The sequence below is a fragment of the Psychrobacter sp. CX18 genome, from assembly GCF_057396215.1.
Genome location: NZ_JBXYJH010000006.1, coordinates 1 through 57671, shown reverse-complemented (window position 1 = coordinate 57671; position 57671 = coordinate 1). Strand labels below are relative to the sequence as shown.

At 41.0% G+C, this 57671-nt stretch carries 48 protein-coding genes, 4 tRNA genes and 1 pseudogene; 30 read left to right on the top strand and 23 right to left on the bottom strand.

Annotated features, from left to right (window positions below; all coding sequences use genetic code 11):
- Positions 1 to 1019 precede the first annotated feature (1019 nt).
- Entirely contained in the window at positions 1020 to 4106 is a 3087-nt protein-coding gene (locus AC2SLT_RS06750; protein ID WP_486546882.1) for an insulinase family protein, read from the top strand.
- Between the two features lie 528 nt (positions 4107 to 4634).
- On the opposite strand, the gene AC2SLT_RS06745 is transcribed toward AC2SLT_RS06750, so the two are convergent.
- From AC2SLT_RS06745 to AC2SLT_RS06735, 3 genes are all read right to left on the bottom strand, one after another.
- Positions 4635 to 5996 carry a WS/DGAT/MGAT family O-acyltransferase gene (locus AC2SLT_RS06745; protein WP_486546881.1) on the bottom strand — a complete coding sequence of 454 codons (1362 nt, stop codon included), beginning with the start codon at positions 5994 to 5996 and terminating at the stop codon, positions 4635 to 4637.
- A gap of 298 nt (positions 5997 to 6294) precedes the next feature.
- On the bottom strand, positions 6295 to 7680 hold the full coding sequence (locus AC2SLT_RS06740; protein WP_486546880.1) for a WS/DGAT/MGAT family O-acyltransferase: 1386 nt from the start codon (positions 7678 to 7680) through the stop codon (positions 6295 to 6297).
- Between the two features lie 283 nt (positions 7681 to 7963).
- Positions 7964 to 8788: a thiazole synthase gene (locus AC2SLT_RS06735; RefSeq protein ID WP_486546879.1), complete on the bottom strand. Its 825-nt coding sequence runs from the start codon at positions 8786 to 8788 to the stop codon at positions 7964 to 7966.
- A 324-nt stretch (positions 8789 to 9112) separates the two neighbouring features.
- Between AC2SLT_RS06735 and AC2SLT_RS06730 the strand changes: the two genes are divergently transcribed.
- From AC2SLT_RS06730 to AC2SLT_RS06715, 4 genes are all read left to right on the top strand, one after another.
- Positions 9113 to 10420 carry a LysM peptidoglycan-binding domain-containing protein gene (locus AC2SLT_RS06730; protein WP_486546878.1) on the top strand — a complete coding sequence of 436 codons (1308 nt, stop codon included), beginning with the start codon at positions 9113 to 9115 and terminating at the stop codon, positions 10418 to 10420.
- Positions 10421 to 10794: 374 nt separating this feature from the next.
- Positions 10795 to 11319, top strand: coding sequence for a DUF2726 domain-containing protein (locus AC2SLT_RS06725; RefSeq protein WP_486546876.1), 525 nt, complete (start codon positions 10795 to 10797; stop codon positions 11317 to 11319).
- A 367-nt stretch (positions 11320 to 11686) separates the two neighbouring features.
- A complete protein-coding gene (locus AC2SLT_RS06720) occupies positions 11687 to 13774 on the top strand; it encodes a catalase (protein ID WP_486546875.1) in 2088 nt (695 codons plus the stop codon).
- Between the two features lie 446 nt (positions 13775 to 14220).
- Entirely contained in the window at positions 14221 to 15006 is a 786-nt protein-coding gene (locus tag AC2SLT_RS06715) for an MBL fold metallo-hydrolase (RefSeq protein WP_486546874.1), read from the top strand.
- A gap of 83 nt (positions 15007 to 15089) precedes the next feature.
- Here AC2SLT_RS06715 and AC2SLT_RS06710 read toward each other — a convergent pair.
- From AC2SLT_RS06710 to leuS, 7 genes are all read right to left on the bottom strand, one after another.
- A tRNA-Lys gene (locus tag AC2SLT_RS06710) sits at positions 15090 to 15165 on the bottom strand.
- Positions 15166 to 15713: 548 nt separating this feature from the next.
- Positions 15714 to 15789: transfer RNA gene (locus AC2SLT_RS06705), tRNA-Lys, on the bottom strand.
- A 361-nt stretch (positions 15790 to 16150) separates the two neighbouring features.
- The gene (locus AC2SLT_RS06700; RefSeq protein ID WP_486546953.1) at positions 16151 to 18220 is read right to left on the bottom strand and encodes a MacB family efflux pump subunit; all 2070 of its coding nucleotides are present in this window, start codon (positions 18218 to 18220) and stop codon (positions 16151 to 16153) included.
- A gap of 204 nt (positions 18221 to 18424) precedes the next feature.
- The gene (locus AC2SLT_RS06695; RefSeq protein WP_486546873.1) at positions 18425 to 19813 is read right to left on the bottom strand and encodes a permuted SH3 domain-containing protein; all 1389 of its coding nucleotides are present in this window, start codon (positions 19811 to 19813) and stop codon (positions 18425 to 18427) included.
- A gap of 282 nt (positions 19814 to 20095) precedes the next feature.
- Complete coding sequence (holA, locus tag AC2SLT_RS06690; RefSeq protein ID WP_486546872.1) at positions 20096 to 21160, bottom strand: DNA polymerase III subunit delta; 1065 nt, start codon at positions 21158 to 21160, stop codon at positions 20096 to 20098.
- 81 nt (positions 21161 to 21241) lie between these two features.
- The gene (locus tag AC2SLT_RS06685) at positions 21242 to 21889 is read right to left on the bottom strand and encodes an LPS-assembly lipoprotein LptE (RefSeq protein WP_486546871.1); all 648 of its coding nucleotides are present in this window, start codon (positions 21887 to 21889) and stop codon (positions 21242 to 21244) included.
- Positions 21890 to 21891: 2 nt separating this feature from the next.
- Positions 21892 to 24549 carry a leucine--tRNA ligase gene (leuS, locus tag AC2SLT_RS06680; RefSeq protein ID WP_486546870.1) on the bottom strand — a complete coding sequence of 886 codons (2658 nt, stop codon included), beginning with the start codon at positions 24547 to 24549 and terminating at the stop codon, positions 21892 to 21894.
- A gap of 344 nt (positions 24550 to 24893) precedes the next feature.
- Here leuS and AC2SLT_RS06675 point away from each other — a divergent pair, with 344 nt between their 5' ends.
- The 13 genes and pseudogenes from AC2SLT_RS06675 to AC2SLT_RS06615 all read left to right on the top strand — a co-directional run bounded on the left by AC2SLT_RS06675 (position 24894) and on the right by AC2SLT_RS06615 (position 30902).
- Complete coding sequence (locus AC2SLT_RS06675) at positions 24894 to 25271, top strand: arsenate reductase (protein ID WP_486546869.1); 378 nt, start codon at positions 24894 to 24896, stop codon at positions 25269 to 25271.
- A gap of 337 nt (positions 25272 to 25608) precedes the next feature.
- Positions 25609 to 25974, top strand: coding sequence for a hypothetical protein (locus tag AC2SLT_RS06670; protein WP_486546868.1), 366 nt, complete (start codon positions 25609 to 25611; stop codon positions 25972 to 25974).
- Positions 25975 to 26347: 373 nt separating this feature from the next.
- Entirely contained in the window at positions 26348 to 26569 is a 222-nt protein-coding gene (locus tag AC2SLT_RS06665) for a hypothetical protein (protein WP_486546867.1), read from the top strand.
- A complete protein-coding gene (locus tag AC2SLT_RS06660) occupies positions 26562 to 26900 on the top strand; it encodes a hypothetical protein (RefSeq protein ID WP_486546866.1) in 339 nt (112 codons plus the stop codon). The genes AC2SLT_RS06665 and AC2SLT_RS06660 overlap by 8 nt, the downstream gene beginning before the upstream one ends.
- 182 nt (positions 26901 to 27082) lie before the next feature.
- A complete protein-coding gene (locus tag AC2SLT_RS06655; protein ID WP_486546865.1) occupies positions 27083 to 27259 on the top strand; it encodes a hypothetical protein in 177 nt (58 codons plus the stop codon).
- A 3-nt stretch (positions 27260 to 27262) separates the two neighbouring features.
- Positions 27263 to 27592 (top strand): hypothetical protein, encoded by a 330-nt coding sequence (locus AC2SLT_RS06650; protein WP_486546864.1) that lies wholly within the window; start codon positions 27263 to 27265, stop codon positions 27590 to 27592.
- Between the two features lie 380 nt (positions 27593 to 27972).
- Positions 27973 to 28257 carry a hypothetical protein gene (locus tag AC2SLT_RS06645; RefSeq protein ID WP_486546863.1) on the top strand — a complete coding sequence of 95 codons (285 nt, stop codon included), beginning with the start codon at positions 27973 to 27975 and terminating at the stop codon, positions 28255 to 28257.
- Between the two features lie 160 nt (positions 28258 to 28417).
- Positions 28418 to 28765, top strand: coding sequence for a hypothetical protein (locus tag AC2SLT_RS06640; protein ID WP_486546862.1), 348 nt, complete (start codon positions 28418 to 28420; stop codon positions 28763 to 28765).
- 201 nt (positions 28766 to 28966) lie between these two features.
- Positions 28967 to 29116 (top strand): annotated as a pseudogene (locus AC2SLT_RS06635) (hemagglutinin repeat-containing protein); the annotation flags it as partial.
- A 116-nt stretch (positions 29117 to 29232) separates the two neighbouring features.
- A complete protein-coding gene (locus AC2SLT_RS06630) occupies positions 29233 to 29868 on the top strand; it encodes a hypothetical protein (protein ID WP_486546861.1) in 636 nt (211 codons plus the stop codon).
- A gap of 3 nt (positions 29869 to 29871) precedes the next feature.
- Positions 29872 to 30210, top strand: a complete 339-nt coding sequence (locus AC2SLT_RS06625) for a hypothetical protein (RefSeq protein WP_486546860.1) — start codon at positions 29872 to 29874, stop codon at positions 30208 to 30210.
- Between the two features lie 152 nt (positions 30211 to 30362).
- A complete protein-coding gene (locus AC2SLT_RS06620) occupies positions 30363 to 30545 on the top strand; it encodes a hypothetical protein (RefSeq protein WP_486546859.1) in 183 nt (60 codons plus the stop codon).
- 18 nt (positions 30546 to 30563) lie between these two features.
- A complete protein-coding gene (locus AC2SLT_RS06615; RefSeq protein ID WP_486546858.1) occupies positions 30564 to 30902 on the top strand; it encodes a hypothetical protein in 339 nt (112 codons plus the stop codon).
- Positions 30903 to 31046: 144 nt separating this feature from the next.
- Here AC2SLT_RS06615 and argB read toward each other — a convergent pair whose 3' ends face one another.
- From argB to AC2SLT_RS06590, 5 genes are all read right to left on the bottom strand, one after another.
- Complete coding sequence (gene argB, locus AC2SLT_RS06610) at positions 31047 to 31958, bottom strand: acetylglutamate kinase (RefSeq protein WP_486546952.1); 912 nt, start codon at positions 31956 to 31958, stop codon at positions 31047 to 31049.
- 245 nt (positions 31959 to 32203) lie between these two features.
- Positions 32204 to 34171: a phosphohexomutase domain-containing protein gene (locus AC2SLT_RS06605; RefSeq protein WP_486546857.1), complete on the bottom strand. Its 1968-nt coding sequence runs from the start codon at positions 34169 to 34171 to the stop codon at positions 32204 to 32206.
- 258 nt (positions 34172 to 34429) lie between these two features.
- Positions 34430 to 34894: a dUTP diphosphatase gene (gene dut / locus AC2SLT_RS06600; protein WP_486546856.1), complete on the bottom strand. Its 465-nt coding sequence runs from the start codon at positions 34892 to 34894 to the stop codon at positions 34430 to 34432.
- Positions 34895 to 34976: 82 nt separating this feature from the next.
- Positions 34977 to 36368 (bottom strand): magnesium transporter, encoded by a 1392-nt coding sequence (gene mgtE, locus AC2SLT_RS06595; RefSeq protein WP_486546854.1) that lies wholly within the window; start codon positions 36366 to 36368, stop codon positions 34977 to 34979.
- A gap of 91 nt (positions 36369 to 36459) precedes the next feature.
- On the bottom strand, positions 36460 to 38496 hold the full coding sequence (locus AC2SLT_RS06590) for a UvrD-helicase domain-containing protein (RefSeq protein WP_486546852.1): 2037 nt from the start codon (positions 38494 to 38496) through the stop codon (positions 36460 to 36462).
- 662 nt (positions 38497 to 39158) lie between these two features.
- Here AC2SLT_RS06590 and AC2SLT_RS06585 point away from each other — a divergent pair.
- Positions 39159 to 39785 (top strand): OmpW/AlkL family protein, encoded by a 627-nt coding sequence (locus AC2SLT_RS06585; protein WP_486546851.1) that lies wholly within the window; start codon positions 39159 to 39161, stop codon positions 39783 to 39785.
- Between the two features lie 108 nt (positions 39786 to 39893).
- Here the strand turns inward: AC2SLT_RS06585 and hemB are convergent, their stop codons facing one another.
- A complete protein-coding gene (gene hemB / locus AC2SLT_RS06580; RefSeq protein ID WP_486546850.1) occupies positions 39894 to 40904 on the bottom strand; it encodes a porphobilinogen synthase in 1011 nt (336 codons plus the stop codon).
- Between the two features lie 219 nt (positions 40905 to 41123).
- On the opposite strand from hemB, the gene AC2SLT_RS06575 reads away from it, so the two are divergent.
- Positions 41124 to 42344 carry an LD-carboxypeptidase gene (locus tag AC2SLT_RS06575; RefSeq protein WP_486546849.1) on the top strand — a complete coding sequence of 407 codons (1221 nt, stop codon included), beginning with the start codon at positions 41124 to 41126 and terminating at the stop codon, positions 42342 to 42344.
- Positions 42345 to 42544: 200 nt separating this feature from the next.
- On the opposite strand, the gene AC2SLT_RS06570 is transcribed toward AC2SLT_RS06575, so the two are convergent.
- The 4 genes from AC2SLT_RS06570 to AC2SLT_RS06555 form a co-directional block, all read right to left on the bottom strand.
- Positions 42545 to 42631, bottom strand: a tRNA-Leu gene (locus AC2SLT_RS06570).
- A gap of 90 nt (positions 42632 to 42721) precedes the next feature.
- A tRNA-Cys gene (locus tag AC2SLT_RS06565) sits at positions 42722 to 42795 on the bottom strand.
- Positions 42796 to 42982: 187 nt separating this feature from the next.
- A complete protein-coding gene (locus AC2SLT_RS06560; protein WP_486546848.1) occupies positions 42983 to 43114 on the bottom strand; it encodes a putative transporter small subunit in 132 nt (43 codons plus the stop codon).
- Positions 43115 to 43234: 120 nt separating this feature from the next.
- On the bottom strand, positions 43235 to 44842 hold the full coding sequence (locus AC2SLT_RS06555; RefSeq protein ID WP_486546951.1) for a sodium:solute symporter family protein: 1608 nt from the start codon (positions 44840 to 44842) through the stop codon (positions 43235 to 43237).
- 1006 nt (positions 44843 to 45848) lie between these two features.
- On the opposite strand from AC2SLT_RS06555, the gene folD reads away from it, so the two are divergent.
- Complete coding sequence (gene folD / locus AC2SLT_RS06550) at positions 45849 to 46712, top strand: bifunctional methylenetetrahydrofolate dehydrogenase/methenyltetrahydrofolate cyclohydrolase FolD (RefSeq protein ID WP_486546847.1); 864 nt, start codon at positions 45849 to 45851, stop codon at positions 46710 to 46712.
- A gap of 119 nt (positions 46713 to 46831) precedes the next feature.
- The gene (locus AC2SLT_RS06545) at positions 46832 to 47302 is read left to right on the top strand and encodes a phosphate-starvation-inducible protein PsiE (RefSeq protein WP_486546846.1); all 471 of its coding nucleotides are present in this window, start codon (positions 46832 to 46834) and stop codon (positions 47300 to 47302) included.
- 85 nt (positions 47303 to 47387) lie between these two features.
- Here the strand turns inward: AC2SLT_RS06545 and corA are convergent, their stop codons facing one another.
- Both corA and AC2SLT_RS06535 read right to left on the bottom strand, forming a co-directional pair.
- Positions 47388 to 48443, bottom strand: a complete 1056-nt coding sequence (gene corA / locus AC2SLT_RS06540; RefSeq protein ID WP_486546950.1) for a magnesium/cobalt transporter CorA — start codon at positions 48441 to 48443, stop codon at positions 47388 to 47390.
- A gap of 287 nt (positions 48444 to 48730) precedes the next feature.
- On the bottom strand, positions 48731 to 49132 hold the full coding sequence (locus AC2SLT_RS06535) for a DUF2237 family protein (RefSeq protein WP_486546845.1): 402 nt from the start codon (positions 49130 to 49132) through the stop codon (positions 48731 to 48733).
- 532 nt (positions 49133 to 49664) lie between these two features.
- Between AC2SLT_RS06535 and AC2SLT_RS06530 the strand changes: the two genes are divergently transcribed.
- The 3 genes from AC2SLT_RS06530 to AC2SLT_RS06520 all read left to right on the top strand — a co-directional run bounded on the left by AC2SLT_RS06530 (position 49665) and on the right by AC2SLT_RS06520 (position 53823).
- Positions 49665 to 50966, top strand: a complete 1302-nt coding sequence (locus AC2SLT_RS06530; RefSeq protein WP_486546844.1) for an ATP phosphoribosyltransferase regulatory subunit — start codon at positions 49665 to 49667, stop codon at positions 50964 to 50966.
- A gap of 148 nt (positions 50967 to 51114) precedes the next feature.
- Complete coding sequence (locus AC2SLT_RS06525; RefSeq protein ID WP_486546843.1) at positions 51115 to 52404, top strand: adenylosuccinate synthase; 1290 nt, start codon at positions 51115 to 51117, stop codon at positions 52402 to 52404.
- A gap of 198 nt (positions 52405 to 52602) precedes the next feature.
- A complete protein-coding gene (locus tag AC2SLT_RS06520; RefSeq protein WP_486546842.1) occupies positions 52603 to 53823 on the top strand; it encodes a ribonuclease Z in 1221 nt (406 codons plus the stop codon).
- Positions 53824 to 53924: 101 nt separating this feature from the next.
- Here the strand turns inward: AC2SLT_RS06520 and AC2SLT_RS06515 are convergent, their stop codons facing one another.
- Positions 53925 to 54812, bottom strand: coding sequence for an ATP-binding protein (locus AC2SLT_RS06515; protein WP_486546841.1), 888 nt, complete (start codon positions 54810 to 54812; stop codon positions 53925 to 53927).
- 123 nt (positions 54813 to 54935) lie between these two features.
- Between AC2SLT_RS06515 and AC2SLT_RS06510 the strand changes: the two genes are divergently transcribed.
- The 5 genes from AC2SLT_RS06510 to AC2SLT_RS06490 all read left to right on the top strand — a co-directional run.
- Entirely contained in the window at positions 54936 to 56168 is a 1233-nt protein-coding gene (locus AC2SLT_RS06510; protein WP_486546840.1) for a protein kinase domain-containing protein, read from the top strand.
- Between the two features lie 68 nt (positions 56169 to 56236).
- On the top strand, positions 56237 to 56431 hold the full coding sequence (locus tag AC2SLT_RS06505) for a hypothetical protein (RefSeq protein ID WP_486546839.1): 195 nt from the start codon (positions 56237 to 56239) through the stop codon (positions 56429 to 56431).
- A gap of 425 nt (positions 56432 to 56856) precedes the next feature.
- Positions 56857 to 57054 (top strand): hypothetical protein, encoded by a 198-nt coding sequence (locus tag AC2SLT_RS06500; RefSeq protein WP_486546838.1) that lies wholly within the window; start codon positions 56857 to 56859, stop codon positions 57052 to 57054.
- A gap of 97 nt (positions 57055 to 57151) precedes the next feature.
- Entirely contained in the window at positions 57152 to 57358 is a 207-nt protein-coding gene (locus AC2SLT_RS06495) for a hypothetical protein (protein ID WP_486546837.1), read from the top strand.
- Between the two features lie 52 nt (positions 57359 to 57410).
- The coding region (locus tag AC2SLT_RS06490; RefSeq protein WP_486546836.1) for a MucR family transcriptional regulator at positions 57411 to 57671 on the top strand (261 nt) is incomplete at its 3' end.

Below are 57671 nucleotides of genomic sequence, written 5' to 3'. Positions count from 1 at the left end.
GTCCAAAATATTGTGTCGAAGTGATATGAAAAAAAGCCTAATCTTTTGAGTTGCTATGATACGGCAAATGATGACGTTTGTGGAGATGAATGTAAGGGGATTTTAAGCGATATCTGTGAAACCTTGAACAGCCATCTAACTATAATAAAAAAATAATGTTTAAATTGTATGTAGTTATAATCTATTGATTTTATTAACAAAAAATATTGATTATAAATTATACAATTTAAGGACAAGCCTTATTATTTCTAACATTTATGATGTCAAGTTATGACTTATACACAGAGTTATCCACAGTCTATGGGGGTAACTACGAAAGTGCTTTATTTTTGCAGGCTTTTAGAGGCGATTTAACAAAGACATCATAGTAGGGTATCGAAAAATTATGAATTAAATATTAAGGAATGACTCTTCAGTTATGAGGTGTTCCACAAAATTTAACTTATTCAATTGCACCTTCTAGTTTTAACGTCATCAAATTTAAAACCACTAATTCTAATTCTTAGCTATTAATCCTCTAATATCAATCATCCAAATCATCGACTAAATTTAAACGAGCTTTAAGTTCACATTCCTAGTACAGGCTCATAGAGTTATTTGTAAAGTATATTAGCGTGTGGAAGAGACAACTTTTTAATGATTAAAGACCATACTTAAAGAGCTTAAAACTCTATCTACTGTAAAACTAATTTTGAAATTATAAATAGTACAAGTAGACTTAGGATATCTATTATTACCAGTCTCTAGGGCATAGACTTTAAATAACGACAAATGACTCCATAAACGAGTATCAGTACTAACTATTTTGGACCATCAACTGGATAAAAATAGTCCATAAAATGAAACACGTATAAAATAAGCCTAAAACGAGCCTAAAACGACATCACTATAAAAGCTGCTTTGAACTTATAAACGGGCCATAAAAGTTGCAGACTCCATCAAAGTCTTAACACTGAAGCTTTAGAAACGTTAGCGTTATACGCATATAATATCAATACCTTGCGAGAGCGAGACACTACATGAGCGAACCTATGAATTCTATGAATAAAGACAACACCACACCCGATCTAACCTTGCATCCCAGCTTTAAACTACTCGAACATCGCAAAATTGAGGCATTGTCCTTAGATGTGTTGATCAGTCAACACAGCCAAACAGGGGCAATGCACTATCATTTAGCGCACCCAAGTGATGAGAACGCGTTTTTGGTTGGCTTTCGTACCCAGCCTATGGACTCAAAAGGTGAGGCGCATATTCTTGAGCATACGGCTTTATGTGGTTCTGCTAAATATCCGGTGCGTGACCCGTTTTTCTCAATGATAAAACGCTCGCTCAATACCTTTATGAATGCGATGACAGCGGCAGATTGGACCGCTTATCCGTTTGCGACACAAAATAAAAATGACTATTTTAACCTGTTGTCTATTTATTTAGATGCGTCGTTTTTCCCTCGTTTACATCCGCTAGATTTTGCTCAAGAGGGCATTCGTGTAGAGCTTGATGAGGATGACAAGCCGCAGTTCAAAGGGATTGTATTTAACGAGATGAAAGGGGCAATGAGCGGTGAGATTGACCAGCTATATCATAGTGTGGCTCATCATCTATTCCCAACCACGACGTATCACTATAATTCAGGTGGCGACCCAGCAGATATTCCAGATCTAACGCATGAAGAGTTGGTCAGCTTCCATAAAAGCCATTATCATCCCTCAAACAGCGTGATAATGAGCTTTGGAAATATCCCAGTAGCAGAGACTCAAGCCAAGATTCATGACGATGCGTTAGGACAATTTAGTCTCGGTAAAAAGCATGAGTCTCGTGCCGAAATACGGTTTGATGCGCCCGTTAAAGTGACAGAAACCTATACGGTAGACGAAATCGATAAGGCGCAAACGCATCATGTGCTAGCTTGGCTATTGCCCGAGATTACCAATCCAAGACAGCGCTTAGCGTTACGTTTGCTAGAAGGAGTATTAATAGAGCATGCTGGATCGCCCTTGCGTGCTTATCTAGACAGCCATCCTTTAGCCACGGGACCAAGTCCTCTATTAGGACTTGATGACAGTCATTTTGAAATGGTGTTTTATGCAGGCGTACGGGGTTCTGAAGAAGAGCACGCAGAGGCCATCGAGCAAGGTATTTTAGATCTGTTGCAGCAAATAGCGAGCAGTGAGATTGATGCAGAGACGATCGAAACTATCTTACATCAGATTGAGATTGATCAGCGTCATATTGGCGGCGACAGTATCCCTTATGGATTGAACTTAATGCTAGAGGGCTTTAGTACCGCCATTCATGATGGCAATCCGATTGACATTTGGGAAGTGGATGAGCATCTACAGTGGCTACGCGAGCAAGTAAAAGATCCTGCTTGGTTGCCAGGATTGATTAAGCAGCATTTATTAGACAATGCCCACCGTGTTCGCGTGACATTGGTTCCAGATGCGACTAAATCTGCCAAGCTTGCTGAAGCAGAACAAGCTAGGCTTGATGCCCTCGAAGCCACTCTAACAGAGGCGGACAAGCAGCAGTTGAAACAACAGGCTTTAGATTTGGCTGCCCGTCAGGCCGCAGAGGATGACCTAAGCTTATTACCAAAAGTAGGCTTAGAGGATGTGCCTGAGTCAGTGAGCTTCGTACATGGTGAGCAAGTGGATATTAAGCTTGAAGATCGGGATAGCGTACTGCATCAATATCAAGCAGGCACTAACGGCTTGTATTATTATCAATTGATTATGCCTTTGGCAGGTCACGATGATCTCATCAATCATCCTCTATTGCCCATCTACTTAGGATTATTATCAGAGCTAGGTACGGATACCTTAACGGCACGTGAGTTTCAGGCCCTGCAAGCCGCTCACTCGTCTGGGGTGACAGCGCGTGTAAGCCAACGTACGACCACTTATGATGCTAATGCGTTGACCAGCTACTTTGTGGTTGCCACACGGGCACTCAATCGTAAACCTGAAGCTATTGACTTGGTGAAGCAAGTCCTTGAGCACAGTGTATTTACAGAGCATGACCGTATCAAAGAATTACTTCAACAAAAACGCTCAGGTTGGCAGTCCCGTGTAGCCAGCGCGGGTCATGCTTATGCCATGCAGACCGCGAGCCGTGGCATGAGTCGTCAGGCCGAGCTTGAGTATGTGCGTAGTGGCTTACCGGCATTAAATGCCCTTAAAGCATTTTTAGCCCATGCTGAAGACGATGAGTCTAAATGGGATGAGCTGGCTGGTGCATTAATGGCATTACACAAGCGCTTTGCCAGCTTGCCAAAGCAGGCATTGATTGTATGCGAGCCCGAACAGACTGAGCACTTCAAAAGCTTAATTGAGCAAAGTTGGCAGGCGTCCTCTAATACAGGCGGTCATAAAGACAACACTAACCTGCTTTCTGAAACTATCCCTACTGAATATACCGAGCTACAACTTAAACTGACGGCAAGTAAGAAGGCGTCGTTAGATAGTAAAGGTAGTAATGACAGCTTTAACAAAGACAATGACGCGGATACATCGGGTACTCAAGTCGAAGACTTAGCGTGGCTGGTCGCAACCAATGTCTATCACAATGCGTCTGTCTTTCCAGCGGTGACTGCAGACCATCCTGATGCGCCTGCTTTAATGGTATTGGCCCCCTACTTACGGAATGGCTATCTACACAGTGCCATTCGTGAACGAGGCGGGGCTTATGGAGGCGGGGCAGGCTATGACGCCAATGCCTGTGCCTTTAAGTTCTTTAGCTATCGAGATCCATACTGCGAAGAAACCTTTGATCACTTCTTGCAAAGTGTACAATGGTTGCTCAATGAGCCCCAGCAGCCTGAACAATTAGAAGAAGCCATATTAGGTATCGTCTCAGGCATGGACAAACCGGGTTCACCAGCAGGAGAAGCAGTCAAGTCTTGTTTTGCAGAGTTGCATGAGCGTGGTGAGGCTTGGCAGCAGGATATGCGGGGCAAAATCCTTGCCGTCACTTTAGAAGATCTAAAACGAGTCGCCTCAACCTATCTAAAAGACAAGCCTAGCGTTAAGGCAGTTTTAGCGCCGTTTGATAAGGAAGAGGTGGTTAAGTCTTTAGGATTTAAGGTGGATAAAGTTGCCAGTTAGGGCGTGTGGAACATTCGCAAATTAGCACTGCTGATAGCTAAAATCTTTCCAGACTAGGCGCAAACTGACGCTAATGCCCGAAGCGTATTGGACCTTGGCTAGGTTTGTAACAATGTCTGGGGCGATTTTAGCATCAGCCCGAAGGGGCGGGACTCTTTTTTGCAAATATATGGCGGCTTTTAAAAATTTAGGGTTCTAACTTAGAATGACTAAGCTTCAAAAATTTCACTGCATATTGACTAAAAAATAGTCTCCGCCAGTGCCATGGTCGAATGTTCCACACGCCCTAATGGGTGTTTAACCTTTAACTCGTATCGTTAACTAAAATAGAATTTCATAATAAAAAGCCCCCAAACATAGCGTTATGTTTGGGGGCTTTCATTGCATTATACTTTATTAGGACTTAATCACGAGTAGACATTATGGCAACTGGTTATTATTTATGAATCCTCTGAAGATAGAGCCAGACGCTCCATAAATAATAACCAGTCGCTTTTAAAGCCGTAAAATCGTATGTTTGTGTAAGTCCTATTTATAAATCGTTTCTAACAAGGCTAGTTCAGCTTCTAATAATGTCAAAAGACTGTCCAGATTAGGTAGCGTTTTATCCGAGCCTAAGATACCAAAATGTAGCTTATCAAGATAACTGGTGATAGTAATATTGAGTGCCTGCCCATCGAATATGACTGAAGCAGGATACAGAGCAGTCAGAGCAGCGCCATCCCAATATAAGGGTTGCTTTGGTCCGGGAACATTTGAAATTAAAATATTAAACGCCTGTTTTTTGGGATAGGCATTGGTCAATAAGTTGACGCCCTCCCAAGCATATACAATCGCACTGTAATTGATCACCTGTGCCTGCTGCATACGACCAAACTTATCTTTACCATGCGTCATACTGGCGTTTATCGTCTGCATTCTTTGAAGAGGATCGGTCAGGTGAGTGGCTAAGTTACATAAGACCAGCGAGGCTTGGTTACCCGTTGCGCTATTATCCTTACGCAAAGATACAGGTACGAAAGCGACTAATGGCTCATCAGGTAATTGGTTTAGATTAAGCAGGTAATTGCGTAGTGCCCCAGCGCATACAGCAAGTACTACATCATTGCTACTCACTTTTAGCCAGTCTGCAATGCGTTTAATTCTAACCAATTCAAAGTCCATGGTCATAAACTTACGAGAGGGTGATATGCGCTGATTTAATACACTGTTAGGCGCCTGCAGGGTGGACACATAACCCAGCTCTCTATGAGACATTATGTCATGTTTTAGTTCATTATAGACAGGCTTTAGAGTCGTAGCTTGTTCTTTTAAAATTTTCATTATAGAGCGTTTGGGGGGAGCCACACTTTGCAATGTCTTCTTATCACGACGTAATAGAGCCCAAGGGGGCAAGTTCATGACTTCATTTGGGGAGTATGAAAATGACCTTTCGACCAGACGCATGGCAGCAATACCGTCTACCAGCGCATGGTGAATCTTAAAGTATAAGGCAAACCGCTGTGTGCCCACTTTTGATGACGGCGCAATACCTTCGATAATATGACATTCCCATAATGGATACTTTTTATCAAGCACGTTACTATGGACGTCTGAAATATAGTCATAAAGAGCCTGAATCGTATAAGGCTTTGGTAATACCATATGATGAAAGTGGTAGTGTAAGTCCAAATGGGGTGTGGTTTTCCAAAAGGTCAGGTTGTGTAACACTTGATTAAAGGGAAAGGTAGGTGGCGTGTTGCCCGTTCTCATCTGTCGTACTAAATTGGATACAAATTTAGAATCTGCCGCTTCAGGTAATTCAAATAAAAACAGCCCACCGACATGCATGGGCTGTTTGCGTTTTTCCAATAAGAAAAACAGCTGTTCTACTAGAGATAAGATACGCATAGTTACCCTTGCAATGGCTTTTGACCAACCCCTTATTATGGCAATATAATGAAATATTATAAAAGGCAGTAATAAAACGAGCTATCTAAACTATGTAATCAAAACTATATTATTAAAACTTTTACTATAGCTTTTTGGCAGACTTAGTTATCACAACTAACTGACTGCTTTGAACGGACTGCGTTGAACTGACTGTGTTGAACTGACTGTGTTGAACTGATTGAGTTAAACAGATTACGTTAATTCGAAAAAGGTAAAGACAGTAAGAAGATAAACATTAGCAATGTGTTAAATAACACTAATCACGAATTCCCAATGCTCTTTCTTTACAGATGTCTTCGAATAGAACCAGTTCATTTTCGATCAATTTTAAAATATTCTGAATTTTTGGCAATGTTTTACTGCACGCGACGATACCAAACTCAATTCGGTCTAGGTAGCTGGCTAAGGTGATATTTAACGCCTGACCATTAAACAAAATAGACGCGGGATATAGTGCCCTAAGCTCTGCACCATTCCAGTATAGTTTCTTTTGCGAGCCAGGAACATTTGAGATAATTAAGTTAAAGGCTTGTTTTTTGGGATAAAGGTTAGTGAGTATGTTGACAAATTCCCAGCTATACGACACAAGGCTATAGTTGATGACTTCAGGTTGGCTCATACGACCAAAACGCTTTTTACCGTCATTCATACTGTTATGCACAAGTTTTAAGCGGTCTAATGGGTTGTCTAAGTGAGTCCCTAAATTGCATAGTATAAAAGCAAACTGGTTGCCAGATGCGCTTTCATCTTTACGCATGGAGTAGGGGACCCACGCTATTAAGGGTTCTTTAGGAAGCTCACTGATAGATTTCAAGTAGTTTCGCAATGCGCCTGAGCAGACGACCAAAACCACGTCATTAATACTGATACCAAGGTTTGTGGCAATTCTTTTGAACCTATCAATATCGTAGGATTCAGCAGTGAATCGTCTCGAGCTAGAAATGCCTTGATTTAAGATACTTGCTGGCGCTTGAGTCGTTTTCACATAATATGTTTTTCTCAAATCCCCCACCGTACGTGCCAATTCACTAATAACAGGTTTCGCGGTCTTGATTTGGTCTCTGACAATTCTGCCCATCGTTCGTTCAGGCGGCAATACACTTTCAATATGATGACGATGGCGCATCATTAAAGCCCACAATGGCAAAGTAATGGTCTCATTAGGTGAGTGAGATAATGACTTTTGAACCAAGCGCATTGCGGCAACACCATCTACTAATGAATGGTGAATCTTGAAATACATGCCAAATCGTTTTGGTCGCCCTTCTGATTCAGGTTCAATACCTTCAATAATGTGGCATTCCCATAGAGGACGTTCTCTATCTAAAAGACGTCCATGTTCTTTTGAAATATAGGATAACAATTCGCGAACTCGAGCCGGTTTAGGCAGAGCGATGTGACGAAAGTGATGTTCGACATCAAACTCCTCATCCTCCTTCCAATACGTTAAATTGTAAAGGACTTGATTAAAAGGAAACGTTGGTGATACTTCGGATGCTTGCATTTGTTGTACTAAAGTGAGTACAAAATCCTCATCGGCATCGGGCGGTAATTCAAATAAAAAAAGCCCACCAACATGCATCGGCTGTTTTCTGTTTTCTAAAAGTAAAAATAAAAAATCTGTAATAGATAATAGTCGCATGGCATTCCCTTGCTATGTCAGAGTGTTATTATATGTTTTCGCAATTAAGTATTGCTTTAAAAAGTTAAGCATAATTAATTTACCATGATTCATTTTTGTCATAATATTGTTGATAAAGCAAGATATATCTATCTAATAATATAAGGCATAGATAGTTTTAATATGAAAACATATATAAAACACTATTTAATGTAACTTCATATAGAATCTATTTCTAAAGTTTGATTAAATCAAGGTTTAGAGGCAGACCTTAGATAAGTTAAGAACTCACAGCAAGAGCTAATTATTGGAAAAAATAACCGGTTTGAGGGGAGCTTGCAACGGCCATTTTACGTTTTGGCATCCGACCGGCTAAAAATGATGCTCTACCTGCCCATATAGCATGTTTCATTGCATGAGCCATCAATACGGGATGTTCAGCATAAGCGAGGGCTGAGTTCATCAGTACGCCGTCACAGCCCAGTTCCATAGCAATAGTGGCATCGGATGCTGCACCCACCCCGGCATCAACCAAGACAGGAACATTAAACGCTTTGGTATTTTCAATAATAATGCTTAAAGTGTGAGGGTTTAATAAGCCTAACCCTGAACCGATTAAGCTACCCAAAGGCATAATAGCCACACAGCCCATGCTAGCAAGCTCTTTAGCGATAATAGGGTCATCTGAGGTATAGACCATAACCTCAAAACCATCATCAATTAACGTTTGAGCGGCATACAAAGTCTCAGTCACATTAGGATAAAGGGTGTCTTCATCTCCTAGCACTTCTAGCTTAACTAAGTTATGACCATCAAGCAGTTCGCGTGCTAATTGGCACGTGCGAATAGCACTGTCTGCATCAAAACAACCGGCAGTATTAGGTAATATTGTATATTTAGAAGGAGGAATAACGTCTAGCAGATTGGGTTGGTCTTTGTGTTGACCAATATTGGCACGTCTTATAGCAACGGTGACAATTTCTGCACCAGACGCTTCTATAGCATCACCAGTTTGCTGGAAATCTTTATATTTCCCGGTGCCAACCAGCAGTCTTGATGAAAAAGTTCGGCTACCAATTTTTAAGAGATCTTGTTGTAATATAGATGGGGAAGGTAAGTCTGTTGTCATAGTTATTCCAGTTACCGTATTTTATTATAAAATGAAAGATTATCTTTAAGTTATAAGCATAAAAGTAATAATGCTTGTTACAAAAAATGATTATATCAAATAAGTGACTGTATTAAGGTTGAAAATAGGTATTAAAAGGTTATCGTGAATAGGGAGTACTATAATAGCTTATAGAGATTAGAATATTATGATCGTAGGTTTCACTTGCTAATCTTTGGTTAAAGCAGACAACGCTATAGGAATCCTTTATAATCTCATATTATTATATATTTAAGGTTATAACTGACTTTACTGTATAGAGAATATATTGACAAAGGTGTATTTATGAATTCGTCACGACAATTACTATTGGGCACAGGCGTGTTTCTTGGTGGTAGCTTATTACTATTTGCCATGGTTAAGCAGATGGATCAACCTTCAGCAAGTGACACCGATGGTGCGCCGAAAGTGGCGGAGGTAAGTAAAGAGTCTGCTAACGCTCAAACACCCCTGACAGCTGATCTTGAAACTGAGGAGCGTATTTTGGCGCAAAAACGTCAAGAGCGTGAAAAAAGAATGGCTGAGCTGGATCAGCGTACCAGGCAGTTTTTGACTGAGCAAGAACAAGCTGAAGCGTTGGCTATGAATAAAGCCCGTCTGGAGAATGAGCAGTATCGTAATAATGCTATAGAGCCAGTTGTTGATGGTATTCCTCAAGATGAGAATACGGCACAATCAAGCGTAACAGTGACAAAGCCAGTCGTTAAAGCAAGGCAGGTGGAGTCTGTGTCAGTCACACCTAATCAACAGAGGGAAACTCAACCGGCTGCTCAACAACCCACAGTGAATAGTGTTCTTAATCAAAAAGCTCAAGCGCCTAGCCGGACTCAAAACCATACGGTCGCACGCGGCGAGGGGCTGATTAAATTATCTCGCCAATACAATGTGCCTCTTGAAGCGCTTTCACAAGCGAACAACTTGTCTAAAAATACCACACTTCATGTGGGACAAAAGTTGACAATTCCTTCAAGTAATCAGGTTGATCGCTTGGTGCGAGAGTATAATGCTCGTAATACTAATAGTACTATACCGCAAACTAAGCCTCAGACGACAAAGCCGACCTCAACCGCAAGTTCTAATAGCGCTCCCACCCGTCAAATTGGCTATACTGTTAAGCCTGGTGATGGCCTAATAAAACTTGCTCGTCAATATAATGTGCCAGTAGAAGCATTAGCCGAAGCTAATAATATGAGTACTGGCGCGTCGTTACGAGTAGGGCAGACACTGACTATTCCCTCACGGATGCAAGTTGCCAGACTGCAACGAGAAGCTGAACAGAAAAAAGCTGCTGAACAACAAAAACGTGATGCACAGCAGCGCTTGGCTGAAGCACGCAGAAAAGCGGCTAGTGGAGAAGCGAAGGGTACATTTGGGGTACAGGTTGCCTTAGCAGATAATCAACAAAAAGCCGATGAGATCGTTAAAAAGTTGCGGGCTGCCGGTTATTCAGCGTCAACCAGCTCTACGAGCCGCGGTGTCCGTGTCATGGTCGGTCCTGAAAAAGGTAAAGATGCGGCATTGGCACTTAAAGACAAGATAAATGCTGACTCTCGTACCGGCGTTAATAATGCATGGGTACTATATTGGCGCTAATGGCTTCATTGGCGATAATGGCTTCATTGGCGATAATGGCTTCGTTGGCACTAATGGCTACTGTAAGTAACCAGAGTTGAATTTATGAATGACATTATTTGGTAGATTTCAGTAATCTTGTAGATAATACTAATTGAACCAACACGACACTAGATGTCGTGTTTTTTTATGCAACCCATAAAATTGCTTCGTGTTAAAGGTCAACAATGAGATAATTAAATTGTAAACTATTGTTTTTCATATAATTAAATGGTTTATAACCCTAACTAAATTCATGACTTCTATGTTTAATTTTTAATAAATTTCCCTAAATTTCAAGATATTGCTAATTTAGTTATTGCTGTTGATAAGGTCTTAAAGGTGGTACGTATTAAGTGAACTATATAATGTTGGTTGTCATGGTATTGGTGGCATTCATAATAATATTCAGTATTATTGCCCAGCGGCGCTATGACAAAAGAAAAGAGAAACCAGTAAGAGGAGATGAACTTGCTGTTTGGCCTTTTGAGCCGATGCCGATTATGACTGATACCGAAGTGTTATTTTTTGCTAAGCTACAAAAGGCTGTGCCAGAGTACTATATATTTAGTCAGGTGCAGTTGTCGCGTGTAATAGAACCAAGTGAGGCGGCAGGAAATGATAGAAGCTTTTGGTTTAATCGGATTTGTCGTCAAAGCGTGGATTATGTGCTGGTGGCTCAAGATGCACAGACCACTTTGCTAGCAATAGAGCTTGATGACTGGACGCACGAAAGTGCCGCCCGTACAAAAGCAGATGAAAAAAAGGATAAGGCATTAGCGAGTGCTGGCATACCAATTTTAAGGTTTCATGCAGAGCGTATGCCAAGTGTGCCTATTATCCGCCAAGATGTTGAGGCCATAATTAATAAATACCATTAATTTTACCTCATCTAAAAAAGCATCTGAACACGTCTAAAACCCTAAACTATTATTTTGAATCTAAAAAATTTTGTTAAGTAACGAGTCATATACATACATAACTAAATATAAACAGGTATTTTGGAATTATTCGTTACTATATTGATAGCTGGGCTTTTAAATTGGTTTTAGTATTTTTTACCATGAGTATTCTTTTTAATGTGACTATTAATAAATGTGACTATTAATAAATGTGACTATTAATATGTTTTGTTTGAAGAATAGTAATGCTCTATAAGCTCAGCAGTGCTATATCTGTTTTAACCGATTTAAAAGCCTACTATAAGCCAGGTTAATTATAATAATTTACCAAGCAAGGATAAAAATAATGAAAGACAATATTGATCATAATGATCCTGTAAAAAGCATGAACCCAAGTGTCGGCGAAGGGGGTGAAACTCATCTTCGCGCTGAAGGTGATTCACCCGTATTAACCACACAACAAGGTGTGCCCATCTCTGACAATCAGAACTCTTTAAAAGCGGGTCCTCGTGGTCCATCTTTACTCGAAGATTTCATCTTACGTGAGAAAATCACTCACTTCGACCATGAGCGTATTCCTGAGCGTATTGTTCATGCCCGTGGTTCTGGTGCTCATGGTTATTTTGAGTTAACTGAATCTTTAGAAGAGTATACAACGGCTAAAATCTTGACGGAAACGGGTAAACAAACGCCATTATTCACTCGTTTTTCAACTGTCGCGGGTAATAAGGGATCTAAAGATACCCCACGTGATGTTCGTGGTTTTGCCGTAAAAATGTATACTTCAGAGGGTAACTGGGATATCGTTGGCAATAACATGCCAATTTTCTTTATTCAAGATGCCATTAAATTCCCTGATTTGATCCACGCGGTAAAGCCTGAGCCAGACCGTGGTTACCCACAGGCCGCCTCTGCGCATGATACGTTTTGGGACTTTGTATCATTGAGCCCAGAAACTTTACATAACTTAATGTGGTTAATGAGTGATCGTGCGCTCCCTCGTAGCCTTCGTATGATGGAAGGCTTTGGTATTCACTCTTATCGTCTCATTAATAAAGAAGGTAAGAGTACTTTTGTTCGCTTCCACTGGAAACCTGTACTAGGCGTACAGTCGTTGACGTGGGACGAAGCCGTTAAAATCTCTGGTGCAGATCCTGACTATAACCGTCGTGATTTATTTGAAGCTATCGACGCTGGTGATTATCCAGAGTGGGAATTTGGCGTTCAGTTATTTACAGAAGAAGAGGCTGAGAAATTCCCATTTGACCACTTAGACGCTACTAAGCTTATTCCTGAGGAATTGGTACCCGTAAAAATTGTCGGTAAAATGGTATTAAACCGCTATCCTGACAATTTCTTTGCTGAAACTGAGCAAGTCGCTTTCTGTCCTTCTCACATTCCACCAGGTATCGACTTTAGTAATGACCCATTGTTACAAGGTCGTTTATTTAGCTATTTAGATACTCAGTTATCTCGCTTAGGCTCACCTAACTTTGCGCAAATTCCAATCAATGCGCCAAAGTGCCCATTTGCCAATATGCAGCAAGACGGACATATGCAAATGCAGGTGCCTAAGGGTCGTGTTATGTATGAGCCTCAAAGCTTAGATCCTAGTAAGCCTCGTGAAAGCGTGAAGAAAGGCTTTAGCTCATTCCCAGAACAACTAGATGATGGCGTGAAAGGCCGCGTACGTAGCGAAAGCTTTGCTGACCATTATAGCCAGCCTCGTATGTTCTATCGCAGCCAAACTCCAGCTGAACAAGCCCATATCGCATCAGCCATAGCTTTTGAATTAGGTAAAGTCGATACCGCTCATGTTCGTACTCGTACGCTTGGACATCTCATTAATATTGATGAAGATCTAGCAAATCGTGTTGCAAATGCACTCGGTATGGAGCTTCCTGAAGCGCCAGAGCCTCGTGCTAAGATTCAAGATCTTCCTGAATCTCCAGCAGTTCAAACCATAGGTTTAAGTCCTAAGACCTTAAAAGGCCGTCAAGTAGGTATCTTGATTGGTGAAGGCTCTAGTCGTGAGCAAGTGACTAGGTTTGAAAATGCGATTAAAGCTGCTGGTGCAACGGTTAAAATTGTTGCCCCTGGTAAAGAGGCACTTTTAGATGACGGTACTCGTGTACAAGCAGACGAACGAGTTGCTGGTGCGCCATCCGTATTATTTGATGCGGTTGTCAGTATCATTATGCCAGATGTGGCTAAGAAACTTGCGAAAGACAGCTCGACGTTGGATTGGTTTACAGATGCTTATAACCACTGTAAAGCGATTGCCTACTGCCCGGCAACTGAAGAGTTTATCTTAAGCAAACTTCCTGTCGAAAAAGATGAGTTCGTAACGCCGCTAGATGAACTTGATACCTTTGTTGAAAATGCTAAAACTCGTTTATGGGAGCGTGAGCCCAAAGTACGTGATTTAGCATAATGTTTATTTTAAGTTGCTAACATTTCTTAGATTTAAGGAACCAGTCATAGTAATATGGCTGGTTTTTTTATGCTTAATAGTTAGGGATGAATGATTAATGGTTAACTAAAGTGATTTTTGAATTTAAAATAAGATATGCGAAATAGGTAGCGAATGGTATAGTGACGTAATTCCATTGGTTAGGCTTAAACTTTTATAATGAAAATATATCTAAACAAGGATCTCAGAACGGTTTAAAGAATTGATAACAGTTAAGTTACTAACACTAATAAGTCACTTTGATAGCTTAATAAAAGAAGGCGATACGCTTAATATGGAGCATAAGTAAACAGTTATTGTCGTATAACTCGAATTAAATACGTGAGTTAAATAGTTGAATTAAATATGAGTCTAAAATGAATTATTTAGCATTCTAATTTAAAAGAGCATCATTGATAGGGATCGTCATGAGTTTAATAGAGACAGTAGCGATTGATGGATATATTCAGACAACGTACTTAGCGGTATATCCTGATAAACTTTTATTATTAGATTCAGGATGCTATGGCGATGTTGATAATATTTTAGACTACATAACGAATACGTTAAATCGGCCAATCACACAGCTAAAAGCAGTCGTGGTCACTCATATGCATCCGGATCATGCCGGTGGTGCTGCCTTATTAAAGAAAAAGACAGGATGTATAATCATATCTGGTGTGACCTATAAACCGTGGTATGCAGGGGTGAAGGGTAGGTTAAGCCATCTTAACGATCTGGCGCTGACTTATTATGTAGCAAACCGTCAAGGTAAACCTTTCATAAAAGTATGGTATGACCCTATATTAAAACCTGATATTGAGGCTAGGGATGGAGATAGAGTGCCTGGTTTTGAGGATTGGGTCATCTTACAGACACCAGGGCATACTGATCACGATCTGTCACTCTGGCATGAGCCTAGTCAGCAGATTTACACCGCAGATTTAATATTAAAAATTAAAAATAAATACATGTCTCCGTTTTTAATTACCTTACCTCATGTCTATTGTGCCTCATTAAACAAAGTGAAGGCTCTACGTCCTAAAACGGTGTTATTGGCGCATGGCGAAAAATGTGAGATTGGGCAAGAGGACTATGATAGGTTGATTGAAAAAGCGCCAAGCCACCCTAGAGTGGTAAATTTAACAGCGGGATTTAATTTTAATTTGCCTCAGTTTCGGTTTGCTCGAAAGCGAGGCGAATCTAAAAGATAGAATGTTTTAGAATTGTTAATACCTACTATTTATGCCAAAGAAAAACCCCGATTAAACAGGGTTTAATCGGGGTTTTAAGTATGTGGTGGGCCGACCGCGACTCGAACGCGGGACCAATTGATTAAAAGTCAACTGCTCTACCAACTGAGCTATCGGCCCTGAGCGAGGAAATAACGAAGCACTGCTTCGTCCGAGCGCAAGAGAATTTGCATATACCGCAAATTCTAGAAGCTAAATATCCAAGCTAGGTTTAAAACAAATGCAAGAGAAAATTACTTAAAGGTAATTTTCTAAAGAGTATAAGACGAAGCACTGCTTCGTCCGAGCGCAAGAGAATTTGCATATATCGCAAATTCTTAAAGCTTTATATCAAAGCTAGGTTTAAAACAAATGCAAGTTAAAATCCCTTAAGGGGGATTTTAAGGAAGTGTATAAAACGGTTTTAATAAACCATACTGCTTTTTTCAGCTTCGCAAGAGAATTTTAAATAGTAAAAATTCTAAAACCTATCTCCTAAACGTTGTATTGTAACCCTTTAGAAGAGAGGCATATTATACTTATCAAATCTGAGAATGCAAGGTTTACAGCGAATATAATTTAAAAAATTGTTGTCAGCAGTCCTAATATTTGAATGTTCAACACACCTAAAATAAAAACCCCGATTAAGCAATTGCCTAGTCGGGGATTTAATCGTTACTTCAAGAATATGGTGGGCCGACCGCGACTCGAACGCGGGACCAATTGATTAAAAGTCAACTGCTCTACCAACTGAGCTATCGGCCCTGAGAGGCGTATAAAAAAAAGCACTGCTTTTTTAGCCTCGCAAGAGAAAATTACTTAAAGGTAATTTTCTAAAGAGTATAAGACGAAGCACTGCTTCGTCCGAGCGCAAGAGAATTTGCATATATCGCAAATTCTAAAAGCTTTATATCCAAGCTAGGTTTAAAACAAATGCAAGTAAAAATCCCTTAAAGGGAATTTTCTAAACACGTAAGGGGTTGCTGTATCCCCTTAACGTGAGAGCACATTATACGCTTCAAAAATGAGATTGCAACCCTAAATATTAATTTTTTTATATTTTCTCAAGTTTTTTAAATATTTAAAGTTGCCGACTATTAAATAACTTCCTAAATAGCATCATAACTTAATCTCTAGAAAGTGCTTCAACTGGGTCAAGCTTGGCTGCATTGCGTGCCGGCAAAAATCCAAACAATATGCCTATGAGCGTAGAACAAACGAATGCAGCGATAATCGAGGTGGGGGAGTAGATAACCTTAAAGCTATCAGACCCTAAGCTATTAATGCCTTCACCGATCGCAAACGCCAATAACACGCCAAGTGCCCCGCCTAAAACACAGACCAATATCGCCTCTATTAAAAACTGCTGCATAATATCACTTTGACGTGCACCAACTGCCATGCGTACACCAATCTCATTGGTTCGCTCAGTCACTGAAACTAACATGATATTCATTACCCCGATACCGCCAACGACTAAAGAGATGATGGCGATAGATGAGATGAGCAATGTCATGGTTGTGGTAGTCGATTCGATAGTTTGACGAATAGAGTCAGAATTACGGGTTCTAAAGTCATCCGTGCCATGTCGACTTTCAATGAGCTCTGAAATGGCAGATTCAGCAGCGCTGGTTGAGATATTATTATCAATCAAAGCCACAAAGCTATCGATATTATCTCCGCCTACAATACGAGACATCATAGTGGTGTAGGGCATATAGATGGTTGGGGTGTCTGAAGCTCTTGCAAAAGCATTGTCATTAGGCGCAAGGACACCAATAACCCGTCCGGGTACATTGCCGATTAACATAACCTCGCCAATGGGGTTGTCAATATCTTCAAAAAAAGTAGACTTGGCATTGTCATCAATGATCACATCTTGCATACGCCTAGAGATGGTTTGGGCATCAAACGATTGACCCAAGGCTAAGGTTTCACCTGTGACAGTTAAGTAATCTTGTCCCACGCCACTGATACTGGCCGACTCTTGTGTATTACGATAGCGGACACTGGCATTGGTATCTAATTGGGGGCTGACACTTCGTACATAAGGCTGATTGGCCACGGCTTGTGCATCATCAGGGGTCAAATTATCATCATTATAGCGGCGTCTAGGGTCGCCATACGGATAGCCGTCTATCACTGTGATAGTATTAGTCCCAAGCGAGCTAATATTGGCCAATATTTGCTGCTGTGACCCTTGGCCTAAGCCCACGACTGAAACAACAGACGCAATGCCTATAATAATGCCCAACATGGTTAGCAGGGTGCGCATTTTATGAGCGCGCATCGCCAGCACTGACATTCTAAAGGCTTCAGTTATGCGATCGAAAAAGGAGCCGATACGGCTTTTTCTCTGATTATTAAGGTGTTGACTATCAAGGTGTTGACTAACTAAACTGGGTCGATCCGAAGAAGGGTTGATTGATGTTGTTGTAGGAACCGCTGGAGTATCATTTTCTGTATTTGAAGAAGAGTTGCTAGACGATACCAATTGGGGCGTGGCTGTTAGGCGTTGAAAGTGCTCATTTTGATAGTCAGCAATAATGTGACCATCTTTTAATTCAATCACCCTTTCTGCTTGATCAGCAATAGAGGGATCATGGGTCACCATAATCACGGTGTGACCTTGATCGTTCAACGTCTTTAAAATATGTAGAACATCTTTTCCTGACTTGCTGTCCAAGGCACCTGTGGGCTCGTCAGCTAAGATAATATCACCGCCATTCATAAGCGCTCGGGCCACAGACACTCGTTGTTGTTGGCCTCCTGAAAGCTGATTGGGTCGATTGTGTAGTTTGTCACCAAGACCTAAGTCGGTTAATAGCTGTTCAGCGCGCTGAATGCGAGCTTGACCATTCATACCTGCATAGACTGCTGGGACTGCGACATTATCCCTAGCATCAATATCGCCTAAAAGATGATAGCGCTGGAATATAAAGCCAAAATGTTCCCGGCGCAGCTTCGCCAGAGCGTCAGGGTCTAGCTGCTTGACCGACTTACCAAAGATAAGGTATTCACCTGCAGTGGCCTGATCAAGACACCCCATGATATTCATCAGTGTCGACTTGCCAGAGCCTGACTGACCGATAATCGCAACCATTTCGCCTTGATAAATAGTCAGGTTGATATTATGCAAAATTCGAACCGTCTGCTCACCTGCTGGAAACTCTCTTATAATGTTAGAAAGTTGCATGATAGGCGTGGCGTTTTTTAGGTCTTTTGGGGAAGACGGCAGGGTAGTAACGTCTTGTTCCAAATTCTTATCCTCGATTTTAAAACGCTCTGGGTGTACTGTAGCAGCAATTTAGTAAATACAGATGACTTAAATATAGAGCGTTCAATATAGAGCGTTAAATTAGGGGTAACTTCGATAGCATAAGTTCTTCTATTTGTTTTGTTAAAGTCGAGGTGGTCGGCTACCAGAGTCACTTTTACCAGTTTCTTCACCAATAATGATCGTCTCTCCTTGTTGCAACCCACTCAGAATTTGAGCGTTAACTCTATTGTCAATTCCAACCTTAACTGGTCTGTTTTCGACACTGCCATCTGGCTTTAAGACTCGAACAAAAGTGCCTTTTATGTTGGCAGCTTTGTTATCAGACTTATCAGACTTATCAGATTTTGGATTAGAAGCTTGAGCATCACTGCCATCAGGTGTGCTATTAGGAGATCCTTTTTTAATTGCAGCAGAGGGGACTAATAGTACATTCTCAGCTTTATCTAAGATGATATACACTTGGGCAGTCATATCAATTCGAAAGCGGCGTTCGGGATTGGGGACTTCGATATAACCCACATAATAAATAGCCGAATCAGTTGAGCTGGTGTTACTTATCTGTTCAGGGGCAGGCTCAATGGCGGTTAATACCGCATTATATTTCTGATCAGGGTTGCCAATCGTATTAAAATAAACGGGCATGCCGGCTTGGACATTAATGACATCAGCTTCAGATATTTGCGCGTTAATTCGCACCGTGGATAAGTCGGCTAAGGTAACGATAGTAGGGGCAGATTGATTGGCATTAACGGTAGTGCCTTGTTCGGTAACCACAGCGACAACTGTGCCATCCATAGGCGCCCGGATAGTGGTATAGCCTAAGTCTGTTTTCGCAGTATTCAAATTGGTTTGTGCTTTTTGTAAGTCGGCTTGATTACTGGCTATTGTCGCTTGAGCAGTAATTAACGCTGCTTTAGCGGTTTTAATGGCAGCTTCGGCATTAGCCACTTGAGCCTGAGCGGTTTCTACACTGGTTTGAGCAGTGTCTAACTCTTGCTCACTAATGGCGTCTTGTGCTAACAAGGGGCGTAATCTGGCATAATTTGACTGAGCTTGCTTTAGCTCCGCTTTACGGCTAGCAAGGTTCGCTTGGGCGCTTTCTAAATCGGCTTGACGGCTTAGATAATCTGCCTGTGACCCTTGTAAACCTGCTCGTGCTTGCTGCAAAGTCGCTTCTTGATTTGATACATTATTGTCTTGGGTGACTTGATCTATCTGAGCGATAAGATCGCCTTTTTTAACCTGATCGCCAACATCAACATAGAGCTTCGTCACTTCACCAGAAACCTGAGCACCAACATCGACCGTATTTAATGCTTTGACTTTGCCAGACGCCATGACATTATTTTCGATATCACCGATCTGTGCAGTCGCAGTAATATAATTTGGTGTCTCTTCTTTAGGTTTAAATTGGTTGTAGGCTAAAACCGCTAAACCAAGTGCAATGAATCCGAAAACGGCCCATTTGATCCATGATTTGCGGTTCTTTGAGTGAGCAACAGTCGCCATAACGTCATCCAAAGTTTGATTTTATAAATATAGTCAGCGAACTTATAAAGAGTCACGGCGTTAACCACGTTAAGCCTACTCCAGTAGTACTTGCACTCGGTTGCCTTATGACTACTTTAAAGTTCTTTGACTATACAATAATACCGTAATGGCATTAAAAGAGTATGGTTATAAGTTTACTTAAGGTTACTGAAGCTGTTTAATTAAAAGGTTTTTTTACCTTAAATAGGGAAAGACTAGGAAATTAAACGTAAATAATTTAAATGAATTTTAATCCATAATTTAAGCGAACAAACGCACCCCAGTTGCTCTTAATGCCGCTTGCAATATAAGCTCCCATGCCGGCTGACGGATGACACCTTTTACCGCTTTATCACATTGGTAAAGAATATCAGACCAGTCTGAGATGCTTTGAAGGTTTTGACGGCGGCAAGCTGACTGGTATAAAGACTGCTTACTACTCCAGATACCCAAACTCTGTGGATCTTGTCCACCCATCAGTTGCATTATTAAGCGCATATCTTTACTAATTGCCCATAATACCAATGGAGTAGGCTCATCTGTGGCTTTTAATTGTTCAATAATTTTTACCACTTGAGGCGCATTTCCAGCCAAAATGGCATCAGACAAATCAAAAACACTATATTGTGCATCACTGACTAACGCCTGTTGTAATGCGTCGACATCAACTGTGACAGTAGGCGTGCTTGAGGTAGTTGAATTAGAAGAGGCAGACTTAATATCAGGGGCAAACAAATAAGACAAACGCCACAAGGCTTGGTAAGCGCTCAATAAATGATGTTCCGTCTGAACCATTAAAAATTGCCACGCCTCCGGTACAAGATCTAAGCCAAAACGATGAGCTTGTATTGACAGTAGTTGTTGACGCTGCTGCTCGTTATATAAGTTGCAGTCAATGACATGACCTAGCTTGGCAAAAGGAGCAAACCATTGACTACTTTGTGAGCGTTTATCGACCTTTGATGTAAGCCATAACACACAGTTTTGATTGTTTCCAGCATTCGCTTCAGTGGCGAATGCGTCTAGTTCTGCTAGTACTGATTTATCTGGCTTATGATTGCCTGTCACAATAACCGCGGTGGCATCATCAAACAAAGATAAACTATTAATCTCGCTTAATACATCCTGCCATGTCTTAGTAGACACCAACTCAATACGTTTTATCGCTAGATTTTGCGCCTTCCAAGAGGCCCTCATCGCATCAATTAGCCACTGCTGTAACAAGGGCTCATCACCATGTGCTAACCATAATCCCGTCAGACTTAAGTTCTGAGCTGAGGGCGATGCGCTAAGTTTGGGATAAACGTTTAAAAAAGAGTCCTGCATAAGCTATTATGTCGAGTCAATCAAATTGGCCCTATCCTAATTTATCGGGAATGATTGGTAGTTATCGGAAGTTATCCTTAATTACCGTGAGTTAGCGGGATTACTTAACGCAAAGGGCTCTGAAGGTTTAGTTCCCTGAGCGGGTGCTGCACTAGGCGCTTGGCGAGGTAGGCTTAACGCCACGTATTGATCTGTGATGCGTTGAGCTAAGTTCTCATATAACCAACCTTGAATCTGCTGACCTTGCTTGTCCTCAATACTGACCGACGCCTCGTCAAACTGATAAGTGCGCTCGACCTGTATAGTATTTTTGACAATAACCGGCTCATTAAAATGACCATTGGTATTATTTAGTGACTGATACGTGACATCAGCCGATAATACCAAACGCACTTCGGTCAATACCCCGACCAGTTCGTAACGTTTAAACCTAATATTATCGACTCGAATAGTGGCCGTATATAACTGGTTACTACTATTGATTTGACGTCCTATATCATCGACAACATTTACCCCCACATCGTTTAGTTTGTCCTTTAAAGGGCGTTTTAAACGGAAGCTGGTAGGGTCATCGTCTATGCTAAGCACAGTACTACCGACCACATAAGATAGGGGGGGCTCATAGCCACGCAGATGAAACCCACAACCTGTCAACACCAGTGGCGCAGCAAAGGTGACAGTGGCTAAAATAGAGGTAGTTAAAGCGATGCTTAAACGATTATGAGTCATACTTATCCCGCCACAACGATATTGACCAATTTATTAGGTACCACAATCTCTTTTTTAATGTCACCCGTTAGATATTTGACCACGCTCTCTACTTGCTTAGCTTGTGCTTTTAGCGTTTCGGCATCGCTATCTGGCGCGACCTCCATCTTACCACGAACCTTACCGTTAACCTGAATGACCATAGTAATGGTATCTTGAACCAACGCAGTTTCATCAAGTTTTGGATAAGTCAGGTTTGTGGTGTCGATAGACAACTGCTCTAATAAGTACTCGGAAATATGGGGAGCGTAGACCGACAATATAGTCAGCAATGTAACGATAGCTTCATGCTGAACAGCAAGTAAGGTGGCATCAAGTTGCTTGTTTTTTGAGGTGAAAGCACTGAGCGCATTCGCTAGTTCCATCAAGCTTGACACCGGTGTGTTCAAAGATAAACGTTCACCAAGGTCATTGTCAATCTTAGCGATAACGTCATGCGCTTTTCGGCGTAAGTCTTTAGCAGAGCTTGACAACTGACTGCTATCCATGGACGTTATATTCGGTAAACTGTCCAAAGATACCTCTTGATCTTTGAGTGCCTGTATATGATCTTGCGTTTCACGCCATACTTTTTTCAAGAAGTTATAGGGACCTTTTAATGAGTCATCTGACCATTCCAACGTCTGATCAGCAGGGGCAGCAAACAAGGTGTATAATCGTACCGTATCTGCCCCATATTGATCGATGGTCGTTTGAGGGTCGACACCATTGTTTTTTGACTTCGACATTTTTTCAATTTTGCCAATAGTGACTGGCAGGCCATCGGCTTTTAAGGTCGCACTAACGGCTTGTCCACGCTCATCGAAGTTAATATCTACTTCTTCTGCGAAGTAGTAAGTTTTACTACCGTCATCATTGCTACGATATAACGTACCCGCCAACACCATACCTTGGGTTAGAAGGTTTTTAAAGGGCTCATTGCCAGAGACTAAGCCTTCATCACGCATTAACTTATGATAGAAGCGCGCATACAATAAGTGCATGACCGCGTGCTCAATACCCCCGACGTACTGGTCAACGGGTAACCACGTATCAGCAGCTGACTTATCGACCATTTGGGTATCGTCATTGGGGCTGGCAAAGCGCGCATAATACCAGCTAGACTCCATAAAGGTATCAAAGGTATCGGTTTCACGCTCGGCAGGGCCACCACACTTAGGACAGGTTGTATTGACAAATTCAGGTATGTTTTTTAGAGGGTTGCCACGCCCATCCGGTACCACATCTGTCGGTAGTTTAATAGGTAACTCCGACTCTTCGACGGGGACATTACCGCAATACTCACAGTTGATCATCGGGATGGGACAACCCCAATAACGCTGACGAGAGACCCCCCAATCACGCAGACGAAACTGAATCTTACGCGATGCTAACTTTTGAGGCTCAAGTTTGGCCAACATGGCCTCAAAAGAGGCCTCAAAATCAAGACCGTCAAATTCCCCAGAGTTAACCAACGTACCCCGTTCGGTGTAAGGCCCTTCATGATCTTCTGGTGTTTTGATAACGGTTTTAATCGGTAAGCCGTATTTGGTAGCGAACTCAAAGTCACGCTCATCATGAGCAGGAACAGCCATGACAGCACCTGAGCCATAGCTCATTAACACATAGTTGGCGACCCACACAGGCACTTCTTCTCCTGTTAATGGGTGAGTGACCGTTAATCCCGTATCCATCCCTACTTTTTCAGCTTTGGCCAGATCCGCTTCCGCAACAGACCCTAATTTACAGGCGTCACAAAACGCCGCTATTTTTGGATCTTGCTCAGCAGCCAATTTAGCAAGGCGATGTTCTGCTGCCACTGCCACATAAGTCACTCCCATAAGGGTGTCTGGACGAGTCGTAAAGACGTCTAAGGTACTAATGTCGTCGGTATTTTTATAAGGAAAATGCACTTCCATACCTTGGCTTCGACCGATCCAATTACGCTGCATAGTAATGACATCACTTGGCCATTGACCTTCTAACTCATCAAGATCATCTAACAGCTCATCAGCATACTCTGTGATCTTAAAGTAATACATTGGGATATCACGTTTTTCGACAGGGGCGCCACTACGCCACCCCTTACCGTCAATGACTTGTTCATTAGCCAGTACGGTGTTATCCACTGGATCCCAGTTTACTGTTGCAAGCTTTTTATACACCAAGCCTTTTTTGTATAACTGTAAAAAGAACCATTGCTCCCAGCGATAGTACTCTGGCGTACAAGTCGCAAATTCTCGTGACCAATCAATAGACAGGCCTAAAGTCTTCAACTGGGCGCGCATGTTGTCAATATTATCAAAGGTCCATTTAGCCGGAGCCACTTGATTAGCGATTGCGGCATTTTCTGCTGGCATGCCGAACGCATCCCAACCCATCGGTTGTAAGACTTTGTCGCCCTTTAAGCGATAATAACGGCTCAGAACATCAGAGATGGTGTAGTTACGAACATGCCCCATGTGCAGTTTACCGCTAGGATAAGGGAACATAGACAGCATATAACGGGTATTGGCGTCTTTGCTAATATCGTTACTGATTTCAAAACGTTTGTCAGCCTCCCATTTCGCTTGTTGTTCAGCTTCGATGATATGGGGTTGATAATGATTAGAATTTAATTGTTCGGATGCTGCAGTGCTCATAATAGGCTCTAAGTTGGATGTTTTTAATAGGGTGTGTTGAACATGCCCTAAGGTTTTGATGAAAAAGAGTAAAATTAAGGATAATAATCAGATACGATAGGATAGCGTAAATTGACTAAAATTGCGATGGTGTGCACTAACTTTAGCGTTTCATTGACATCGTAAAGTAAATGCTATTAAGCTGGTTTTGAACCGGTATTCACACTCTATAATTGGCTCTTTTTGCCTAAAAATATCATAACGGCAGCTTGTGAATACAGGTTCTTAAAGAAGCTATTAAAGGACTTACGTTTACTGAACACATATACTGAACTGAAACATATCAATATTAACTGGAGACAATGATGACAATGACAATCTACGGTATCAAAGCCTGTAGCACGATGAAAAAAGCGTTTAATAAATTGGATGACATGGGCGTAGCTTACGAGTTTCATGACTACAAAAAGCAAGGTATCGATAAAGCACATGTTGAGCGCTGGGTAGATAAACTCGGTATTGAAAAAGTACTCAATAAACGAGGCACCACGTGGCGCAAGCTGACTGAAGAACAAAAGCAAGCTGCTGATGACAATATCGATGCGGCAATAGCGTTATTAATTGAGAATACCAGTATGATTAAGCGTCCTATTGTAGAAGGCGTTTTAGAAGGCAAGTACGAGGCTAAAGATATTTTATTATGTGGCTTTGATGACGCAGAGTATTCAGAAGCTTTTGCTTAAATAAAGGATGTTAAAAATTAATGAGTATTGATGATATAGATTATTTTAAGTTAATAGTGAGAGAATGTAATATTTAAACAGTGATTTAGCCTTCGTTAATAACAATTCATATAAACTTCATAATATAGCTCAGTATTTATTAAATGAGTTGTGTATTATTATAAGGAATGCCTCAATAAGTTTATAACAATTTAGAAAAGTAACTTTACTTTGTTGAACTAGCTTAGCCCATTAAAGGTATTGCTTAGACTAAATTAGATTTGGTTTACTCGATAGGTTGCTTTTTATAAATATAAGTTATAAATATAAGTTTTATTAACTTTTTTAAGGGAAAAATATGAAAAATGTTTTGATGATCTCAGCGCTAACGATCGGTTGTCTATTTGCTTTACCAGTGCAAGCGGCGGAGCAGTCCACTAAAGTCACTTTCGCCGATGGTAGTTATTGTGGTAGTTTTTCTGGATATATGAAAGATGGTAAAAAGTTTCGCTTATGGTTACAGCCCAATCAAGAGATGGTCATTCGTAACTCGGGAAATGATCAATTAAATGTGGCCTATGTTGAAGGCCCTAGTGGACGTCTTGAAGGTGTTAGAGATAACTATGATGATAGCACCACCTACTATACGGAAAGTAGGGGCAACCATTATATGAAAGTTTATGGCAATGACAACTATAGCTCAGTAGAGTTTTGCGCTTATTAGCGAACAGTGTACATAGCTTTAATGAGTGCCTTTCAACAGTGCCTTACTTATAAAGTAACTTCTATAAAATAACCTACTGTTGATAGCCTCAATAAACCCACTCTTTGTAGTGTTTGCTATCACTGCCCTTGATAGGTTAACTTTTAGATTGGGTAATATATAGGATTTACGTAAAAATTGAGGACTTGCGTAAAATTGAAGGGCGTTTATATCCTAATTAACGTAAGTCCTATAATTCCAAAGTCTCATATAATTTTAAAGAGCTCTATTAATTTCAAAGTTTCTAATTATATTGCTGGTGTGTCTTTTTTAATGAATAATAAAGCTAGACGAATAAGCCCACGAAGCCGATCCTGTTAGTGGCTTAGTCGGTTTGAACTCAAGTACAGGCGGCACGACCAAAGACGGCGGCAAATGGGGTGTTTTCAAAGGTGCTGCAATAGTACTAAGTGGCGCAACCACCACAGCGCATAACTGTTATGGGGTTGGGACGGAGTTTTGTAAAGATAATGATATACTTTATAACAAGCAGCTTTTAAATTGGGAGTCTGTATATCGGCCTAAAAATAACAATCAAGGAGCAAGCAATGACTAAATGGATGCTTTATGTACTAATGACAGTATTGATGACAGGGTGTTCTGCGAAGTCTTTTCAACCACTACCAAACGCATGGGAATACTTTTACAAACATAAAAAAGGGGATACGCCTTTTGAAGTGATTGAGCGAGATATGTTGGCCTGTGGCTTTGATAATGCTGGCACTAGCTATATTGAAGGAGATGATGAGCATAAGACACAGTATATTAATGCCATGCTATGTATGGAAAGCAAAGGTTATCGCAATGAGTCTGTAGATGAACCAACGATATGTTTGAATCCAGCTCGTAAAGATAAACCCGCTTGCCAAAAGCATCTCGCTCAATAGTTTGAATTAACTCATCAAAAGACACATTGGCGATTGCTGATGTGTCTTTTTTTGTTCAATAATAAAAGAATTACCAAGCCCACGAAGCCGATCCCGTTAGTGGCTTAGTCGGTCTGAACTCAAGTACAGGCGGCACGACCAAAGACGGCGGCAAATGGTGTGTTGTCAAAGGTGCTGCAATAGTGATTAGTGGTGCAACCACCACAGCGCATAATTGTTATGGGGTTGGGACAGACGACTGTGCTGAAGAAAAATTGTTAAAAGATAGCAAACCACTAAACTGGGAACCAGTATATCGCCCTCAAGAGATTATCAATAATAACAAACCTAAAGTAGATAAAGTCACAGTAACGGAGTAAAGCATGAAGCTTTTTATAATAGTAATCACAGCTTTATTTATAACAGCATGTAGTATTTCTCGTAGCTTTCAACCACCACCCGTAGCGTGGGAATTATTTTACAAGCAAAATGAGGGAGATGTTTTATATACTCAAATAACAGGCGATATGAAGGCATGTGGATTTATAAGCAATACTGCTAATCTTGCTGTCATGAAAAAAAATGATTATATTCAAGCGCATCAATGCATGGAAAGTAGAGGCTATAAACATAGTGGTGCATTGCAAGGTGGAGTTTGTAAACATAGTTCTTATCAAAGTGAACCCGCCTGCCAAAAGCATCTCGCTCAATAGTTTGGCTTAACTTATCGAAAGACACATTAGCGATTGCTGATGTGTCTTTTTTGTTCAATAATAAAAGAACTACCAAGCCCACGAAGCCGTTCCTGTTAGTGGCTTAGTCGGTCTAAACTCAAGTACAGGCGGCACGACCAAAGACGGCGGCAAATGGGGTGTTGTCAAAGGTGCTGCAATAGTACTAAGTGGCGCAAAAACCACAGCGCATAATTGTTATGGGGTGGGGACTAACGAGTGCGCAAACGATGATTTACTTGAAAACAAGCAACCTATGAATTGGGAGCCTGTATACCGCCCAAAAAATAACAATCAAGGAGCAAACGATGAGTAAATGGATACTTTATATACTAATGACAGCATTGATGACGGGGTGTTCCATGAATTATTTTCAACCACCACCAGAGGCATGGGAATACTTTTATAAACACAAACGAGGGGACACGCCTTTTGAAGTAGTAAAGCAAGACATGTTAGCTTGTGGCTTCGATAGTCCTTATAGTAGTTATATAGAAGCTAACGATGAGCATAATACACAATATATTAATGCCACGTTGTGTATGGAGAGAAAAGAATATCGTAAGGAATCTATTGAAGAGTCCACGATATGTTTGAATCCAGCTTATAAAGAAGAACCCGCTTGCCAAAAGTATCTCGCTCAATAGTTTGGCTTAACTTATCGAAAGACACATTAGCGATTGTGGGTAACGCATTGTGTCTCAGATGGTTATTGAGATAGAGAAGGTGAAAAACTGGGAATGCGTCAAGAACGTACCGTTTATGAATTAAACAATTCCACTCTTTATGATGAGGAAATAAAATAATATGAAACAGGTGATGATTATTTTAATGGCAACAGCCTTAACCGCCTGTAGTTTTAGGGGGTTTGAACCGCCCAGAGAGACTAGTACATGGAATTTACCTGGTGTAGGAGACAAGGAATACACCAATAAAGAGGAACTTAAAAAAGCCGCATTAGAATATATCGCACGCTCACATCAAGCGATGAAAGATTGTGGTATAGACCCAAATGTGGGTAGCACCACAAGCGTAAAAGAGTCGTTATGTATGGAGGAGAAAGGTTGGAGGGATTCAGCAGGTTGGACATGTGAGCAAGATATGTATAAAAATCATGCACTTTGTGATGACTGGAAAAAAGCAAATGAACAGTAATTGCTCAAAGGAGCAATAACCCATGAAGAACATTATCCTACTTAACGGTATAAGTGTATTAACCGCCTGAAGTTTTAGTGGGTTTGAATCGCTGAGAGTGACTGGTTCATGGTATCTATTTGGTATAGGAGACAAAGCGTCACCCATAACAATACTCATGTTAACGCAGGTAATGAACTAACTATTTAAAGCGGTGGCGACCTCAACTTAGTAGGTGCTGTGGCTTCAGCAGATAAAATAGTCGCTGATGTTGGGGGAAGCTTGACCATGAAAAGTTTGCAAGACACTCATGAATCAGACAGTAAAGATAGGCAATATGGTGGTAATATCAAAGTAGGCATGGGCACTTAGATATGCTGTTCAAAATAGACGAGATGAGAGTGCTGCATTAGGTGAAGAAGTTAATTTAGATAAAAACCCAATATATTTTTGTCTATTTCCCAGATACCAATAACCCCTTATCTGAAATGATGGTCGCAGGCTATCAAAAGTACCTAGAAAGCGATACGCTAGGCTTAACCAATGCTAGTCAGAACATCAAAGGGCTGGTTGAGACATACGGTGCAACAGGCATGCAACTAGACGGACATAGCCGTGGTTCCCTCACGATCACGAATGTTTATACCTCACTGCAAAATGATGGTAAAGCAGGCGCCTATCCAGGGCTAAGTACCAATATGGTGGGGCCAGCAACAAATGTTCGCAATGCCGATAACAAGCTTGCCGAACTACAAGGGCGTGATGACATATTGGTACTTGATCCCTTGAACCCTGAATTAAGCACATATCGACCAACAACAGAGCAAGAGAAGTCAGATATGAGTATTCACTATCAAACTCATAAATCTGACCTAGTCGGCACAATTATAGGCTTAAACCCTTCAACAGGCGGAAATAACTCAGAAGGAAAAACCATGTTTGGCGAATGGAAAGATATGTTTGGAAATCCTGCTACAGTGCATAGTTGTTATGGAGTGGGAAATGAGAAATGCAAAGAGAAAAACTATTGGGATGATGGTATCCCTAATAATGGATCAGATTTACCTCAGTGGGAGCCTGCTTATCGATATGATAATCCGAAAAATAAAATTGATGGAGAATAATTTATGAAATTACTCACGTTATTAATTTTAATCAGCTTTACTTTAGAAGGTTGTCATATAAGACGAGCCTTTGATTATCCAGACGCATACAAGGGATATTATTTTCATGGCAAGTATCCGACTAAAGGTAGTGCCTTAGCTGAACAAACAAAAAAAGACATGCTTGATTGTGGCTTCCGTAATACCTATAACAACATTGGCTATATGACGATGAACGAAATCGCAATCTCTAGCATGTGCATGGAAAATAAAGGTTATTCTAAGAATGGCGAAACTAGAAAAACCTGTGATTACAAAGTTTATCAAGAAACAGAAGCCTGTCAAAGATATCTTACTCAGTAAGTTGACTTAACTTATCGGAAGACACATTAGCGATTGCTGGGGTGTCTTTTAGCTCAATAAAAGCTAGACGAACAAGCCCACGAAGCCGATCCCGTTAGTGGCTTAGTCGGTTTGAACTCAAGCACAGGCGGCACGACCAAAGACAATAATAAATGGGGATTCTGAAAGGTGCTACAACAGTGATTATTGGTGCAGAAACCACAGCGCATAATTGTTATGGGGTTGGAAGTGATGCATGTGATGAGAACAATTATTGGGATGATGGTATCCCTAATAATGGCGCTGATTTACCACAGTGGGAGCCTGCTTATCCCTATGATAATCAGCAAAACTAGGTAGATGGAGAATAATTTATGAAATTACTAACGTTCTCACTTTTAATAAGCCTTACTCTAGTAGGGTGTCATATAGAACGCGCTTTTGATTATCCAGACGATTACAAGGGATTTTATTTTCATGGCAAGTATCCGACTAAAGGTAGTGCCTTAGCGGAACAAACAAAAACAGACATGCTTGATTGTGGCTTTAGTAATACCTGGAACAATGTTGGCTATATGACAAGAAATGAAGTCGTAATCTCTAGCATGTGTATGGAGAATAAAGGTTATTCTTATAGTGACAAAGATAAGAAAACCTGCGATTACAAAGTTTATCAAGAAACGGAAGCCTGTCAAAGATATCTTACTCAGTAAGTTGGCTTAATTCATTGAAAGGGCGCTTGTATCCTAAATAACGGTGTAATCCTATAATTTGAAAGTACCTTGTAATTTCAAAGTCTCATATAATTTTAAAGAGCTCTAATTAGATTAAATCGTGTTGACAGATGATTGATCTAGTTAACTCAATGCACTCTCAAGATCGCGGCTAATTAAGGTACCAACACCTTCGTTAGTAAAGATCTCTAACAAGGTAGCATTTGGCACACGTCCATCAACGATAACGGCACTTTTGACACCCCCACGCACGGCGTCAAGCGCGCACTGAATCTTTGGTATCATGCCACCTGAAATTGTCCCATCTTCGATTAACCCATCCACCTTCTTCGGTGTGAGACCTGTCACAACATTGCCCTGTTTATCCAACACACCTTTAATATTGGTCAGCAGCATAAGCTTTTCCGCTTGGATAAATTCTGCCACTTTCCCCGCCACTAAATCTGCATTAATATTATAGCTATTACCGTCTTGATCAACGCCGATAGGGGCGATGACTGGTATAAAGTTGGATGCAATTAACATCATAATGACGTCTTTGTTGACACTGACCACTTCTCCGACAAAGCCCAGATCAATTTCTGTACTTTGACCCGCACTATCTACTTTGCTCATTTTTAATTTTCTTGCAAGAATTAAGTTAGCATCTTTGCCTGTAAGACCGATGGCACGACCGCCATGCTTATTAATTAAGCTGACGATTGATTTATTGACGCTACCGCCTAGCACCATTTCAACGACATCCATGGTCGATTTATCTGTAATTCGCATGCCATCAATACGATCTGATTGACGACCTAACTCTTTAAGCAAATTATCAACCTGCGGTCCACCACCGTGTACCACGACAGGATGTAACCCGACCGTTTTAAGTAAAACAATGTCACGTGCAAATGAGCTTTCAAGCTCAGGATCCGTCATGGCATTGCCGCCATACTTGACCACGATAATTTTATCTTCGAAACGTTGAATATAAGGTAGGGCGGTGGTAAGAACTTCGGCAGTGGTTTTGGCTTCTGCAAGGTTTAAAGACATGAGTAACTCTTCTTTCGGGTTAAAAGTAGGGTGAAGTGGCATAATTATAGCCAATTACAGTGAATAAATGAGTAAAAGACGGTAAATTAATGTAGGAAATTTAAAGGACGCTGAAAATTTAAAAAGCACGTTTGAAGTTCATCAATGTCTGATCAATTTAGAGGTTAGTTTGCAATGTGACTGGCATAGAATGAAAAGTGGCTTTAAATGAATTTGGCTTTAAATTGAAAACGTTATAAATGAAACTAGCTTTGAATATTAATTTTAGCGACTTGATTTGCCAAGTCTTGACTAACAGATTGACACAGGTTAACAAAATAATTTTGTACATTTTGTAAGTCGGATAGTGTATCACCTGCAAAGCGTACCGTGAGCTTGTCACTGGTTCTCGAGGACCTTATTATCCCAAAACCATGCGCAAAATCCAAACGTAGCCCATCTATAAAGGTCAGACGGATATCTTCTGGCAAGCCTTCAGCTAAAGTATGATGAGACAAGGCCTTAGAGGTTTTGCTCGTCGTATGATTAAGAGCAGTTGCATGAGTAGAACAAGTTGACTGACTATTTTGCAGTTTTTTGCATAGTGCGGTCAGTCGACTTAGGATGGATTGTCTGATATTTTCAACTTCTCTGTCATCGTCTTTAGCCCATTCCTCTAGGCCATACAAACCATAAGGATCATGTCTTTCAATAGGTTGATAATTGTCCACTGGTAAGTAGACATCTGCTGTACTCACCATCGGCGGTAAGGTATTTATAATGTCAGAGATATAAATAGGCTTGTTCGTAACAGGATCTTTAGACTGCTTCTGTAACCAATTTAACAGGCGAAGGGCCGCATACATGGCATCATCGTGCAATAAAAAGTGACCATCGTTAAATATGAAATGTCCTGACAACTCGCCCGCAAATAAGACGGGATCTTTTGTCCCATATTTCTTAGCTTGTAGTGCACGGCGGAAGATACTACTGCCGGTTTTACTCATTTGACCGTTTGCGCCAATTTGCTTAATCAATACTGGCAGATGATGAGAGCACTTCACATCAAAAATGACGATCGGTGTCAGAGGATTATTCTCATTAGGTAATGGAGTGCTTTCAGGTTGGCTTAATAAAGAAGAGTCAGATAATCGGTCTTGAAAGTCTTTATGACTATAGTCTTCAACAGCAACGCGGGCTAACAGATACAGCAGATGATCTGGGGCTAAGGGGTGGCCTTGATGATCGACTACCATTAAGCGATCACCATCACCATCAAAGCTTAAGCCAATATCGGCACCATTTTCAACGACCGCTTGACAGAGCTCTTGCAGTCTTTGATCCTCCATAGGATCAGGATTGCCTTTCGGGAAATCTCCGTCAGGTACGTTATTGAGTAAAATGACGTCTGAACATAAGTTTGGGTGTCTTGTAAAAAAAGACTCAGCGAACAGTCCCGTGACACCATTCAAACAGTCTATGACGACTTTAAAGGTCGGATTATCGGTATGCGCTGTAGTAGTTATACTCTGAGCTTGATTTTTATTGATAGAGTCCAATGCGTGTTGAGTAGCTTCGATATAACGCTCTAACACTATATCAGGGTCTAAAACCTTAAGATCTAAAGCATTTTCATCATAATAGCTTCGAATGACAGTTTGGTTGTCAATAGGAATTTTAGGGGATGTTTTGATCTGCGGGAGCTTGGTGTTATTTACTAATGACAGGGTAGGTGCTGACGACTTATCTGAAGATACGTTAAGTGCGGATGGATGTTGTACAAGGTCATTGGTAATCTTATAAACTTCCTGAATGTCCTCGCTACTTGGTGACTCACCACTGATTAACCATTTAATGCCAATATAGCTTGCCTCAGAATGACTGGCAGTGGCGATAAGTCCATGTCCTTGATATTGATTAGCCCAATAAGCCATAATTGGAGTCGTCACCATGCCTAGCCAAATGACTTCCACACCATTTTCATAAAAGCTATTGGCTAATTGCTCTGCTATCTCTTGACTGCCATGACGCACATCATAGCCAATGACGACTGTATTTATTTTTCCTTTATCTAAAATGTGCCCTTTATCCAAGAACTTAGCTTTATCAAAAAAATGGCAAACAAGGGCTTGACTGACTGCTTTCGTAAATTCAAGGCTGAAATAATGACGCTCACCTCTTATATCGTAAGCCTTGAACAGAATGTGCTGAGCAGAAAAAGCAAAAGAGGACACGTCATAAACCTGTTTACATGTAAACTTTCATTATAACTGATATACAACTATTTATAATACTTTTATCCTGTTGAGTTATAAATTGGAATCTGGTAGTAGACTTAAAATACTGATTGCCGTGTCAATGAAAGTAGAAAATAGGTAGAGAATTGAATGAATAATTGCTTAATTAAAATCACTATACCTATCAATACAAGGTTAAATTAATATTTAAAATAGAGGGTAGGCTAGGCGCATAATGACAACCCTAATTTTTTCTTAATCGCGACCGGAGTGACCAAACCCGCCAGCACCACGCGCACTTTGCTCCGTAAACTCTGAGACGACTTCAAACTCTGGTCGTACCACAGGAACAACCATATATTGAGCCATACGCTCAGCAGGATTGAGTACAAAATCTGTATTACTGCGGTTCCAGACACTGACCATAAGCTCACCTTGGTAATCGGCATCAATAAGACCGACTAAATTTCCCAAGACAATACCATGCTTATGACCGAGTCCTGAACGCGGCAAAATAATTCCGGCATAATTGGGATCGGCAATATATATCGCCAGACCAGTGCCAATAAGCTGGGTTTCACCTGCTTTAATGGTAATGGAGTCATCAATACAAGCACGTAAATCAATACCCGCAGATCCATCAGTTGCTCGACTGGGCATAGGAAACTTGGGGTCTTTGCCTATCTTAGGATTTAAAACCTTGACTTGAACAGAGTTCATAATTTACCCTTTTATTTATAACGGTTATAGAGTTAGCTGAATTATTGATAGCTGTTTTAAAACTGAGGTGACGAGAATTTACTTATAAAATTAGGATACTTGCGAGACCTAAGAAGGACATAAAGCCGACAATATCCGTCACTGTGGTCAATATAACCGATGCCGATAAAGCGGGATCGATATCCATACGTTTAAGTAATAAAGGAATACCAATACCTGCCACATTAGCGGCGGTCATATTTATGGCGATAGCGCAGGCAATAACCACACTAATTTTAGGATCATGGAACCAAAGCTGAGCAATGACTGCCATGATCAATGCCCAAATAACCCCATTGATTGCCCCTACCCATAGCTCTTTGTTCATCAGCCATAAGCGGTTTGAGCCACCGATTTGACCCATGGCCAAACCGCGAATAACCACAGTTAATGTTTGACTACCCGATATACCACCCATACTAGCCACGACTGGCATTAAGACTGCCAGTGCAACGACTTGGGCCAATACCTCTTCAAATTGTCCAATGACAACTGCCGCAAGCAGCGCTGTCAATAGGTTAATACCTAACCAGACACTACGACTTTTGGCACTTCGTAAAATGGGTGCAAACAGCTCTTCATCATCACTAACACCCGCTAAGTGCTTCATCGTACTGTCGACATCGTCTTGAATAATCTCCATGATATCTTCAGCATTTAACTGGCCTACAAGCTCGCCATGGCTATTGACCACTGGCGCATAACGTATGTCAGATGAGCGAATGACGGCGGCTGCATCTTGGATATCCATCCGATCATTGATGGTAATGGCAGGATCAATCCATTGCTCAACCAAAGAGTGCTGCGGATATTTAATTAAATCCACTAAGCTTAACAAACCCAACAGCTGATTGCTGGCGTCCACCACGATGAGCTCTTGAGTTTGATCATCCAGTAAGTCTTCATCTTGGCGTAACTTGGACTGAACTTGCTCGAGGGTAATATTGCCCTGAATCTGAATAGTATCCGGGTCCATATAGTCACCCACTTCATACTCTTCATAGGTATTTAGATGACTGACCTGCTGACGAAGCTCTTCATCAAGATGGGACATCACCTCAGATCGAACTTTGTCATCTACCGTGTCTAAGATCTCTGCAATGTCCTGCGCGTCTAGATCTTCTGCCAGCGTCTCGATCTCTTTTGCTAGCATATTCTCCATCAATGATGGGCGAATATCATCCTCAACTTCAGCTAGAACCTGTCCCTTCATGTCGACAGGGACTTGTTCCCAAATTATTTGACGAGAATCGGGTGGGAATGACTCAAGTAGGCTGGCAATCTCATAGTCAGACTGCTCACTTAAGAACTCAGCTATTTGGGTTTCATTTCGATCATAGACTAGCCGCTGCAGATAGATTAGCTTGTCGTCTGCACGATCATACCCTTCAGGATAGGCGTCTTGTTTGGCTGTGTTTTCAGTATGACTGGACATGGGCGCCTTTGGATAATCTAAATAATATTTAATAAGGGGGAGGTTAAGCGTCTAAAAACAGGCTCTTAAAGCTTTAAAATAGTGTGTACATTTATTTCTTTTTCTGTAGTAAGGCTTTAATATTTGCCATATACTCATTTGCCACCTCTTGAGGATCTCGCTCTGCCTTTTTCTTTTTGGCATTGGCAGGCCAGTCTAAATGCTCTTCGGGTAGCTCCTCTAAAAAGCGACTTTGAGTCGTGGTACGCATTTGACCACCGCCGCGGCGCTGAGCCGCTAATGTCAACGTAAGTTCACGGCGGGCACGGGTAATGCCAACGTACATCAAGCGGCGCTCTTCTTCAATGGTCTCGCCAATGATAGAATTTCGATGCGGTAGTAGCTCTTCTTCTAACCCCATAATATAAACAAAATCAAACTCGAGCCCTTTTGCAGCGTGCAGCGTCATCAGGTTGACTTTATTGGTGTTTTCCTCTTCTTGTTGCTGCTCAAGCATGTCAAGTAAGACCAATTTGCGAATGACCGCATCGATGGTTTTGTCATCATCGTCATCTGCTCGATTGATCAAAGCTTGAATACTGGTATAAAGGACTTCGATATTATCCAGACGGTTTTTTTCTTGTTGAGGAGTCTTTGAGTCTGAGCGGACAAAGTCGATATAGCCCGTCTCATCAATCATTTGGCGCACCAAAGGCACGGGGTCAGGGTGCTGATCAAGCTCACGGGTGTAATGCTCGATAAAGTCGCCAAAGCTTTTAAGCGTACTATAAGCCTTGCTTGGTAGTACATGAGGTAAGCCGCCGTGAGTACAGGCTGCCAATAGTGAAATACTGTGCTCCTGCGCAAACAGTCCTAGCTTCTCCAACGTAGCTGGCCCAAGACCCCGTTTTGGCGTATTGACAATACGTAAAAAAGCACTGTCATCTTCAGGATTTAAAATCAGGCGTAAATAACCCATTACATCTTTAATTTCACTACGTGCAAAGAACGACTGTCCGCCAGAGAGTTTATAGGGGACTTGCAACTGACGCAGCTGAGCCTCAAGCATACGAGCCTGAAAGTTACTGCGGTACAGCACTGCATATTGCTCCCACTCATTGCCAAAGCGAAGCTTATGAGTGACGATCTCTTTGGCAACTCGTTCTGATTCATCATCATCGTTGCGACAATTGATGATGCGAATTTTTTCGCCTTGACCCTTTTCTGACCATAGTGCTTTATCAAATAAGTGCTCATTATTCATAATGACTTGGTTGGCGGCACTTAATATACGGTTAGTTGAGCGGTAATTTTGCTCAAGCTTAATGACTTTGAGCTTAGGGAAGTCCTCTTTTAGTAAGGCCATATTTTCAGGACGAGCCCCACGCCAAGCATAGATAGACTGATCGTCATCACCTACCACAGTGAACTTACCCAAAGGACCGACGATAAGCTTAATCAGCTCATACTGAGCGGTATTGGTATCTTGATACTCATCGACCAATAAATAGCGAATTCGGTTTTGCCATTTGTCTCGTAGCTGTGAATTTTGACGTAATATCTTAGCTGGCAAGACAATCAAGTCATCAAAGTCAACGGCATTATAAGCACGCAGGTTACGCTCATATAACGCATAAAGGGTCGCAAAGATCATATCTTCAGGATCGTCCAGAGTTTCCATCGCTTTCTCTGGCTCTATAAGGTCATTTTTCCAATCAGATATAAATTTAATTGCCTTACCCACAAGCTCTCGGCTTTCAGCACCAGACAAGTTATCTCGCATCATAAGCTCCATCAGCAGACGCTTACTGTCGTCGGCATCCATGATAGAGAAGTTGCCTTTTAACGGAGTGTGTAGCAGCTCATAGCGCAAAAACTGCAAACCAAATTGGTGAAAGGTAGACACCGTTAGCCCGCGCGTTTTTTCTTTCGGCATCAGGGAGGATACCCGTGCCTTCATTTCTCTCGCAGCTTTGTTGGTAAAGGTCACGGCGGTAATACGCTCTGCAGGAATATTGCACTGTTCTATTAAGTAAGCGATTTTTTGAGTAATGACCGATGTTTTACCTGAGCCTGCACCCGCTAAAACGAGGAGGGGACCAGTCACATAAGTCATGGCCTCTTGTTGTTTGGGGTTTAGCTTGCTCATGACACACCTTTTTATATTAAAAATTTTTATATTGAATCTTTTATATTCTATACTGCTAAAATTCGAACAGGTTCTAAAGCTTGGATAGGATTAGCTTTAGAAAAAACGCAAAACTTAAACTAATCCTATCAGTTCGAGCCAATCTTAGTTTAAATGGCTATTAGTTGAGATGGCTAAATAGTGATTAAGAATTCGGCTTATATAACGATTAAAGAGCTCAAACCTTTTAAACGTTTGTGACAGCTAAAAAAAGTTTAAAGTTGCGGAGGTGTTATTATAGGCGTTAACGATGAAATCACAACCGCTAAAATGAGTAACCATACTATAGAAGAATAGACAGGCAGTTATCCGATAAGACATGATAAAAGACGTTATAACAAGTTAAAGCCTAATAATGAAAAATTAATTCATTCGCCCTTAGGATTTCATAAAATTTTTCAAGTTATAAAACCCAAGAAAATGTAAAAAGTTACGACTAATTAGTCGTGAGTTTTCTGTTTAAATACCTTACAGCATTTAAGGATATGTAATATAATACAACCAGACAGTTAGGAGCGAGTAATATTCTAACGGTTTAAGATTATTATTAGGCGTTATGATTGATTTATAAGAATCTTACGCTTTAATCGATTACTGACTACTTAAATTAAGTTGAGGATACTATGATGAAACGTCAAGCATTACTTTTAGCTGCTCTAGCTGCTGGTTTTAGTATGGCGCCTGCTATGGCAGAAACCGCAGGTACTTGGACTGTAGGTGTGGGTGCTGGCTATGTAGATCCAGACAGCGATAATGGAACCCTTGCAAATGGTGTCTATAAAGTAGACGTAGATTCTGATGTTCGTCCAACGATTACTGCTGAATATTTTCCAATGAATAATTTCGGTATTGAGTTATTAGCGGCCATTCCATTCCATCACGATATCGAATTGAAAAATGCTGCTGGTGCAGTCGTCAATGCTAAAACCCAACATCTTCCTCCAACGCTATCCTTACAGTATCACTTCGACAACGTGAGCACTAGCGTTAAGCCTTTTGTTGGGGTTGGTGCTAACTATACTACTTTCTTTGAGGAGCGTATCGATGGCGGCGCTGATTTAGATATCGATGACAGCTGGGGTGTGGCAGGCCATGTGGGTGTTGATTTCAAACTCAGTGACACCGATGCGGTTCGTGTAGACGCTCGCTACATCGACCTTGAGCCAGATGTCAAACTTGATGGTACTGATATTGGTACTGTTGAGATTAACCCTTGGGTATATGGTATATCATACGTTCAGCGTTTCTAATATTAATTATCAATACGCTAATGTTAATATACCTAATAACTGTAAAAACCCCGTTAATCATCAATTAACGGGGTTTTTTTGACTAAAACAAAATTGAATAAATTGACATTATTTTAAAGCATTTAATTGCTTAGCTGCCTCTAAAGCAAAATAAGTCAAAATACCATCTGCTCCTGCACGGCGGAAGCCAATCAGTGACTCTAATATAACGGCATCAGTTAGCCAACCATTTTGTATAGCAGCCATGTGCATGGCGTATTCACCCGATACTTGATAAGCAAAGGTAGGAACTCCAAAGGTATCTTTAACCTCACGAATTAGGTCTAAGTATGGCTGACCTGGTTTGATCATGACCATATCCGCGCCTTCATTAATATCCATCGCCACTTCGTGTAGCGCCTCTGCACGGTTGCCAAAGTCCATCTGATATTGCTTCTTGTGTCCGCCTTTCAGGTTACCGGCACTACCGACCGCATCACGGAAAGGACCATAATAGGCAGATGCATATTTAGCGGAATAAGCCATAATGCTGGTATTAACAAACCCTTCTGCTTCAAAGGCTTCACGAATAGCCAGAATTCGACCATCCATCATGTCACTAGGGGATATGATATTCGCACCTGCTCGTGCATGGGCGAGAGCTTGCTCTACTAAGACATCCACTGTCTCATCATTGACCACATAGCCTGTCTCATCAAGTAGACCGTCTTGACCGTGAGAGGTGTAGGGGTCTAAGGCGACATCCGTCATAACCACCATCTCAGGGACTTCTTTTTTAAGGGCACGAACCGAACGGCATGCTAAGCCATCAGGATCATAAGCGGCTTTACCATCTTCGGTTTTTAAGCGTGGGTCAATCACTGGGAAGATATCGACTGTCGTCACTCCCTCAGCCAGTAGCTGTTTGGCATAATCAATTAATAAATCAATCGATAAGCGTTCAACGCCTGGCATACTGGCGACAGCTTCACGCTGATTTTCACCTTCTAATACAAAAACAGGAGCGATAAAATGTTTGGGCAATAACTCAACTTCACGAATCATTGCGCGAACATTATCATTGACTCTTAGCCTGCGTAGGCGAGTATGGGGAAAGGTACGATTAAAGGTATAACTCATAATTATTCCTACTAATTTAATAGGGTTGGTTTTTATAGCTTTTATAAAGACAGTTAAAACGTTAGATGCCTATTGGTAATTACACTCAAAGACCATAATCTATGGAAGAATTTGCAATCTCTGTATATTATAACGCAGAGCTAGGTATATTTTGGGTTGTAGATAGGATAAAGCAACAAACTTATTAAACTTATTTATTCGAAAGAGGTCGCGATAGCTATGAATGATAACCAGCACTCTGTTTTATTAGGTAAGTGTGACATCGATCGCAGAAGATTTCTCAAGTTAACCACGTTTGGTGTCGCAGGAATGAGTCTATGGAGTAGTCATTCAAAGCATGCAATAGCGAATACATTGATTGTAGGCAATGATAGCAGCAGTAATATAACAGATCTAAAAAATTCAAATGACCTTTCGCAAACCCCTTTACATACCACTGCGCAAACCCCTGCTCAAACCAATAATACAAGCTGTATTAGGCCCACTATATCTACACGTCTATTTTCAAGCTCAAACGCTGGGCTAGACGACGCTCGAAATCAAATAGGGCTACAACGCCTAAGCTGTGCTGGATTTGACATTCAAAATCCACAAGTGACTCGAAGGCAATATCTGCGCTTTGCCGGAACTGATCAACAACGAATTAGCGACTTACAAAATATTGCCACCGGCGCCATTGCCGCGCCAAAACTATTGATGGCAATACGCGGCGGATATGGGGCTATTCGGCTTCTCGAACATGTCGATTGGCCGACACTAGGGCGAATCTTAAAAGAGCAGGGTAGTATTATGGCAGGCTTTAGCGATGTGACCGCCTTGCAATGTGCATTATTGGCCCAAGGTACCATGAGTAGCTTATCCGCCCCTATGTTGTATAGCGAATTTGGTAAAAGTCAACCGGACAAAGTCAGTTGCCAAGAGTTTGTTAACGCCATCACCAATCCAAATCTTGTCATAGATCTACCGCCACAACACTATTCCGATTTGAACAACCCTCTCTCAGGTATTCTATGGGGAGGGAATTTAAGCATTGTATCAGCTTTGGTAGGCAGCTCATATTTACCCAAGCCTGAAGGAGGTATTGTATTTTTAGAAGAAGTAGGCGAACAGCCTTATAAAATTGAACGGATGCTGTATAGTTTGCACTTGGCAGGTGCTTTTAAACACCAACAAGCGATTGTACTTGGTACGGTTACTGGCACAGGTGAAGACAGTTATGATGCGCGATATGATATGAGTGAAGTCATTGACCAGTTAAAGCGTATTACGGGACTGCCAGTGTATACGGGGCTTCCTTTTGGGCATGTATCACGTAAGCAAAGCTTTCCGCTTGGCGCAATGTGTACCTTAAAGCCAAAGAGCTTAGGTATTGCCCTGGAGTTTAGTGGTTATCCGACAATTGATGGTTCGTTAATTTATGCTGAGGGGTTGTGGCAGTGACTTATGAATTTGATGAGTTATGGTGTTGAATAAGTATTTTGAAAGGGCGCTTTTAAAGACATTTAAATGGTCTTAAGTCCGTTTCTTATAAGCTTGAATATATATCTTAGGGATTATAAGGGTATTTAAAAACCACAAAACACGCAAACAGAAAAAAGGCTTCCAATTGCTTGGAAGCCTTTCTTTTTATACCTAAAATATGGTACCCGGAGCCGGACTTGAACCGGCACGATCTTGCGATCGAGGGATTTTAAATCCCTTGTGTCTACCAATTTCACCACCCGGGCAAAACTTTTAAATTAAGTTGTTCAATGTTACCAACAACTTATTGAGTGCGCGTATATTACCATAAAAACAATATTCGTCAACACTTAATTTGGAGGCTGAGGTCGGAATCGAACCGGCGTCCACGGATTTGCAATCCGCTGCATAACCACTCTGCCACCCAGCCATTCGAGGTGAACTATAATAGCAAATAAAAAATAAATTACAAGCTGTAATCACTATTTTTTTAAATATAAATAATGACAAGGCTGTACCGATATGACATTCATCAGACAAAGACCGTTCAGCTTGTAAAATGAGACAGTGGTCAAGCCGGACAAGCTGAACATGACTATGTTTATATTATTTGCCTGTTAGACAATAGAACGGTTCTCTTTTTTAGCCTTTTTTATATCCCGATAGGTGGCTGTACAGATCAGGACAAGTACTGCAAGAGTAATGGCAGGCCATACTAAAATATATAAGCCGTAGGTAAAGACACTCATAATAGTCTCCTAGTATATTGATTAATACCTGTTTAAGTCGTTTACTCGTCTTGTGACTCTCATATTACCTCGTTGAGCTCAGGCAACTGCTGATATTGATATCTAACGTAAAGTAGCTGTCTAGCGTGAAGTGGCCGAGGTTGCTTTTTTGTCATAGTCTCCGACTCGTTGCTGAATCAGCTCAAAGTCAAAACGCTCTTTATTGAATAAGCTTAGACCAATACAGACAAGTGTGCTCACGCCATACGCGGTGAGTGACGCTACCAATACCATGTACTGACGTAGGAAGTTGGTAGCAAACATCAGCATTAGCACTAAGGTAATGGCCGCTGCAATCATCCCTAAGGTGCGTCCTAAAAACCCAAAAACCATAAGTCCTATCACAACGGCGGCGCCAACGCTTGCCAATATCTCAAACAATAGGGCAGTATTACCGACCATAGATACCAGCTCAAAACGAGCAATACAGAAGAAGATAAGGGCCACAATGACGCTAGTTGTGAAGGCTAGATTGGTGACCCTGTCCCAGAATACACTGGCGATAACAGGGAATACCACCGCCCCCCAAAGCGCACCAACGAATACTAACATCACCAAGATATCAAGCTTTAAACTGGCAAAAATCAAACCGGCTGCTGTCGCAATAATCATAGTAGCACGACCCACGATCATCATCTTCTTAGGATCAGCTTTGCCTTTTGCAATATTTTTGGCATAGACATCGGCCATCATAATGGTTGATAAGGCAGATAAGTCAGAGTCAGCAGTTGAGGAAAGTGAGCCGATGACCAAGATAAAAAACATGGCAATGAATACGGGATGTAGGTAGCTGCTAACCATTTGCGGAATAAGATTGTTCATATCGCCATTCATAGGTTGTACGCCAACCGTCAATGCCATCAATCCAATCATACCTAGTCCAATAACGATACCGGCATAGCCGACCGTTGCTGTGACGAAAGTCGCTTTAATCTTGCTCTTATCGATGGCAAAGAGACGCTGAGTAATGGTCTGGTTACCGATTGCATAGGCCAATACGGCAACAAAATAAGGAGCACCTTGTTGAAAAAAGGCTTCGGATGAGAAGAAGTCTTGTTGTTGAGCGGTGAGGTTAGGCAACCCATCTACCATGGCTTGAGGTCCACCCATCGCAAACAATACCGCAGGGATAATAACCACACCGATTGCCATCAAAGCGACCAGCTGGGCAAAGTCGGTAAATACTGAAGCTCTAAATCCTGAGCTTAAGGTATAGCTTAAAACCCCAATACCGGCGATGATCACTCCTGTTTGGAAGGATAACGGCGAGAGTACGGATACCAATGCTCCGGCAGCGGTAAAGTTGACCATCAAGCTAATTAAACTCCCCATGAGGTTTGAAACCGCTAAGATTAATTGGCTTGAGGATCCATGTCTGGCTTTAATAAGCTCGCCTAAGGTATGACCATTTGGGGCAAGTTGGCGAAAGCGCATGCCAAATGGGTAGATGAATAAAATCATCAATGCCCCCCAAAATCCATAATGAATAGGGCCAGACAATCCATATTTGTAACCTGAGGTGGCTGCTGCGTAAAATGAGGCTGCCCATATCCAAGTGGCAGTCATACTGGCCGCGCCCATACCAAAACCAACCCCATGGCCTGCTACCATAAAGCCGGTGGTATTTTCTTTGTCTTTTTTGATTAATAATGAGAGTAAATAAGTCCCTCCATAGAAGGCCAGCATCATGATAATGATAGCCACGGCCGAGAATTGGAATAATTCTTGGGTTTGCAAACTTAATCTCCTTTGTTGGTTATAGGATAAAAAGATGTCAGTCGTGCCATTAATCAACTCTATACAACGCCTAGTACTATCCTTATTATTTAAATGGGTATATGCCAACAGTGCCACTTAGCGCGTAGATAGGCACTTAAAAGTTCATTATTAATAGCGCAAAATCTTGGCGTAATTTTTGGCATTACATAGGTATGCACTTGCTTGGCATGATGACTTTAGTTTTAAACAATGACTATAGTCTTCAGCAATAAGAACGCTAAACTATGTAACGCATTTAGATGAGTATTAAATTCAAATGGGCTTAATACATCTCGAAACGGTGGTACTTGCAGGGTGTCATACTGTTTTAGGAGTACACCATATGAAAGTAAGCGCTAATACTAAGGTAGATGTTAATACCTTTATGGCGCTTGCTATGTTATAAATATCAATATAAGTCAACCACTTACTCGACTAATTGCTTAAGCGTTTACTTTACTAGTCACTTAGCGATTTACTTAATTTATTTATTTACCGTCAATAACTTTGTCAAAGATTGGCAGACGTGTTACTAGAACAAGTAGCAAAATTTGAGCAACATAGAGTAACTAAATATTAAATTTTTTTCAAATGGTCCAAGGGTTTGCTGACTATGTTAAGGAAACTGACGGATTAAAAGGAACAATCTGAGTGGTTAAAATGAGTAAGAGGGTTAATTTGAGCTATGAGGTTGGCATTTACCGACACATATACATTTATGTTTTATAAGAGCTGATTTCAGTATGACAAACCAGTCATTGTCAACTGAAAAGAGGGTCGGACTATTTGACCTGTATAGGTTACAATATCAGGCTTTAAGTTAGTAAAGAGAAAGAGTTAGTAAAAAGAAAGAGTTAGTAAATATAATTGTATCATTCAATCCTAAAGCCCCTAATTGGGACAATAAAATTTTACTTTAATATTAATGGAGTCCAACATGTCAGATACCACTGCCACTCGACTTGATGGTAAAGCCCTTGCCAAACACATTGAGCAAGATCTCAGTCAGCGAGTAGCCGCCCTTGTTGAGAAAACAGGACGTACGCCTATTTTAGCGACTATTTTAGTAGGGGATGACCCTGCCTCTGCCACGTATGTGCGTATGAAGGGGAATGCTTGCAAGCGCGTGGGAATGGAATCGATTCGTGTGGCCATGCCAGAAAATACCACGACCGATGAGCTACTTGCCAAAATTAAAGAGCTTAATGACAATCCGGATGTCCATGGTATATTGCTTCAGCACCCAGTTCCCGCCCAAATAGATGAGCGTGCTTGCTTTGATGCGATTGACTTAGCGAAGGACGTCGATGGTGTGACCTCATTAGGGTTTGGACGAATGAGTATGGGCGAGGAGGCTTATGGCTCCTGTACGCCGCAAGGCATTATGTATTTGCTTAAGCATTATGGCACTGAATTTGCAGGTATGAATGCAGTTGTGGTAGGTCGCAGTGCGATCTTGGGCAAGCCAATGGCGCAAATGCTATTAAACGCCAACTGCACAGTAACGATCTGCCATTCCAAAACTAAAGATTTAGCAGATCATGTGAGCCGTGCCGATATTATCGTAGGGGCGGTAGGTGTTCCTGAATTGATGAAAAAGGATTGGATTAAGCAAGGCGCTATTGTGGTTGATGCAGGCTTTCATCCGACAGATGATGGTGGAGTCGGAGACATTGAGCTCAAAGGTATCGAGTCGGTAGCATCCGCTTACACCCCTGTTCCAGGTGGCGTTGGCCCAATGACTATCAATACTTTGATTCGTCAAACGGTTGAAGCAGCAGAAAAAGCGGCGAATATTTAGAGGATCAGTTATTTAGAGTATCAATGTTAAGCGTAAACACTAGTATGCTTAAAAATACGTCAGATTATCAAATAGTGAACCACCTTTCTTTAAAAGACAGTAACGCAAGGGGGCTCTAAATGTTAGAACGTAATAAGTGGCATGATCGAGCCCAAAGCTTAGGCGAGTTTTTGGTCGATATTGGTCACTATGTGGCTTTATTATTAATATGTGGGGTGGTGATATGGTCAGCCGGTGTTGAATTTGTCGGTATTATCGGCAAAGGCACCGCTGACTTAAAAGATATTTTGATGCTGTTCATCTACCTTGAGTTACTGGCGATGATTGGTATATATTTCAAAACCCATCGTCTGCCAGTGCAATTTTTGATTTATATCGCAATCACTGCGTTATCTCGACATTTGGTAGTCGATGTGCAAGCAGTCTCTGATACCTTTCATCTATGGTTACTGATGACTATTACGCTGGCTATTTTTGTTTTGAGTATCTCAATTGTCTTGTTGACGTGGACAGCCAATCAGTTTGGACGACCGGAAGACAATGTTCAAAAGCGTAAGCTTGAGCGGTTAAATAAACGTGACCTCAAATAAATAAATTAATTAAATAAATTAATCAATCCAGAATGGAGGCTGTTTAAAATCCACGTGTTAAACTATATATGACATAAGGGTAATTCTACAACCAACCTGACTTGCGGAACTGACGATATAAGATAAAACAGGTGGTAAAGATGGCTAATAATACAATAAAGTAGGCATACTTGTAATGCAGCTCTGGCATAAAGTCAAAGTTCATACCATAGATGCCCGCCACCGCAGTCGGCACTGCTAAAATACCTGCCCAAGCTGCTAATTTGCGTACCACCTCGTTCTGTCCCATATTGACCATAGCCATATAAGTGTCCATTGCCACACTTAACATCTCATTTAGCCCATTGACCGCGTCAATCGCACGTAATAGGTGATCATTGACGTCCCTAAAATAGGGCTTGGCGATACTGGGAAAGATAGAAACCAGCTCGTTTTTTTTGTGATTAATAAAGAAGTTACAAATATCTTGCACAGGGAGCATAACCGCGCGCATATGCACCAGCTGCGACTTTAAGGTATATAGGCTTTGCAACATCTCTTTGCTAAATTTATATGAGAAAAGGCTACGTTCCTGTTCTCTTAAATATTCACCTAAGCTATCGGTAATAGGTAGGTAGCTATCCACCACATAATCCAAGATGGCGTGTAATACAAATATTGGCCCCATAGACATTTTTTCAGGTCGGCGGTGGCAATAAGCGCGAACTGGGGCGTAGGACTGTGATGCACCTGTACGAATCGTTATAATGTAATTACTACCCATAAACATTGAAGTGGTACCATAATGTATATGGTGATTGGCAAGGTAGGCCGTTCTTACAACCACAAATAAGGCATCAGTAAAGGTTTCGATTTTTGACCGTTGATGTTCATTAAACGCATCTTCAAGTGCTAACTCATGAATATCAAAAGCCCGTTGAACGGTTTCAATGGTTTCAATACTCGGATCATACAGACCAAGCCAAATAAAATGGCTTTTATTGCTTAGAGTACGACTGACTTCGTCCAGTTCAATTTTTTCAATAAACTCACCTGTTTTACGCGAATAGACACAGCAGTTTACGATCTCATTGATACCAGAACGTTCAAAATCTTCAACACGCTCTGCGTCAGGGTCATATACAGGCATAGTAGACGACATAAATAACAGGGCTTGTTGCTCTTCAACGTCTTTGACATGAGTAACAGAAAGATCATCTAAGCGAACAGAAGGTTTGGGTTTAATATTTAGCATGGATTTTCTACATTCTCATGAATCTAAATAGAGTATTGACACTGATTATACTAAAAGGGTGAATTTATCTTGTTGAAATTAAGACACTATGACAGAACTTACGCAATAATAGGGTTTCCAGCCGCTTAATAATCTATCTCTTATCAATCTAATTGGCGTAAGTCCTATTTCATATGTTTAGAGAGTAGGCAGAGCTAAAGCGCATACTTCTTTAAGGTGTCCATGTCAACTAATTCTAGTAAGCTTTCATGACAGGCCTCTAGTTTAATTTTAGGTGCTGTCCCATGATCTAGTGCATCAATCCAACGTAAGGCACAGACACACCAATAGTCACCCGGTTTTAAACCCGGAAACCCATATTCTGGAATTGGGGTAATAAGATCATTGCCTGTTTTGACAGAAAAGTTTAAGAACTCACTGGTCATCTTTGCACAGACAGTATGTTGACCGATATCTTGTTGTCCAGTATGGCAAAAGCCGTTACGGTAGTATCCGGTAATGGGGTCAAAACAACAACTGGCAAGCGCTGTGCCCAATACATTTCTTTGATTTAAATTTGGATCTGGGTGATTCGGATCTGAATAATTAAGTGACATAGTTAAGCGTCTCAATGTGGAGTATATAATGATCTGTGTTCAAGGAGATTTTAATATAAAAACTTGATTGGGCTAAATAAGCTAAAATGGTAACACATCAGGTATTTATTAGTATTACGCATTTCATGATGCAATAGAATGTTGCAAAATAAGAGTATGGCATCATATAAAAATATATTGAGATCTTTTTGCAATAGTCAGGTGTTTCTCTAGTCGAAAGCGGTGAGCTATGCTAGACTTAAGCGGTTAAAGTTTGAGTCAATTTAATCCCTTACCTATAATAGGTGAACATATAGCAATAGCCTAATAAGCGTTTACATTTTAATTATCTATACTGTATTAAGTATTTTACTGATCAAATATGTATAACCTATATTCATAAGCTACAGTGATGGTATTCTAGGTAAAAAGAGTCAATTATAGCTTGTGAATACAAGTTCTTGTACTGAACTAAACCTTAAACGTTAACTAAAGATTTGGTAACGGCGTCTTGATTTGTATATTAAGCAGGCCCCCCAAACAAGGATTACTTGTGTCTGACAGTTCTACATCTTTAAACAATACAGCAAGTCACTCTTCTAAGAAACTATCCCATGTCTCAGACATTGATAATATATGGCTGTTGCCTGATGGCGTAAGCGACTTATTATCTGAGGAAGCTCAAAAACAAGAGAGGCTTCGTTATCGGCTAACTCAATTGTTAGTAAGCCGCGGATATGAACTTATCTGCCCGCCTATGATTGAGTTTACAGAGTCATTACTAGGTAATGCCTCTGAAGATCTAAAACGTCAAACATTTAAAATTATTGATCAGTTGTCTGGTCGTTTGATGGGTGTCCGCGCCGATATTACCCCTCAGATTCTACGGATTGATGCTCACCTAAATAAGTTAGGACAGGCCAACAAGATTGCACGCTATTGCTACGCCGGTCATGTTATTCGTACGTTGCCAAATGGATTGTTTGGTTCACGAACGCCTTTGCAGTTAGGGGCGGAAATCTTTGGTAGTGATAGCTTAGATGCTGATATAGAGCTGATGGATGTGCTGTTTTGTCTGATTAATACGCTCAATTTGAAAAAGCATTTGCATATCGATATTGGTCATGTTGCCATATTTGCTCGTCTTAAGGAATTAGCAGGATTATCAGACAGTGATGCCTCGGTGCTAATCAACTTATATGCTAATAAAGCATTACCTGAACTTGAAAATGTCTGCAAAGACTTGCCGATGGGAAGTGATTTTTATCAGTTGGCGGTGTATGGACACGATATGGTGTCGTTAAAGCAAGCATTGTCCGATACTGCCACAAGCGACGAGGTTATCATCAAAGCCGTCAAAGAAGTGCAAACCATGGTGGCACATATCAAAGAGACTTATCAGAGCAATGTGAGTGTTGATATAACAGAGCTTGGCTACCATTATCATACCGGTATTGTGTTTAACGCTTATTTTGAAAATGAATCTCAAGCAGTGGTTCGGGGCGGTCGTTTTAATGGCGAGGGTTTAAGCGCTTCGAGCAGTAGCCCTCAAACTGCGATTGCAGAAGCATTACCCTCACGTAGTGCCACAGGTTTTAGTTTAGAGGTCACGCGTTTACAACGTTACATTAGTCTTAATGAGTCTATGCTGATATTGGTAAGCTATGAGGATATGCAACAGGTAGCTATGGATAGTAGTACCGATTTGGCAGAGGCTTTGGATAAAAAAGTCGCTGAATTACGTCATTTAGGAAATAGAGTTGTGAGCCCTTTAAGTATGGACGATGTGCCCAATAATGTCACGCATCGACTGGCATTAGATCAAGGTGAATGGGCACTTCAGTCAGTAAAATAGTTCAAAGAGTTTGGTGTCGATATTTGGTGTCGATATAGTAGTAGCTTTCAATAGTAGTAGCTCTCAATAGTAGTACCTTTCATTCAATTTTGTAGTTTCATTTTGCAATATCATTTTATAGTTTAATACGAGTGGTTAAGGATTAGTTATGGGTAAGAATGTCGTAGTACTTGGTAGCCAATGGGGCGATGAAGGTAAAGGCAAGATTGTTGACTTGTTGACCGAGAAAGCGTCTGCGGTTGCGCGCTTCCAAGGGGGTCACAATGCAGGTCATACGTTAGTCGTAGATGGCAAAAAGACCGTTCTACATCTCATTCCATCTGGCATTTTGCGTGAAGATGTCACCTGCTTTATCGGTAATGGTGTGGTGCTGTCGCCAGAGGCGTTACTGATCGAAATGAAAGAGCTTGAAAGTAATAACGTGCCAGTACGTGAGCGCCTTAAAATATCGCCAAACTGTCCTTTAATACTGCCTTACCATATTGCGTTAGACCAAGCGCGTGAATCTAAGCGTGGCAGTGGTAAAATTGGTACTACAGGGCGTGGTATTGGTCCCGCTTATGAAGACAAAGTGGCACGTCGTGCGATTAAGCTTGCCGATCTGTTCCGTGAAGATCTGGATGAAAAATTACGTAACTTAATTGAGTATCACAACTTCCAGTTGACGCAGTATTATAAAGTTGACGCGATTGACTTCGATGAAACGTACGCGCTATGCCAAGAGTGGAAACAAGAGCTTAAAGGCTTAGTTTGTGATGTGACGGAAGAGCTGAATCAATTGCGTCTAGCGGGCAAGAACTTAATGTTTGAAGGCGCTCAAGGTACCCTTCTTGATATCGACCATGGGACTTATCCGTTCGTGACCAGCTCAAGCGTCACCGCTGGTGGAGTGTCAACAGGTACAGGTATTGGGCCATTGTACTTAGACTACGTGCTGGGTATTACTAAAGCCTATACCACGCGAGTCGGTAGTGGTCCATTCCCAACTGAGTTGTTTGATGATGTGGGCGCTCACTTAGCCAAAGTAGGTCATGAGTTTGGTGCGACGACCGGCCGTGCTCGCCGCTGTGGTTGGTTTGATGCTGAAGCACTTCGCCGCGCTGTGGTATTAAACTCATTATCAGGTATTTGCTTAACCAAACTAGACGTACTTGATGGCTTAGACGAGATTCGTATTGGTGTCGGTTATGATCTACCTGAAACGGAATGTGAAGGGGCTCATGATGGAGAGTTTTATGAGTCGGTAACGCCAAAGTATGAGACATTGCCTGGCTGGAAAGGCTCTACTGTTGGCATCACGAACTATGATGATCTACCAAAAGAAGCGAAAGAGTATATCAAACGCATTGAGCAGTTAATCGATTGCCCAATCGATATTATCTCAACTGGCCCTGATCGTGATGAGACTATTGTCCTTCGTGATCCATATGATGGTTAAGTGCTATGTTTGAATATTTAGCTGAGAGTTTTATTTCAGTTTTTAAGTTCTGTTATTAAGCTAAATGTTAGGTATTTCATCTTACATAGTTGTTCTTTTAATTTAAAAGATGAAAAGCACTTTTAAAAACCCTATGTTAATTTGCTAACATAGGGTTTTTCTATTTATACATTTTGATTTTATAAGAACTCAACCCCTATGCTACATCTTACTTTTTTAGGTACTTCAGCCGGCATTCCTACCAAACATCGCAATGTGACAGCATTGGCGGTTGAACTTCTTAATCCCTTTAGCAATAAAGAGATTAATGCTCATAACTCACCCAAAAGACCTTGGGTGCTGATAGACTGTGGGGAAGCCACTCAACACCAGTTGTTACATACCAACATCAGCAGTAATCAATTGCTCGCCATTTGCATTACCCATGTACATGGTGATCATTGTTATGGACTACCAGGATTGCTGGCTAGTATGGCGATGTCAGGACGCAAACAGCCTTTAAAGATTATTGCGCCTCAGGCCATAGAGCAGTTTATCGACGCTGTGCAGCTTACTACAGAGCTATACTTACCTTATAAGATTGAATTTATCCCTATCGAACATTTATTTGGCTTAAAGTCCCAAGTAGAGACGACAGTAAAGTCGAATCTAGAGACAAAAGCTGAGGCGAAAGTAGAGACAGAGGTCTTTAAGGATTCTCAATTTAATTCAGATCCAAATGTTTTATCACAATCAAATGAAGGCCTTGATACCACAAAGAATAATTCTAATTCGACTTCTGAGCCCGTACTCATCAACATATCAACGACTCATAAACTGGCTATCGCCGTCACTAAGCTATCCCATCGTGTGCCCTCTTACGCGTTTAGTTTGACTCAAACTGTGCAAACATTGAAACTAGATATTGATAGACTCAATTCTGAAGGTATTGCCCCCTCATCAGCATGGGGACAGCTACAAGCTGGGCAAGATGTGGTATTAGAGGATGGCAGACAGCTGGAGTCAATAGACTATACGCAGCGCCTGACTAAACAACTCAAAATCGTAGTGGCGGGGGATAATGAGACACCTGAGCTATTGACGCAAGCGGTAAAAGAGGCTGATGTGTTGGTACATGAGGCGACCTATACGCAGCCAGTCGCAGATAAAATTATGTTGCGGCCTGACGCATTTGACCCGATGCACACGACTGCACAACGAATAGCAAGCTTTGCCAACTCGGCAAACATACCTAGCCTTATTTTGACTCACTTTAGTGCCCGTTATCAAAGTTATGATGACCCCGATAGTAAAACGCCGAATATGGCAGACATTCGAGTAGAGGCTGAGCAGTATTATCAAGGCGGATTATGGTTGGCAAGAGACTTTGCTCAGTTTGAAGTCAGTACAGTCGGTGTTAAACCTATTGAGAAAAATTGAGATTAATTATGGCATTCACCATTCGTAATAGAAATCAGACAGATACTCCTAAATTAGTAGAGATATTCGAGCAGTCTATTGTTGTGTGAATTAAAGCTGTTCTATTTACCGCTGTTTAATAACTGTTGCCCCACCCAGTGTCTGGCAAATTGATAGGCCACACGTCCTGAACGACCACCACGGCTAGACGACCATAGTAATGCTTGCTGTCTGGTATCATCTGTCCATTCAATACCATCCGCTTGTAGATAATGGGCAACGATCTGTAAGTAAGTGTCTTGATTCATAGGGTAAAACGACAACCATAGACCAAATCGATCTGATAAGGATACCGTTTCATCTATTGTCTCATAAGGGTTCACTTCATCGGTTTGACCATCGTAAATATTGACATTGTCTTTCATAAGCTGCGGCAATAAATGACGGCGGTTACTAGTAGCATAGACCAGCAATTTGTCTTGCTCTGAATCTAGCGCCCCATCTAACACACTTTTGAGGGTTCGATAGTTTTCATCTTGCCCATTGAATGCGAGATCGTCACAATAGACAATATAGCGACATGGGGTAGTGTTAGGAAGCTGACTAATGACTTCTCTAATTTTATCGAGCATCTGTAGGTCATCCCGCGATACCTCTATCATGCGCAGCCCGTCCTCTTTAAATTCATTTAACAACGCTCGAATTAGTGAAGACTTGCCAGCACCACGAGTGCCTGTCATGAGTACATGATTGGCAGGATATCCTGCCAAAAACTGACGAGTATTTTGAATAATTTTGGCTTTTTGAGCATCGATGCCTAGTAAGTCGTCCAATGCCAACGCTGAGTTGATATTAATCGCTTTGAGAGATCCATTGACACCACCTACCCAGCGATAGGCCAATTGATCGGGGTCAATAGTAAGTGGCGGGGTAATCTGTTGTTTTAGGTACTTAGTAAGCAAGCTGGTAAGGGTATCATCGAGGGTGAAAGTTTTCACAGAATTTGTCATAGTGATTCAAGACTCTATTATTGGTGCTTTGCTGTTTATTATACAGGCCCTAATTTATTAGATTAAAAATAGTGCCAGTAACGTATTGTTATTGCAAGCACAAATAAGGTTAAGAAAGCAGCCATGTTGACTTCAAAAATACGCCCATTCTCAAGCTCAACAACTGAAATATTACGGCTCAATAGTATCACCCAACTGCTTGAGCGAAAACAATATCGTGATATCAGTCATAAAAGAATGAGTGCAGAAATCAATCAAGGAAATCCCTTTTACCAAGGTTTGACGGTCGCAAATTATCAAAATAAGTCTGTGATGATTAAATGGCAACTGCAGCAACCGTCACTTATATCACGTTTTCAATCGGACTCTCAATTACAATCTCAATCGCACTCTCAATTAGAATCTCACTCAAATATGATGCCAACACCCATAGAGCGTGAGATAGCTAACTTAACTCAAATTCACTCAGACTTTGCAAGTGCTGCTCATCAAGGTCTAGACCTAGAGAGATGTATAAAGGTTAAACAAGGTTTTAATTTTAAAAAAGCTGAATATGGACTTCCTATTGTTTCTATCCTCGATACATTGAAAGATATACCGCTAACTATCGAGTCAGAGCTATGGCAGCTTGATGGCTTTGTGATGCCATATTTCCAGCAGGGTAGTGTAAAAGACTATTTGCACACTCACTCGCTGTCTAATCAGCAAAAATGGCAACTTTTTTATAGCATGGTATCTTCAATTGCTTCGTTGCATCAAGCAGGCTGGATTCATGGGGATATTAAACCGAGTAACTTTTTAATAGACAGCCGAGCTGAGTTAGCCTCAGAGGCGTTATCTGATTATTTGAATAACACTGACAAAGATCAAACAGACACTTTAGCACCCAGCATTATTATAAGTGATATGGACTATGCCCAAAACATGAACCTCACACAGCCATTAGTATCAAACACCTCCGACAGTATGAGTTCAGCCCATCTTGATAGCATTAGAGGAACGCCTGCTTATATCGCGCCAGAGTGCTGGCAAGGGTGCCCAATCAGCATACAAAGTGATCTTTATGCGCTTGGCGTCGTTATGTACGAGGTATTAACAGGTAATAAACCGTTTGAGCTTGAAACCAGACTCAAAACTAGACAAGGTCATACTCAGAAAACCTCCCAAACGCAGACGGGACAACAGATAAGTCGATGGGCACAACTGCACTGTCAAGCGCCCGTGCCTTTACTGCCCAATGAATGGCAGTTTGCACAGTCATTGCTAGATAAACTATTAGCAAAAAAACTTGAGTATCGATATAAAACAAGTGATGATATGATGGATGCGCTACATTTCATACAAAATAAATTTTAAACTAAAGGCGATACGATTGCCCATACTACCAATGCTACTACTGCCACTACTGCTAATAAGGATTAACCATGTTTGTTGTGATAAAAAATGATACGATTAATTTAAAAGATGTCAGTAGAATCTCGCGTCAGGGATCAGTCATCAAGTTTTACTTTATCAGCCAAAATGTACCTGTCGAATTTCATTTCGATAACGAAAGTGATGCAACTGAGGTGGAATACAAGATATTTAAAAACTTAGAAGAGCAGGGGCTGATTGTTTAAGGCTTAATTGGTATAAAGTGTAAGGGTATAAGTCTTGTTTATATCAGGCTTGATCGGTTAAGGTTTTATCATTCCTGCCACTTGTACACGAAACTCTAGACGATAAAAAACCCGCTATACGCGGGTTTTAATATGTGATATGAGCGTAACTAACCGGATAAAATGGTGGGGCTGGAGAGACTCGAACTATTTCATTATAAAATCATTACATATCAATGATAATTAAACTTAGTATTATCAGGGCTTTAGTGGTTTTAGTCTCTATAGAGTAGCATAGTTTTAGATGTAATGGTGTCATAGATGGTGCCAAGTCATCCAGATACGCCGTACAAACGGTAGTAAATTAATTTATTAAATAGTTGACTATAATACCCCTTATTTATATTATCGGTACATAAAGTAAAGAATAATCACTGGAGAACATCATGACTACCAACCCAACTACACCTGATTACACCCGTCGAGCTGTTAAAAATTACGATACCAAAGCATACAAGCCCAAAGTGACTTTTAACCCGTCAAAACCCGACGAAGCTCAACTTATTGAAGCTATTAAAGTTGATGCAACGCCTTTTAGCGTAAGGGTTAAAGCTTTACTCAAAGAATTTTATAAAATTACTTAAATAATGCTTGCATATATAAGGGGTATTATATATAATCAGTATTAAGAAATGAGGTAAACAACTAAACAACTAAACAACTAAACGACTGGAGAATACTATGAAAACTGTAATTGGATATGATGTAACAAATGCTACTGCTCAACCAATCACTAATAATGATGGCTATATCTCATGCGAGGCTTATGATTATGGTTATGATGTAAATGAGCAGACAGGTTATGGTGTAGCAGATGGCGAAGAATTTAGCACTGTAGAGCAATTTATTGATTGGGCTAAAACTCAAGAATGGTTTAAATTAGCATAAACAAACAAAGCCCTACTGTTAATTCGGTAGGGCTTTTTTAATGAGGTGATAAATGAGCTATCAACAACCTAAGCCGTTTACCAGTCAAGTTGATGTTGATGCGTATGCGAATCATGACAGAATTCAATGTTTGCTGTGCGGTAAGCGATATCAATTTTTACCATCTCATTTAAGCCGAGCGCACAATGTTACAGCTGATGAATACCGTCAATTATTCAATATTAATGCTGGTACAGCGTTAGCAGGACTATCATATCGAGCTAGGCAACGTGCGAAAATTGAGCGCCTGCAAGCTGAGGGCAGGCTAACATAT

Coding starts and splice junctions, on each gene's coding strand:
- AC2SLT_RS06745 (WP_486546881.1), bottom strand. CDS start 5,996: ATGCGTATCTTATCTCTAGTAGAACAGCTGTTTTTCTTATTGGAAAAA.
- hemB (WP_486546850.1), bottom strand. CDS start 40,904: ATGAGTTATACCTTTAATCGTACCTTTCCCCATACTCGCCTACGCAGG.
- AC2SLT_RS06495 (WP_486546837.1), top strand. CDS start 57,152: ATGAAAACTGTAATTGGATATGATGTAACAAATGCTACTGCTCAACCA.
- AC2SLT_RS06525 (WP_486546843.1), top strand. CDS start 51,115: ATGGGTAAGAATGTCGTAGTACTTGGTAGCCAATGGGGCGATGAAGGT.
- AC2SLT_RS06510 (WP_486546840.1), top strand. CDS start 54,936: ATGTTGACTTCAAAAATACGCCCATTCTCAAGCTCAACAACTGAAATA.
- AC2SLT_RS06575 (WP_486546849.1), top strand. CDS start 41,124: ATGAATGATAACCAGCACTCTGTTTTATTAGGTAAGTGTGACATCGAT.
- folD (WP_486546847.1), top strand. CDS start 45,849: ATGTCAGATACCACTGCCACTCGACTTGATGGTAAAGCCCTTGCCAAA.
- AC2SLT_RS06500 (WP_486546838.1), top strand. CDS start 56,857: ATGACTACCAACCCAACTACACCTGATTACACCCGTCGAGCTGTTAAA.
- AC2SLT_RS06660 (WP_486546866.1), top strand. CDS start 26,562: ATGACTAAATGGATGCTTTATGTACTAATGACAGTATTGATGACAGGG.
- AC2SLT_RS06645 (WP_486546863.1), top strand. CDS start 27,973: ATGAATTATTTTCAACCACCACCAGAGGCATGGGAATACTTTTATAAA.
- AC2SLT_RS06515 (WP_486546841.1), bottom strand. CDS start 54,812: ATGACAAATTCTGTGAAAACTTTCACCCTCGATGATACCCTTACCAGC.
- AC2SLT_RS06730 (WP_486546878.1), top strand. CDS start 9,113: ATGAATTCGTCACGACAATTACTATTGGGCACAGGCGTGTTTCTTGGT.
- AC2SLT_RS06585 (WP_486546851.1), top strand. CDS start 39,159: ATGATGAAACGTCAAGCATTACTTTTAGCTGCTCTAGCTGCTGGTTTT.
- AC2SLT_RS06675 (WP_486546869.1), top strand. CDS start 24,894: ATGACAATGACAATCTACGGTATCAAAGCCTGTAGCACGATGAAAAAA.
- mgtE (WP_486546854.1), bottom strand. CDS start 36,368: ATGTCCAGTCATACTGAAAACACAGCCAAACAAGACGCCTATCCTGAA.
- AC2SLT_RS06520 (WP_486546842.1), top strand. CDS start 52,603: ATGCTACATCTTACTTTTTTAGGTACTTCAGCCGGCATTCCTACCAAA.
- AC2SLT_RS06640 (WP_486546862.1), top strand. CDS start 28,418: ATGAAACAGGTGATGATTATTTTAATGGCAACAGCCTTAACCGCCTGT.
- AC2SLT_RS06735 (WP_486546879.1), bottom strand. CDS start 8,788: ATGACAACAGACTTACCTTCCCCATCTATATTACAACAAGATCTCTTA.
- AC2SLT_RS06590 (WP_486546852.1), bottom strand. CDS start 38,496: ATGAGCAAGCTAAACCCCAAACAACAAGAGGCCATGACTTATGTGACT.
- AC2SLT_RS06545 (WP_486546846.1), top strand. CDS start 46,832: ATGTTAGAACGTAATAAGTGGCATGATCGAGCCCAAAGCTTAGGCGAG.
- AC2SLT_RS06535 (WP_486546845.1), bottom strand. CDS start 49,132: ATGTCACTTAATTATTCAGATCCGAATCACCCAGATCCAAATTTAAAT.
- AC2SLT_RS06695 (WP_486546873.1), bottom strand. CDS start 19,813: ATGGCGACTGTTGCTCACTCAAAGAACCGCAAATCATGGATCAAATGG.
- AC2SLT_RS06505 (WP_486546839.1), top strand. CDS start 56,237: ATGTTTGTTGTGATAAAAAATGATACGATTAATTTAAAAGATGTCAGT.
- AC2SLT_RS06615 (WP_486546858.1), top strand. CDS start 30,564: ATGAAATTACTAACGTTCTCACTTTTAATAAGCCTTACTCTAGTAGGG.
- dut (WP_486546856.1), bottom strand. CDS start 34,894: ATGAACTCTGTTCAAGTCAAGGTTTTAAATCCTAAGATAGGCAAAGAC.
- AC2SLT_RS06685 (WP_486546871.1), bottom strand. CDS start 21,889: ATGACTCATAATCGTTTAAGCATCGCTTTAACTACCTCTATTTTAGCC.
- holA (WP_486546872.1), bottom strand. CDS start 21,160: ATGCAGGACTCTTTTTTAAACGTTTATCCCAAACTTAGCGCATCGCCC.
- AC2SLT_RS06715 (WP_486546874.1), top strand. CDS start 14,221: ATGAGTTTAATAGAGACAGTAGCGATTGATGGATATATTCAGACAACG.
- leuS (WP_486546870.1), bottom strand. CDS start 24,549: ATGAGCACTGCAGCATCCGAACAATTAAATTCTAATCATTATCAACCC.
- AC2SLT_RS06650 (WP_486546864.1), top strand. CDS start 27,263: ATGAAGCTTTTTATAATAGTAATCACAGCTTTATTTATAACAGCATGT.
- AC2SLT_RS06700 (WP_486546953.1), bottom strand. CDS start 18,220: ATGCAACTTTCTAACATTATAAGAGAGTTTCCAGCAGGTGAGCAGACG.
- AC2SLT_RS06555 (WP_486546951.1), bottom strand. CDS start 44,842: ATGATGCTGGCCTTCTATGGAGGGACTTATTTACTCTCATTATTAATC.
- AC2SLT_RS06630 (WP_486546861.1), top strand. CDS start 29,233: ATGATGGTCGCAGGCTATCAAAAGTACCTAGAAAGCGATACGCTAGGC.
- argB (WP_486546952.1), bottom strand. CDS start 31,958: ATGTCTTTAAACCTTGCAGAAGCCAAAACCACTGCCGAAGTTCTTACC.
- AC2SLT_RS06720 (WP_486546875.1), top strand. CDS start 11,687: ATGAAAGACAATATTGATCATAATGATCCTGTAAAAAGCATGAACCCA.
- AC2SLT_RS06560 (WP_486546848.1), bottom strand. CDS start 43,114: ATGAGTGTCTTTACCTACGGCTTATATATTTTAGTATGGCCTGCCATT.
- AC2SLT_RS06740 (WP_486546880.1), bottom strand. CDS start 7,680: ATGCGACTATTATCTATTACAGATTTTTTATTTTTACTTTTAGAAAAC.
- AC2SLT_RS06620 (WP_486546859.1), top strand. CDS start 30,363: ATGGGGATTCTGAAAGGTGCTACAACAGTGATTATTGGTGCAGAAACC.
- AC2SLT_RS06670 (WP_486546868.1), top strand. CDS start 25,609: ATGAAAAATGTTTTGATGATCTCAGCGCTAACGATCGGTTGTCTATTT.
- corA (WP_486546950.1), bottom strand. CDS start 48,443: ATGTCGTCTACTATGCCTGTATATGACCCTGACGCAGAGCGTGTTGAA.
- AC2SLT_RS06750 (WP_486546882.1), top strand. CDS start 1,020: ATGAGCGAACCTATGAATTCTATGAATAAAGACAACACCACACCCGAT.
- AC2SLT_RS06625 (WP_486546860.1), top strand. CDS start 29,872: ATGAAATTACTCACGTTATTAATTTTAATCAGCTTTACTTTAGAAGGT.